The sequence below is a fragment of the Allobosea sp. GW821-FHT03A12 genome, from assembly GCF_058986765.1.
In genome coordinates, this window is record NZ_JBYSVZ010000006.1 from 385265 (window position 1) to 438930 (window position 53666).

A 53666-nucleotide genomic window follows, 5' to 3' on the forward strand; every position below is an offset into this window, starting at 1 on the left:
ACATCCTCCAGCCGCAGCCGCCGGAAGCGGCGCATCGCGAGGATGCGATCGACGCTGCGCGTGCCGAGCCCGGGAATGCGCAGCAAGAGCTCGCGCTCGGCGCGGTTGACGTCGACCGGGAAGCGGCCGCGATGGCGCAGGGCCCAGGCGAGTTTGGGCTCGACCGAAAGGTCGAGCATGCCGCCGGGCGCCGCATCCATGATCTCATCGACCTCGAAGCCGTAGAACCGCGTCAGCCAGTCGGCCTGGTAGAGCCGGTGCTCGCGCATCAGCGGCGGCTCGGACAGCGGCAATTGCTTCGAGGAATCGGGGATCGGGCTGAAGGCGGAGTAGTAGACGCGGCGCAGGCCATAGGCGCCGTAGAGCTGGGCGCTGCGCTGCAGGATGGTGGCGTCGCTGGCATCGTCGGCGCCGACGATCATCTGCGTGCTCTGCCCGGCCGGCGAGAAGGCCGGTGCCCGCCTGGAGCGTTCACGCTCAGCCGCGGCCTCGTCGATCCTGAGCTTGAGCCCGCCCATGGCGCTGCGGATGTCGAGCGGCTGCTTGTCCGGTGCAAAACGCTTGAGCGAGGCCTCGCTCGGCAATTCGACATTGATCGAGACCCGGTCGGCGAACAGCGCGGCGCGGTCGATCAGCTCCTGGCTCGCGCTCGGGATCAGCTTGAGATGGATGTAGCCGCGGAAGTCATGCTCCAGCCGCAGGCTCTCGGCGACGCGCACCAGTTCGCCCATCGTGTAGTCGGGCGAGCGGATGATGCCGGAGGAGAGGAACAGGCCCTCGATATAGTTGCGCTTGTAGAAGTTCAACGTCAGCGCCACGACCTCCTCGACCGAGAAGCGCGCGCGCCGGACATTGCTTGAACTGCGGTTGATGCAGAAGACGCAGTCGTAGGAGCAGAAATTGGTCAGCAGGACTTTCAGCAGCGAGATGCAGCGCCCGTCCGGCGCATAGGAATGGCAGATGCCCGAGCCGGTGGTCGAGCCGACGCCCTTGCCGCCGACCGAATTCCGTTCGGCCGTCCCGCTCGATGCGCAGGAGGCGTCGTACTTCGCGGCATCGCTGAGAATCTCCAGCTTCTGAAGCGTGGTGAGCTGTGCCAAGCTCGTCTCCCTGTTCATGATATGTTCTATCTTGAACCAAACGCCTCCCGCCCGCCAGAGGTTCCAACTTGCAGGATCGTCGCAGTTGGCGATGGGGCGTTTTCAAACCCGAGAGAGTGAGGCAGTCAGTCGGCGGCAAGAAGCGCCCGCGCCGAGACGCTAAGCCGCCCGCTCCAGGATAACGAGGCAGCCAATCAGGCTTGGGCTCCAGAGCGGATTCATGCCGGGCAGAGCGTCTTCATGAATCATGGGCTCGGTGGCTGACAGGATGCCCCCAGCGGATCTCGAGATGAGTGCCGGAAGCGAGAAGATCCCGCTTCCGGCGTTTGAACATCACGCCGCCTGCCGGTTGATCATGCTCGTTGCGAGCTTGGTCAACTTCGCATCCGTCGCAGCTTCTTCATCGAGATTCTGCTTGAGGAGAGACGCGCAATCCTCGCGACCGAGCAGCTTGGCCCAGGCGACCAAGGTGCCGTACCGGGTGATCTCGTAGTGCTCGACCGCCTGGGCGGCAGCGATCAGCGCTGCATCGAGCACCTGCTTGTCGTCGACATCGGAGGCGATATCGCTCGCTTCCGACAAAATTCCATCGATCGCCGGACAGGTGACGGCCTTCTCCTCAGCGCCGTGCTGTTTGAAGACCTGCTTCAACCGGGCGATATGCCCGTCGGTCTGCTGAAGATGTGATTGAAAGCCCTGCTTCAGCTCCGGGCTCGTCGCCTTGTCGACCATGTCGGGAAGCGACTTCTTGATCTGGTGCTCGGCGTAGTAGATATCCTGGAGCGTATGGACGAACAGATCATCCATGGTCTTGATATCTTTGGTGAACCATCCCATCGGGGAGCCTCCTCGTGCGGTGACCCCCAGCCGTAGATTTCAGAAACAGGATCGAGACTGCTAGGTTCCAGACAATCGCAGCGGCGGTCCCTATGCCGCGACGGGAAGCACGCGGCCGTGTACCGCCAGGTGCCTATCGCTGCGGTTCATGACCACCAATACGACCGACACGCCATCCTCGCGTTCGAGCACCAGCCGGTGGCAGAACTGGCTGTCGTCGCACTCTCTTGTGTCGAAGAGCAGGTAGCCGGCCCGGCGGTCGTCATAGTCGCCCGCGAATTGGTACAGAACATCGATCCTGCGCCCATCGCGCAGGTTAAGCCGGCCTGAGCCAGTGAGCATTGTGTCTCTCCGCTTGGCGGCGTCAAAACGCGCCGCACGCGGTCATTTCCAGAAGCGGTATGGAGACAACGGCGGGAAGATTAGGTGTCTTTCCAAGCCGCTTGTCCATGTCAAATGACAGGATGCCACCAGCAAGCCTGCGGCTGCTGTCTTCGTCCGGCGCGGGTGGAAATGCATAGGGAAGATCGCCGCGGCCGCTGCTGGCAAGGATCGCCCCGGCAATGTCGTCAACCTGTTCGATGCCCTGAAGAAGGGACTGCAGGCGGACAAGCGGCTGCGGCAAAGCGGGACAGGGCTGACCTCCTTTGGAAGGTCAGCCCTGATGGCCGTTCCCCTGTGCCCGGCCAGACTGTGCGAACCGCCGGTACATCCGCGGCGAGGTCCAGACATGAGCTGACCGGCTGATACAGCCTGACGCGAGCTTAGCGAGCTAATCACGCCCAACCAGTGGCGATTGCGGTTCGCCATGACACCCTTTCGGGTAAGCCATCCATTTTCCGGTCAGCCCAGGCGGCCCCATTTCTGAGCATGGTCGCTCGCTTGGCTCCAGACGAGATCGGGCTCGGCTTCGCGCAGCCACCGTAGGAGCAACGGCACGTCTGCTGATGCCGTTGACGTTGAAGGTGGCCAACTTCACCACCAGATTCCCACTGAACGCGAGCGGCTCTCTAGGATCAGTTGCTGCTTGTGCGCTCGCGGCGGCGGCCGACGAGAAAGCGATCGATCGACCGACGAATGAGATCATGATCGTCAGCGGCGAAATGGATATTGCTCGCCACGATCCCATAGAGACTCGCTCTCGCAAGGTCAGGATCAACGGTGGCGCGGCATCGCGACTGAAGTGCCGTCCAGGCGCCGTCGACGGCAGCATGGACACGCGCGATGTCCACCGGGTCGATCAGCACCGAGAATGGATCGGGTTCGCAAGAAGCGAAGTCATCTACAGGCAAGGCTTGTCTCTCGGGCTGATCAATCACCGGCTGAAAACGCCTCGCGATGCGTCAGGTTCCTCGTCACTCAGACAAATTGCCCCGCCGGCACGACCCGGCGGGGCAAGATCAGGCAATCCAAGGTTAGATGATGGGCCGGTACGGCTCACCGCGCTCGTCGAACCGCGACCAGCCCTCGTTCCTGTAGTCCATCAGGCGAGCATCGCGATCGATCGGCATGGCGCCGTCCATGATGGCCTCGGCCGCCGGCGCCTGGTCCTCGTGAGCCTTCACCGAAACGACACTCCCGCCACGCCGGAACGTGGCTGCAGCGATTGAGCGATAGCGCGACGCACTAATGGCCGTCGAGATTCAGGGTTGCCGTATAGATGTCAGCACCAGCGGCATCCCTTACGACGACCGCCAGTTCCATGTGGTCGCCATTGGGGAGCTTTTCGCGATTGATTCCAGCGAGAAGCTCCTTCGCAGCATTTTTGGCAGCTTGGTCGTTGGGCAAATCGGTGCCCTCGTCGTCCAATTCGACGTGCTGGCCGTCGCGCGTGTGAAAGAAATACCGGGGCATGCCTGTCAAATGCGGCTCGCCGTCCGGTGTTCCCACGCAAACTCACTTTTTGGAGCGGACTTCCCGCAAATGCAGATAGTCGGGATCGAAATCCGCCAGCTTGCACAGGCCTGCCCAATCAAGAATCGTCAGCCTGTTCGACCGAAGGCGCACCAGCCCGGCTTCCCTGATCTCTCGCAGCTTCTTGTTCATGTGAACGGTGGAGAGTCCAAGTGCATCGGCGATTTCCGGCTGCGTCAGTGGCAGCTCGCAGGTCTTGCCGTCGGAAAGGCCGATCGCCGTCATCTTGGTGATGAACTCGCAGAACAGGTGAGCGATTCGGCTCGGCGCCGAGCGCCGGCCGATTCCAACCATCCACTCGCGGTAGATAGCGGCCTCCACGAGCGTCTCGCGCCAGAATGCTTCGGCGATCCGGTAATAGGAGCGGGTCAGGGACCGAACAGCCTCGTGAGGAATGAACCCGACGATGGCAGGCGTGAGCGTTCCCAGATTGTGATCCATCTGCTCGATGAGGAGGGAATGGATATCGGGGATGTCGCCCGGCAGGTGCAGGGACAGGATCTGGCGCTGCCCGTCGCCCACGATCTTGTAGCGGCAAACCAGACCTTCAGCGACGAGGCAGCATTGCTTCGTGCGCTCCCCCTCGCTGACGATGTCGTGCCCGCTCTCGAACTGCTTGAGGATCAGCGGCAGCCGGAGCAGCTGGTCTCGCTCCTCCGACTGCAGGGGCGAACTCGTCTCGAGCTTCCGAACGAGCCCGTGAAGATAATGGTCCTTGTCCATCAGTTCTCAATCTTGTGCATCCGGATCCACAATATCAGCCATCGCGTCCTTTTTTTGCCTGCGGCAGCATCGTCATCAGAGGATGAAGGACCGCCGGGCGCTCGCCATCGATGCGCCGTCAATATCCCAGCTTTTCATCGAATGTGATGGATGCCAGCGTACCGATAGGCCGGGTCTGATATTCCAAGCGCGAGCCGAGGCTTTTCGACATCGCAGCGATGATCTTGCTGCCGAGTCCGCTCCCCTTTGCCGTCCCGTCACCGGTCCAGCCGATGCCATCGTCCGCGACGCTGAGCACGATCTGATTGGACGACGTCCGCGAAACGCTGACGCGAACCTCGCCCTCTCCAATCGGATAGGCGTATTTCAGGGCATTGGTGACCAGCTCCGTCGCGATCATGCCGACGGAGACGGCGCGATCGGTCTTGATCGAGACAGGTTCGGCGTCGAGCTTGACGATGGGCGTCCTGCCTGAGGCCGTGATCGAATTGCCCAATTCGCCGACGAGTGTTTCCAGATAGGCTGCGAGATCGACCTGCTGGACATCCGTCGAGGTATAGAGACTGCGATGCAGGTTCGCGATGGCCGTGATACGCGCCTGGGTCTCTGCCAGAGCCGCCTTCGCCCCTGTGTCCTTGACCGCGCCAGCCTGCATCCGGACCAGCGAACCGACGAGCGCCAGGCTGTTGGCGACGCGGTGGTTGACCTCCGCCAACAGCATCTCGGCCCGATCCTTGGCCTGGCGGACCTGCTGCTCGGCTTCTTCCTTAGCTCGCATCAACCGGGCGCGTTCGACAGCCTGCTCGAGTGCGGCCACCAGCAGCACCTCGAAATCATCGCCGATTGCCTTCACGACATAGTCGACAGCACCAGCCTTGAGCGCCTGGACCGCGATGGAAAGCTCGGTAGAAGCGGTGACGTAGACGACTGGGGGCGCTTGTTCGCGCGCTTTCAGATCCTCAAGGACGACGAGGCCTGAGGTCGTGCCAAGGTCGTGGTCGAGAATAACTACGTCGATATCGCCCCCCTCCAGACGAGCGAGCCCCTCCTCGGCGGTCGTCTCGTGATCGACCTGGTAGCCGCGGCGACCAAGAATCCGCTGAACGAGCCGCCCCAAGGCGGCGTCGTCATCAATGTATAAAGCCTTGATTGTGCGGTTGGGCATTACCGCGTCGCCGCCGATCGGATCATTCGGTTTCCGGAACCTGCATCACCGAGAAGAACAATCCCAGCTGCTTGATAGCGTTGGCAAAGCCCTCGTAGTCGACGGGCTTCGTGATGTAGACGTTCGCACCGAGATCGTAGCAGCGTTGGATCTCGCGGCTGTCGTCGGTCGTCGTCAGAACGATGACTGGTGAGCGGCGGGTATGTTGATTGGCCTTGACCCTCTCCAGGATGTCGACGCCAGCCATGTCGGGCAGGTTCAGGTCGAGCAGGATGAGCAACTGCCGGCGGGAGCTGGCCTCACCCGTCCCGTCTGCACCGAACAGGAACGCCAGCGCGTCCGTGCCGTTCTGGAACGGGATGATCTCGTTGTTCACCCCTGCTCGGCGGATGTTCTTCTCGATGAGACGGGCATGGCCCTCGTCATCCTCGATCATCACGATTGAAACCGGCTTTCCATTGCTCACGTGGAGGCACTCCGTTGAACCGCGCTGAGGTCAGGCGGCAACAAGATCGAGAAGGTCGTACCAGCGTCCAGTTCGGAGCTGACGGTAATGTCGCCGCCGAGATTGCGGACGATGGTCCGGACATGCGCCAGACCGATGCCTTCGCCCGGCTTGTCTTGCGTTCCGGATCGACGAAAGAGCTCGAAAATCCGTTCGTGGTCGGTCAGGGCGATGCCTCGGCCGTTGTCTTGGACCTCGATGACTACCCAACCGGACTTCTCCCGCTTCGCGCGCATCACAACCTTGAGCTCGCGCTTCGGCGACCGGTACTTGATCGCATTGTCCAGGAGGTTCCCGAGCACCTGCTCCATCGACAGACGGTCGCTTCGGATCTTGAGCGGCGGACAGTCGACAGTGATGCCGTCGCCGTTCTCGCTTGCCTGATGATGTACAGCCGCTGCCGCCGCTTCGAGCGCGGATGGGAGATCGATCGCTTCGGCGCGCAGGACCCTTTTTCCCTCGCGCGAAATCTTCAGGATGGCGTTTATCAGGCCATCCATCTTGCGCGTCGAGGACCGGATGAAGCCGATCGCTTCCGGCAGGTCCGCGTCGACCGCCGTGCGGGCCTCTTCCAGCACCGCCGGGGCAGCCGTTTCGCCGGCATCGAAATAGGCCTTGATCGGCGCCGCAGTCGCTTCGAGCTCGCTCGTGAAGCCCATGATGTTCACGAGCGGCGCCCGCAGGTCATGGGTCACGATATAGGCGAAGCGCTGGATTTCCTCGTTGGCTCGGGTGAGCGCTTCGGTGCGTTGTTGCACGCGCTCTTCCAGCCCGGTGTTGAGGGCGGCGACCTCGGTCCGGGCCAGGATGATCTCGCGTGTGTATTGCGCGATCGTCCAGAAGGCCGCTGCCGCGAAGAGACCGATGACCAGAGCACCGAGCACGATGGTCCAGCGCAACCGTGCCGATGCAGTTTCCTGGCCGGCGATCGCCTGCTGCAACCGTTGCTCGGATTGCGCGATGATCTTGCCGAGACCGGCGCGAACCTCGTCCATCAGATTGCGGCCAGAGCCTTGCCGGACTGCAGCGATTGCATCATCCCAGGCGCCGCGCTCCGCCAGGGCGACGGTCTGCGCCAATTCGGCCAGCTTACCTCGCAATGCGCTCTCCAAACGCGCCACCTCGGCTTGAGCCAGCTCAGCCGCTCCTGCCGATGCCTTCAGACGTTGCAGCGTCGGCTCGAACTTGGCGACAGCATCGCTGTAGGGGCCGAGATAGGCGGCATCGCGCGACAGCAAGAAGCCGCGCTGGCCAGTCTCCGCGTCCTGCGCGAGCGACAGAAGATCTGCCGTCGCGCTGCGTGTCTCGCGGACGGCGACCACCTCGTCGAACTGGCGTTCTGAAACCCAAGTCAACCAGAAGGCCGCGATGACAATGACCAACAGGGCAATCGCCCCACCTGCGAGCAGCAGGAGATTCGATCTGAGAAACTGCGTGGGAGAAATAGGCATCAACAGGTCTCTGCGGGCCGGCCTCCATGGCTGCACGGCGAGAGCGACGCAATAGCAAATGACAGGGTTCTGAAAATTTAAAGCGCTCCCCGGATGGTTGCCCTCCAAGGCGAGGGCAGCCATGCTCGCGATCCCAACAAGGAGGCAGGGATGGCGACCGGCACGGTGAAATGGTTCAACACCACGAAAGGCTTCGGCTTCATTCAGCCGGACGGCGGCGGTCAGGACGTGTTCGTCCATATCAGCGCGGTGCAGCGCGCCGGCCTTCGGGAGCTGCACGACGGCCAGAAGATTTCCTACGAGGTCGTGGCCGACAAGCGCTCGGGCAAGTCGTCGGCGGAAAATCTCAAAGCGGAATAGACAAGTTCTGCGGCTTGCGCCTACCCGGCCAGCCGGCCGGTTGGGCGCAAGCCGCAGTGAAGGGAACAACAAGCCTCCGCTCCGGTTGCAACGCAAACGGAGGAAGCGCCATGGCCAAGCAACCGGAAGCCCTCGCCACCTTTGCGGCCAGCGCCAGGAACGCTGGCAAGAAGCCGAAGGATATCGGCCTCGAAGCGACGCCTGAGACCCAGGCTATCCCGACCGACCCCAAAAAGAAGAATGATGCCGCTCGCAAGGTGCTGCGGGAAGGCGTGCTCCACAAGGATCAGGGGGCTGACGAAGCGATCGACGCGCTGCCGGATCGGACGCGAACGAAGAAGCGCTGACGACGCATCACGTTTGAAGCGCCGTCAGATCCGAGCCTTGCGGCGGCTGCCGCGACCAGCCGAGGTCGAAGGTGCCTTCCGCGCTGGTGAGCGTCGGCGTTTGGGCGTGACGTCCTTGGCGCGGCGCGCTCGCGTTTCGAGGTTGAGACGATAGAGGCCGTACCCGATCGCTCCAGCGACGAGGAGCGGGGCCGGTAGCCTTGCCGCAAGCAGCGTCAATGGAACGGTCATTCCCTCGGGAATGTCTCCGCGCTCGGCATCGCGCGCGATCCAGGCTGTCGCGACGCTGTTGAGTATGGCTTTGATCATGTCTCGCGCTCGGCTTTGTTGCAGTGAAGACAGGCAGCCGTTCAGTCGAGCCTCACATTGGCTGTCTTGTCCGCATAGTCCTGCTTGGGATCGGAACCGAACAACAACTGGATGCCTGCGATCAGGCTCCATTCATTCTCCCAGATCTCCGCCTGTTGCGGATCGAAGCGCAGCAAGGCGAGCTTGGGGTCATCCTTCCCCTGCTCGTACCACGCCGCAACGAAGCGGTTCCAAAGCCGTTCGATGACCGCCCGATCATTGTCGAGCACCAGGGTGCCGTTGATCCTGGCGAAGAGGTCATGCCCCTTGTCGGCGAACGACATGAACGCGTTTGCGCTTCCGGTCAGCGCCTTTACCAGCTCGGTATCCATTGCGGAGAAGATCCAGAGCGGCCCGCGGTCGGCATCGCCGTCGAGCTGGACCGTCATCGGCCGCATCAGATTGTCGCCCGCTCGTTCTAATCCGAGCATGACGGTCATGTCGGAGCGAAGCGCCTTCCAGAGTTTGGCCTCAAGCTCGTTCGGTGTCGGCATGACGGGCTCCCATGGTGCGTTTCGCGGACAACCCGTGAGCAGAGACCGAAGTTCCGTAGCCGCGACCGAGCCCGCAAAACGCGGAAATCGATGGTTGAAGGGAGAACCCGTCAGCACCTGCCGCGTTGTCTTCCTGCAGCCGGGAGGACGCGATGAGCCATCATTCTTCGGAGCTGATCAATCGCGCGCTTCCGATCAGCCACCGGGCGCCCCCGAGCGGCAAGGCGCTGAAGGAACGCCTTCTGCTGCAAATGAACGAAGAGAGGATACTGGAAGCGCTCGCAGGCCTATCGGGCCGCAATGCCGCGTCCATCGCCTGGCTCCTCGAGCAAGACATGATCATACCCGGCGGCCTTCTCAGGGCCGCGATCGAGCTGGACCGGGAGCTTCAGACGTCGCGTCGCCCTGAGAAGAGCATCCCGATCGGATTCGAGGTCGCCAGCTCGGCAGAGCAACGGGGCAAGCCACAGGCCTGAACGCGCCTCTAGAGCCCATCACGCCAATGCTCCAGCATCGGCCCTTGCCGGCCTGACAGGGGATCGCTCGCTGGCCGGCCCAGCCGGCTGATGGCCGCCCGGATTTCCGCGGTGGGAGCATCCCGCACAATATCGCCGCTCTGCCCCGGAGGGTACGCACCCACCACAAGGAAATCGCTGCTGGCGCTGAGCCGACAATGTCCCGTCCCGGCTGGCAGCAACACAACGTCCCCGGCACGGACCCCGAGTTTTCTGCCGCCCTCTCCGCCCAGGACCAGCTCGGCGGAGCCCCCGGCAATCCCGAGCAGTTCGTGGCCCTTCGCGTGATAGTGATGGAAATCGTAGATGCCGTTGCGCCAGGCCGGCGGCCAGCCATTTTCTTCGAAGCGCCTCTCCATGGCGGTGGCGAAGTCGGACTGGTCAGCTGCGAACGCCTGCCGGTAGACGAGCGCGGGAAAGCGCGGATTGTTCGGGATTGGCCCGCGCTCATCGAACGGTAGGACGAGTATCGTCATCGCGGTGCTTTCCGGTAACCCGGATCGAGGCCCGCTCGACCTCGATCCGCGTTGGCTTCGGCTCAGCGCGGGCCCCACAAGGCGGTGAGATCGAGTTCCTCGTCGCGGTGCTTGCCGCCGAGCTGTGCCGCCATCCAGGCTGCTGCGGCTCCCACCAACAGCGCGGCGGCGGTCAGGAAGGCTGAGAGAACGCCGACCTTTCGGGCTCGCTCGGCCGCCTGCTTGGCGGTTTCCTTCGCTTGGCTGAGCCGTGCAAAGGCATCGTCGATCTGCTTCTCAGCCTCAGGCTGGGCGATGTTCATCCGCGCTGCCATCCTGCTCGCGACGTAGGAGCGATCCGTCTGATCGAGCTGACCACTGGCGAGACTTCGAACCAGGATGCGCGAGGCCTCGTCGCGCTCGGCCTGCGTCACCGGCGCAGTCCCGGTCGAGCGGGTCACCGCATCTGCGGCGATGGCCAACGGGTCCGGCTGCTGGCTGAGAGCCGCACCGGCGGCGCTCGTGACCGCGGCCGCGCCGGTGGCCGCCGTCCTGACCAGGCCTGCAACCGACGATGCGGCGAGGCCCGCGATGAGCAGCGCCCCGACGGCCCAGACGACGAGGCCGTGCGAACCATCGCGCACATGGCGCTCGTGCTGGCTGGTATCGGCGGCGGGGCGCCGCATACGGCCGGCGAGATAGCCGCCGGCGGCCGAGGCCGTCACGCTCACCCACAGCGCCCACAGGGCGCCGGCGATGGCAAGCGCGGTAAGGCCAGTCGATCGCGACGGTTCGAACGAGACGAGCGAGAGCCCGATCGCCGAGCCGAACGTGGTGAGCAGCGTGGTGATAGCGGCCGAGAGCGCCGCACCACCGAATACTGCACCCCACTCGAGATAGGAGCCGGATTGCTGGGCCGGCTGGCTAGGAGCAACGACGACGACGTCAGTGGTTTCGCTTGCCATGGCACGCTCCTATCGCAGACCGAAGAAGGAAAGGATCGCCATGACCACGACCACAAGGCCGACCAGATAGATGATGTCGTCCATGAAAATTCTCCGGGTGGCGCGCGCGTGGCGGGACTGCCGGGAGAACTGCGGAAAAGACAGGGGGTTCCCGTAGGTTGTCTGGTTCGTGCACGAGGACGGGCTGACCTAGAAACATGGCTGTCGAGGCGCCACGAGCGGTGTCACGTCTCACTTCGCGCTCAAGCGGCGTCGGCCGAAGGTAAACTCGTCACATGCTGCTCAATCATAGGTAGAAATCACGTCGTGGCGCGAGCTGCGACTGCGGCGCGGATCATATCTTCAAGATCAGGACCGTTGATTGCGATATCGCCCTCGGGCGTATGTACATGCACATCTGGCAAGGGCTCGTCCTTGCGGTTGTCGGCGAGCGCCAGCAGGCATTCACGAAGATTATCGAATTGCTGTGCCGGTGTATCGGACATCCAGAATTGGGCCGTACACGCGCTGCCACCGTGATGCTTGAGCACGTCGAAAGCGACATCAGTGGTCATGAAGCGAGCTCCAGGGAACGCGGTAGGATTTGAACGCCGGTCATCCACCAGCGTTCCACATTAGCTGAGCGCTTCAGCTGCTGGGCGCGCGGAACTTGTCTCCAATGATCGGAGTAGTTGGTGCGCCTCCAAGGAGCGTGGCGCAAATGGCGAACATGTTTTTTGAACTTTCGATGCTTGCATTCGAAGCGCAGCAGGCGATGTGGCTCCGCGCTCTGAAGCTTTCGGCCGGCGGCGCCGCCGGCGACCGTGAAGCCGAGCGGATGGTAACCGAGAAGGTGGCGGCCGCTCAGCAGGCAGCGACAAAGATGATGCTCGGTGCAGCGCCGGTCACCATCATCCGCGGTTACCGGCGTAAGGTGCGAGCCAATGTTCGTCGCCTCTCAAGGAAAACCGTCAGGCCGAGAACGCGCTAATCCGTCCCCAATTCGGGGGGCCGAGACCGACGAGCTCGCCAATCTTCGCCTCGTACTCATCCGCAAGAGCACTCAGCGTCTCGTTCAGCTCATAGTCGCCCGTTGCGTTCGAGAGGCGCCTGCACCTAGCCGCGGCAGTGTGCAAGAATGCTATTTTCTCGGCCACCGTCTCACCCGGAATATCGTAGTCGTCCACCGATGACGCTCCTGAGAGCGGGATGAATGCGAGCCGGCTCTGTGCGTTCCCGAGCCGATAAAACTGGGATCGGCTCGTTCCCTGAGGTGACCAAACATTCACCATAGCCCAGCGCCATCGCGCTCTCCGCCTTCTGATCCGGAACCGCGTCAAACGACACGACGTTGACCCGGTGGGCAGGGAGCATGAATTGTGGATCTGTTCATCGCGGTCACAATGGGAATGGTCGCATCGGTCGCGATCGGGTGGGCGGCGTCAGACCGATGGCATCTGTAGGTCCAGCGTGCGAGCACTGCCTGTTGGCATCCGACCGGCCTGCGGGACGGTACTGCCGGGCATGCCTGGTCGGTTCGCCGACCTCCCGGCAAGCCCGCTGGATCCGGGGCGCCGCACAAGCGGTGACTGACCAAAATGCGGTGGTGACGCCTCGTTGAATTGGCCGGCCTGAACGGGATTACCGATCCAGACCGTTTCGCTGCATCGATAGCAACACGGCCAATCCTTCAGCCTTCCATGTGTATTGAATAGCGCAACCTGCAATGGATCTGGCAGCGCGGTCGATCATGATGGAGCCAAAGCCCGTATGCTTGGGACGGGCTCCTATCGCCGGACCTCCAACTTCACTCCAGAGGACGCGGACGGCCTGCTCATCACACTCGACCGTGATGGATATCGATCCCGTTGGTGACGACAATGCGCCGTACTTGACCGAATTGGTCGCCATCTCGTGGACGATGAGCGCTAAGCTGGTTGCCGTTTGCGGGCCGATCGACGCGTCGTCGCCTACAATGCTCACCCGGTCCGCCGCCCCATTCTGGTAGGGCGCGAAAAGGTCCGTCATGAGCTTCAGGATACCGCCGCCAGATCCGCTTTTGGGACGACCCACGAAAGAATGAGCGCGGTGGAGTGCCGCGAACCGTTCTTCGAGTCTCGCTGCGAACGGCCGGCTCTCCGGCTCGCTCCGCGCGGCCAGGCGCACGATGCTGTTCACCACCGCGAAGATGTTCGCGATGCGATGTCCAAGCTCACGCGCGATCAGTTCGGAACGCTCTTCAGCATGCTTCCTGGCAGTAACGTCGATATGAGCCCCGCGAAGCAACAGTGGCTCTCCGGATTCGCCGCGCTCTATCTCCGCCTTGGCAAGAATCCAGCGGGTCTGCCCGTCGCTTGGGCGGATGATGCGGTACTCGACTTCGTAGTCCGTGGAAGTGCCGCGGACAGTTTCGAGAAAATGCGACAGGACACGGTCCCGGTCATCGGGATGGATGCGCCGAACCCAATCCTCATGCGTCTCGTGCACCGCTTCTGGAGGAAGGCCGTGCACCGCAAGGTATTCGGGCGAGCGCGTGTTGCGGAACTGGCCACCGCGCAGATCTACGGTCAGGCCGCCGATCTGCCCGATCTTCTGGACACGAGCGAATTCCAGCTCACGTTCCGTCAGTCGCGCCTCGACCCCGGACGCCTCGCCTTCATTCATTCGAACGCCCTGCCAACCGATCTGGGCCCAAGGCAGCAAATCATGATCCATGAGTCAAACAGAGGAGCGGTTCGTGACCGGCAGGGGGCTCGCCGAGCGCGCCTCCTGGGCGCTGATCCGGCCCGAAAACCGGGCCCCGGCTTCGGCCTTACCGCATGGCAAAGTGGACAGCGAACCCAGCGATCCCGGCCAGCAGCAGGCCGACGACGAGCACGGCCAAGACCGGCACGCCCAGAAAGCCTTGGCGGGCCTCGACCGGCGTTTCGACGGCTGGATCGGCACTGGAGTGAGTATCCGGGTGCATAGGGGTCGCAGCCTCCCCACCCGGCGTCTCCTTCTGGCGTTCCGCGCGAGCGTTCGCGGCACGAATTTCGGAATCGTTTGGATTGGTCATTCTTAATCTCCGCGTTGGCGCGCCGGTCAGGTCCGCTGAAATGACAAGGCCCGCCGCTCGTGGAGAGCAGCGGGCCTTCGCCCGAGCCTTGGCTGGACAGCGCAGGCTCGCGCGTTCAGGCTCACCAGGTCTGGCGATTGTACCAGGTGTCGACGTCGGTCTTCACCTTGTCCTTCTCGATCCCATAACGCTCCTGGATCTTGCCTTCGAGTTGGTCGCGCTTGCCGGCGATGACGTCGAGATCGTCATCGGTCAGCTTGCCCCACTGCTCCTTGACCTTCCCCTTGAGCTGCTTCCAGTTCCCTTCGACGCGGTTCCAGTCCATCGCGGATCTCCTTCAAATGTCGGTGGGGATGTGGCCGAGAGATTACTTGCTCCAGCGGCCTTCGTATTTGAACTCAGGCGCGGCCTTCAGGGCGTCCTTGGTCGTGTCCATCGTCGCCGACCACTTCTTGTCGTTCTCGGAGTAGACGACGTTCACAGCGGACGGCGTCACCACGACATTGCGCTCGCCGATGCCGAGGAAACCGCCCACCGAGAGGATCAGGCCGGACAAGTTACCGTTCGAGACGACGAGATCCTTGATCTCGCCGACGGTCTCCTTGGCGTTGTTCTGGACGTTGAGACCGATCAGGTTGCTGCTCAGAACGTCGGTCGGCTGCGCTCTGACGTAAACCTCGCGCGTGGCAGTCGTCGCGGTCTGCGCCTGCGAAGCGGTCGCTCCAACGAACGACGTGGCAACGGCAAGAGCGACGATCAAATTGCGCATCATGTATTCTCCAAAACCGGATGACCCAGCCGCCGGATCAACGTCGCCCCATGACGGTTGTTCCGTGTCAGTTCGGACCTGCGACAAGGCATACACGGAGCGGCGATCGGCTATCCGGTGAGCTGCGTGCGGAGTCGAGATAGCCTGCCATCACAACGGCTTACGCGGCATGCGCCGCGGCGGGAGCCACCACCTCTTCCGTGATGACCTCGAACCGTTGCAGGATGTGCGGACCGAAGGTGTGGATCATCGGAATGTCGGCGGCATCCCGGCCGCGCGCAACGAGCACACGCCCGATCCGGGGCACGTTGTGACGAGCATCGAAGGTGTACCAGCGTCCGCCGAGATAGGCTTCGAACCAGGCGTTGTAGTCCATCGGAGCAGGATCGGGCGGCACGCCGATGTCGCCGAGGAAGCCGTTGCAATACCGCGCCGGGATGTTCATGCAACGGCAGAGGGCGATGGCGAGATGGGTGAAGTCGCGGCAGACGCCGACGCGCTCGTTCATCGCCTGCATCGCGGTCCGCGTGTCGCGCGCGAACTGATAGTCGAACCGGATCTGCGCGTTGACGAAGTTGCAGATCTGCTGGACGCGGTTCCAGCCGGGCGCGAAATTTCCAAACAGGCTCCAGGCAGCGCCCGAGAGCTCGTCGACCTCGCAATACCTGCTGGACAAGGTGTATTCGAGGACGTCGGGCGGCAGGTCCGCCGGCCAGATCTCCTGAGCGGCCTTGTCCCATTGATCGGGCACGCCGGAGTCGCTGACGACGGCATCATGCGAGAAGACCGCGCCGCCAGCCGGCACCGCGAGCCGCCTGCAGCGATTGCCGAACCCGTCCGTATAGTCCGATGCGATGATGGGAGCGCCGGTGCCCAACGCCGTGATACTGTGACCACGTCCCTGAACAAGATCGACGTCCCGGCTTGGGTGAGGGTCTAGCAAAAGGATAGCAGGCGTAGGCTGGGCGGTGACGATTTCGATGCGATAGCCGACGCGAATGTCCATTGCGCTTTCCCCGGGGATGATGAAAGCGCAACATCCGGCGAATGATTGAGTTCCTGCCCGGCATGCTGAAGATTGAGGCAACAAGGCCGCATCTTGTGCCGGTCTGCGAGGAAGCAGACGAAGTTCCTAGCCGGCTTTGAACGCAGCGATAGCAGCAGCCGACAAATCGTCGATCGACCGCGTGCGGTCCAGCATCAGGCGCAGGACGATGGCGCCGAGCTTCGCCCTAGCGGCCTCCAGATCGTCGCCGGGAATGTCGCCGTTCGCGCTCAACGAGGCGAAGGCACGCGCCTGGATCGCCTCCGCGACCAGTAGTTCTTGGGAGTTGAGCACGCCAGGGAAGCGGAAAGGTGGGATATGCATCGACATCTTCAGGGCTTGGTGGTCGCCGGCAAGATATGAAGCGCCGCCACGTTCGCAATGGCTCGCGGCAGCAACCATCGTCAGTTCAGTTTGCCGTTCCCATGCGCGAGTGTGGCGCCGTCAGCCCTGACTCGCATGTCGCTGCCGGCCTCGCCATTGAACTCCAGCGAAGCCTGGTAGATCACCTCGCCTCCCACGACCTCGACGGCGACGCGCATGTCCCTATGAGGTCCGTCGGGGAGGTTCTCATTGGCCATATCCGTAAGCGCCCGTTGAGCCTCCCGTATAGCCGCTTGGTCGTCCGGAAATTCCAGCCAATCCGGACTGATGTCGAGCGTATCGCCATCATCCGTTGTGAAGCGGTATTTCGGCATCGAACTCACTCCCGTCGCCCCCCATTCGCTAGAACCGCCTCGAGTTCGTGTAGTTCCGCAACGCGAAAGCCCCGCCGGGTTCGCCGACGGGGCTTTCGTGGGCCTCCAGCCCTTTGCTCCGCCTGCCGGCGAGCACTACCGTGAATTCCGAGGCTCCAACGCCCGATCGCGGGCCAGGTTCCGCATCCCGGTCAGGGAGATTGTCGGTAACGCTCGATCGCGCGCCGTGCCAAGTCGTGCTCGTCATCCGCGACCGCCACGAAGCTCGCGACGATATAGGCGAGCCGGGTTCGTTCTTGCTCTTCGAACCCTTCGGGTACGCTGGATTTGATCTCGTCCCACGCAGTGTCGAGGGCAGCCCTCGTCCGCGCGATATCCTCAGGAGCCAACGACCGGAATGGCATGCCTTCACCATGCAAGACCAACGCACGATCTAAAATTTAAGGCGCCTGCAAATCCAGGCAACAGCAAAAGACAGAGATCTACCCGAGGTGCGCAGCAGCTGATTGCGACGAGGCGCCATCGGAACTTGGGAGCAGCCGAGCCGTTCATCGGACGAGGATAGCGAAGTTTGAACTTCGGCTTCACCGCGATGAAGGAACATCACATGCTTAGGAATGCTCTTTTCGCCGCCGGGCTCGTATTGCTGCCCGCCACGGCTTTCGCTCAGGGCCAGGGCCAGCCGAATGGCCTCCCCGAACCGCCGTCGATGCGCAGCGAGCTGGCGCCGCGCTTCAAGGAATATGTGATCACCCAGCGACCGACATCGTTCACCTATGCGCAGCCGCTTGCGGTCGGCACCGTCCTTCCGCAACAGGGCGTGGTCTACCGCGAGGTGCCCGCAGAATACGGCGTCAGCGGCTATCGCTACACCGTCGTGAACAACCGCACGGTGCTGGTCGATCCGAATACGGGCCGGGTCGTCCAGATCATCGAGTGATCAGCTGGGCAATGCGCGGCGCATTGACGATCCCGCTGCTCGCCCGCTCCTTCGGGAGCGGGCTTTTTCGCACACGAAGGAGCGGCAAACGACCGCAAAAGCCCGACCACTCGGGTCGGGCTTCGATTGCGTAACCACTGCCAGGTTCACAGCTCGTCAAGCGGCCTGGCGGTTGTGCAGGCCTTCCCGCACCTCTTCGACGATCTTGGCGACGAAGGCAGGCAGATCATCGGGCTGGCGCGACGTGACCACGCCCTCGTCGGTGACGACCTCGGCGTCCTGCCATTGTGCGCCGGCGTTGATCAGATCCTGCTTGATCGTCTTGTAGGACGTCAGCTTCCGGCCCTCGGCGATGCCTATGTCGATGAGCAGCCAAGGGGCATGACAGACTGCGGCCACCACCTTGCCTTGGGTGAAGAAGTCCTTGATCAGCGCCAGGGCTCGGTCGTTGCCGCGGAGGGTGTCGGGATTCATCTGCCCGCCGGGAAGGACGATGGCGTCATAGGCAGCGGGATCGACCGCATCGAGCGCCTTGTCGACCTTAACCGCTCTGCCCCAATCCTTCTTGTCCCAGCCCTTGATCTCGCCGCTTTCGGGCGAAGCGACGTGGACGGTGGCGCCGGCCTCCTTGAGCTTGGCCTGCGGGACCTCGAGCTCGGATTGCTCGAAGCCATTGGTCGCGAGAATGAGGATGCTCTTGCCTGTGAGGGCGCTCATGCGAACTCTCCTGTGTCGGAAGGGTGTATCCTTTCCAACAGGGCACGAAGCGAAGCGTTCCCACGGTGACGAAGCAAACTCGGCGCGGATAGCGACGTCGCACCGAGACAAGCGATGACCCAGCCCCTCCCCTTCGGCGGAAGGGCGAAGTCGTCAGCTCCGTATCGGAACCTTGCGGAGGGTGGCCGGTATTAGCCTCTGCAAGATGCCGGGGCCCTTGATGAAGAAGACATACTCGCAAATCGCCGCGGCGATTGTGTTCATGGCGCTGGAGCTGGCGCCCGCTCGGGCCATCACATCAGACGAGATCAACGGCGCCATGCTTGCCAAGCGCGCAATGGTCGATCGCGAAGGGTTGAACCCGTTTATCGTCAAGGCGCAGATCCTGTTGGGGCGCCGCAGCATTTCGCCGGGCGTCATCGACGGTCTCGACGGCGAGAACTTTCGTAAGGCCGTCGCGCAGTTCAGGCGCCAGGAGAACCTCGGCGAAGGCGATACGATCGATGATGTGACCTGGGCAAAGCTCGGCGGCGACACGATCAACGACCTGGTCGTGACATACGAGGTCACGAAGGCAGATGCACACTATCGGTTCGCCCGTCGCATTCCGCACGACTATGCCCGTCAAGCGAAAATGAAGCGGCTTTCCTATACCTCTGCCCGGGAGATGTTCGCAGAGCGTTTCCATCTGAGCGAGCCGCTGCTCGTCGCGCTGAACCCGAAGATTCGAATGGCCAAGGCGGGCAGCGAGCTTCAGGTTACCTCGGCCGGCCGCGAGGTGCAGAAGGGGACGGCTGTTCGCGTCGAGGCGGTGAAGCGAACCGGCATGGTCATCGTCTATGGAACCGACGAGCGCGTCCTGGCGAGCTATCCCGCGACGATCGGCAGCGATGACAATCCGTCGCCCAGCGGCGATTACACGGTCGAACGCGTCGTGCGAAATCCTGACTACACCTATGATCCGGATAAAAATTTCCAGCAGGGCAAGAATCGCAAGAAGTTGGCGCTGCCGCCCGGCCCCAACGGGCCTGTCGGCTCGGTTTGGGTCGCGCTATCGAAGCCAACCTTCGGGATCCATGGCACGCCTGATCCCTCCAAGGTCAGCAAAACCAATTCCCATGGCTGCGTCAGGTTGACAAACTGGGATGCCACAGAGCTGGCGGACTTGGTCAAGCCGGGCGTGCCGGTACGCTTCGTCGATTAGATTTGTCGAGTAACGGCCTTGCCCGGCGCGTGTATCGAGACTGCCGCTGCCTTGGGTTGCTCGCATTCGACTTTCAACGTGACGGTTCAGTGAGAGTGACCATAGAAAAGCCCGGCCCCGCCTGAGCGTGACCGGGTCAATTGCAACGGTCGCAGACTCGAATCTACGGCTCAACGTGTTCGGGCATCGCCTTCAACTCGTCCTTGGTCCAAGCCGTGACGGCGTGAACGTCGCCATTTTCGTCGCGCATGAATTCGAGTGCGCTCAGAGGAATGGCAACAGGCTTGGCGCCAATACCGAGGAAGCCACCGACATCGATCACGGCCTGAGCGCTCGGGCCTGCCCCGTGCATATGCGAGACCGAGCCGATCTTCTCATCTCCCGGCCCGTAGATCGTAGCGCCATCGAGTGCGACGGCAGTGAGTTCGTGGTTGTCGAGCCGGTAGTGCTTCGAGTGGTCCATGGCTTCCTCCTCGTTCCACGTGTTCAAAGAACGATGGGCAACAGCACGGGTTCCTCGACAGAAAAACCGATGGTTCTGAGGAAGCAGAGTAAGTTCTGGATCTTGAGGGTGCCACAACGGTGTCCTCAAAGCTGGGAGGCTCTCGCAAGACAGACGGAGGGAGCACACAAGGGCGCCGTTGGGACCGCTCCTCTAGCCCACCAAGATCAGCCCGCTAGCAGACAGTAAGCGGCCATCTGCATCGGTGCCGCAAGGCGCCGATACCGTTGAAAAAGCCTGCGTTGCTGGGTGCGTGAAGTCCTGATTCAGTCGTCGTGGAGCGGAGGGCGGCGTGATGATCGGCGAACGGCGGGTAGCGCAAGGAGGCACTTCAGCCTTGAGCGCCACCGGATACGATGCCGTTCGTCGCTATGCGCGAGGCTGGCTCCGCGAGCAATCCGCCGTCACGGCCGACGCCTATGTGCCTTTGAGCTTTGCGCCCGGCGAAGCCTAGCAGTTCGACTGGAGCCACGAGATCGCCGTCATCAATGGCGCGACGACCCAGGTGAAGGTGGCGCATGTCCGGCTTTGTCTCTCGCGCATGCTGTTCGTGCGGGCCTATCCGCGCGAGAGCCAGGAGATGGTCTTCGACGCCCATGACCGGGCCTTCGCCTTCTTCAAGGGCGCCTGCACGCGCGGCATCTACGACAACATGAAGACCGCGGTGGAGACGATCTTCGTCGGCAAGGAGCGGGCCTATAATCGCCGCTTCCATCAGATGTGCAGTCATTACCTGGTCGATCCCGTTGCCTGCACGCCGGCCTCGGGCTGGGAGAAGGGGCAGGTCGAGAACCAGGTCGGGCTCGTGCGCAAGCGCTTCTTCGCTCCACGGCTGCGGGTCGAGAACTACGACGAGTTGAACGCCTGGTTGATGGATCAGGTGCTCCGCTATGCCAAGGCTCACCGCCATCCGGAGCAACGTGACCGCACGATCTGGGAGATGATCAGCACCGAATTCGAGCCTTCGAAAGTGGCACAGGCGCGCAAGCACCTGGACGCGGGCGGTCTTGCCGACCTCATCGAGATCCGGGAGGGCGATGCGCTGAAGACCCTCGCGGCCGATCTCCCCGAGCAGGTCGATCTGCTGCTGCTCGACGGCGCCAAGCCGCTCTATCCCGACATCCTCGACCTGGTCGAAGGCCGCCTGCGTGCCGGCTCGCTCATCGTCGCGGACAATGCCGACGACAGCCCGGACTATCTCCGGCGGGTGCGCGCGCCTGGGAGCGGATACCTGTCCGTCCCCTTCGCGGAGGACGTCGAATTGTCGATGCGCCTCGGCTGATCTGCAAGCAAACGCTCGACAGCCCGGCATCGGCAAGCCGATGCCGGAGCGGGCTCATCGGCTTCCTGTCTTGATGCGGACAAGGGCTGCATTATGAGGCTGGCCGGGACAAGCCCGGCCATGACCGAAAGAGCGCTGTTTATCGATGCAAAGGACTGTCTCGCTGCGCGAGACCTCAGAAGCCCGACGGCAACGTGCCGCCACCGTAGAGCTCGCCCTGCCGAGGCGAGCTGCCGATGCCGGAGCGGACATAGGCCGGGCCGCCCTCGCGCGCCGGCGGCAGGCCGAGCTGGAGATCGCCGCTATCCGGCGGCGGCGCGTTCCGAACCACGCGCGTGCGCATCACCGGAGCGGGCTCCGAGACGGCGACCGGCTCCTCGCGCGAGACGCAGCCGCCGAGCAGGGCGACGAGGATGGCAGCGGCGCCGACATGATAGCGGTTCATGGTTTTTCCAATGCGGGAGGCGCGGGCGACCGCAGCCGAACAGGTCCGGCGCAACCTGCATGAGCCGCGCGATCCACGCAAGCTTCCAAACGAGCCCTGTAGCATCGGACCGAAAAGTGGAATCCACTTTTCGGAAGAATCCGAAACAATGTGATAGATCATCGTGACCGCGTCCGTTCGGACGCGCGATGATCTAGCGGTGCGTCAGCCGTCGGTCGAAGCGCATCATCAGCGCATTGCAGGTAACCGCGAATACGGTCAGCAGCAGGGCGATCGCCATGATCGTGTCGATCTGGCCGAGATTGATCGCCCCGGTCAGCAGGAAGCCGAGGCCGCGCTGCGAAGCGAACATCTCGCCGATCAGCACGCCGAGCAGCGTCAGCGAGAAGCCGAGGCGGACGCCCGAGATGATCTCGGGCAGGATCGCCGGCATGATCACGGTGAAGGCGTTCTGCGAAGGCGAGAGCCGCATCACCTGCGAGGTCCGGCGATAGACCGGCTTCATCTGGCGGATCGCGTTCATCGAGAACAGCGTGATCGGGATCAGCCCATGCATCACGCCGAAGGCGATCTTGGCGGAGATGCCGAGGCCGAAGCAGAGCAGCACCAGGGGATAGAGCACGACCTTGGGGATCGAATAGAGCGTCGTCAGGATCGGCTCGGCGACATTGCCGGCGAGCTTGCGCACGCCGAGCACGATGCCGAGCGCGATGCCGCCGAACAGCGAGATCGCGAAGGCGGCGACGAAAGCCCGCATCGTCTCGGAGATGTTGAGCCAGAACTCTCCGGTCGCGAGCAGGGCGGCGAGCTTCGTGACCGTCTGCAGGGGCGAGGCCAGCGAGGAGGCGCCGACCAAGAGGTGCAGACCCTGCCAGAGAACGAGCAAGGCAAGCAGGACGAGGAGCGTGCCGGCAGAGCGTGGCATGAGAGCTGTCATGGCGTCACCGCTGCCTGCGCGCCTGGAGGCGCCGGTCGATCACATTGAGGAAGGTGTTGACGACGGTGACGACGATGAGGACGAGCAGCATCAGCGCATACATGTGCCCGTTGTCGAACAGGTTGTAGGCATAAGCGATGGCATAGCCGACGCCGGCGCCCGACAGGATGAACTCCGAGGCGATCACGCCGATGAAGGAATAGGCGACCGAGAGCTTCACGCCGGTGAAGAGATAGGGCGTCGCCGCCGGCAGTTCGATCAGCAGCGCGGTCTTGACCCGCGACATCCGGTAGATCTGCCCGGTCTTGCGCAGCACACGCGGGATGCGGTCGAGCCCGTTCAGCGTTGCGGTCACCATCGAGACGACGGCGAGCAGCACGGCGATCGCGATGATCGAGGCCGAGCCGACGCCGAACAGTGTGATGAAGATCGGATAGAAGACGAAGGTCGGAACGGCGTAGTAGCTCGCCAGCAGCGGCTCGATCGCATTGCGCAGGCCGGGCAGCGAATAGATGACGACGCCGGTGGCGAAGCCGAGCAGGACCGAGAGCACGGTCGAGATCGCGATATTGGTGAAGGTGATCCTGATATCGGCCGAGAACTGGCCGGAGGCGAGGATCTTACCGAGCTCGACCACCATGTCGGACGGCGCGATCATCACCATGCGCGGGATGATGCCGACGCGGCAGAGCAGTTCCACCAGCAGGATCATCGCGACGACGACGATGACCCGCAGCAGTTTCTCGGACATGGCTCAGCCCTTCCCGGCCGACATGATCTTCAGCGCCTCGATCCGGAGCTTCTCCCAGAGACGGGCGGTGATGTCGCCGAAATGCGGGGTCGAGACGACGCGGCTGTCGCGATCCTTCTCCCAGCCGGTCTCGACGAAATCGATGAAGGTGCCGGGCCGGGTCGACATCACGCCGACCCGATCGGAGAGCATCGCGGCTTCGTCGAGGGCGTGGGTGATCAGGAGGATCGTCGCCGAGGTCTCGCGCCAGAGCCGCAGCAGTTCGTCGCCCATCAGCAGGCGGGTCTGCTGATCGAGCGCGCCGAAGGGCTCGTCGAGCAGGATCAGCCTCGGCTGCATCACCAGGGTCCGGGCGATGCAGACGCGCTGGCGCATGCCACCGGAGAGCTGGGCCGGATAGGACGCCGCGAAATCCTTCAGCCCCATGAAGCCGACGGCATAATCGACGCGGCGGTTGATCTCGGCCGGATCGACCCCGGCGCGGCGCAGGCCGAAGGCGACGTTGTCGCGGACGTTGAGCCAGGGGAAGGACGCATCTTCCTGGAAGACGACGCCGACGCCGTCAGGCACGCCCGTGATCGGCTTGCCCTCGAACTCGGCGGTGCCCGATTGCGGGGCGCTGAGGCCGGCGAGGATGTCGAGCAAAGTCGACTTGCCACAGCCGGAGGGACCGACGACCGAGAAGAACTCGCCCTTGGCCAAATCGAGATCGACCGGGCCGAGCGCATGCAAGGTCGATTTCGGGAGATCGAAGACCCGGGTGACACCGCGCAGCCTGGCATGGGCCTGGACGGCGGTGGCGTGGGGCGCGAGCGGCACGACTTTGGCCCCCGGTGCCGCGGTCATTGCTTGGCCTGGAGGTCGGCGGGCAGATAGGTCTTGTCGAGCACGGTCGACCAGTCGACGTCGCTCTTGACCTCGCCGATCAGCTTCAGGCCCTCGACCATGCGGTTGAGCTCCTCGACATTGAACTCGCCCTCGCTCCACATCTTCGGCGAAATCATGTTGTCGACCGCTTCTTTGGCGATCGGCGCGTCGAGCTTGTAGAGCTTCTCGATGATCTTGGCGGTCTCGGCCGGGTCCTTGTAGATTGCCTGCACCCCGGCGCGGCGGCCGGCGATGATCGCCTTGAGCTTCTCGGGATTCTCCTGGGCGAATTTGCGCGTGGTGATGCCGACCGAGGTCGTCATCGGCTTCAGCACGTCACCGGCCTTGTAGAGCGTGCGGTACTTGTCCTTGCGGATGATCGAGAGAGGCTCGATCAGCACCGAGCCGACGACGGCGTTCTGCTCGAGCATGGTCAGGGCCGGGACATAGCCGCCGGCGGCGACGCGCTGGACCTTGCTCTGGTCGACACCCTTCTCGCGCAGCACCATCAGCAGCAGCATCTCGGAGACCGATTTCGGCGAGGTGATCGCGACCTTCTTGCCGGCGAGGTCCTCGACGCCCTTGAGATCGGAATTCGGCATCACGACCATCGAGGCCTCGGCGACGCTACGCGTGCCGGTATTGACGATGATCAGGTCGAGCCCCTGCGCCTTGGCAGCGAGCGCCGCGGAGACGGCGACCTCGCCATAAGGCGTCGCGCTGGCCAGGATGTTGCGCACCGTGGTGCCGCCGCCGCCCGAGCCGATGATGCCGGTGATGTCGATACCGGCCTGCTTGAACAGGCCCTTCTCCATCGCCACTGCATAGGGCGCGCCATAGAGGCTTGCGCCCCACTGGGTGACCGAGATCTCCTCGGCGCGTGCCGGCGCCTGCAAGGCGAGGACGGCCGCAGCGGCAATGGCCGCGAGACGATTGTACGAAGTCAGGCCAAGCCAGGCGGTCATGTCACTCTCCCGTTGTGGCACGCCGCCGATCGTTATCGTTGCAGCGGATCGGACGTTCGCGTCCAAATTTCATTTGTATGCAAACAACGATCTCAACGGACTTCAAGCTTGTCAAGCGATTTGAGATCGACCAGATGCAAACTGCCGACGGCAGCCGGGAAGCGAGACTATCGCGCGCGAATCCGTTCGCAACTGCGAAGTAAAACCGGGCTCAAACCTGGCCGCCCGGCGCAGATTCGACGAAAAATGAAAGGGTTGGACCGAGCGGGGGCCCGATCGCGATGCGGCATGGGGTACAGGCGAGCTCGTGACTGACTCGCGTCATCGTCGGCGATCCGACCGCTGCCGCTGGAAACGGCACGTCAGCCTCATTTGTATGCAAATGATCTCGGAGGCATCTTCCACCCTCAGATCCAGCCCCGCCAACCCCGCCTTGCCCACGAGAATCCACCTCGGACGCTCTCCCGACTCGACTCCGGCGCGGCACTAGGCAACCATAGGTTGCCGCCGGCTGCAGGAGCCCTCAGCCGCGGCCGGGGGGATGGCGATGGAGGCTCTGGCTCGGCCGCACGCCGGCGCAGGCGAGGTGCGCATGCTCGGCCTGCCCGCCGAGATCGCCTTCCTGGCCGACCATGGCGTGCCGCCGGCGCAATTGCAGGAGGCCACCCGGCTCGCGGAGCGGATCGGCGTGCCGCCAAGCCGCCAGGTCATCGCTTCAGGCCTCGTTACGGAAGAGCAGTTCTACCGGGCCTTGGCGGCCGAGCTCGACCTGCGCTTCCAGCCCCGCGCGCCGCCCTTGCAACCCGGCGGCGACATCGCGGCGATCCTGCGCGAAGGCCTGGCCGTCACCCGTGCTCGCCTCGACAGCCCTGTGCGCTTCGCCGCCGCGCCGCCAGCGGGCCCGGCCTTACGACGCTTCCTCGCCGCCGGCGCCCGGGCTCGCGGGGATATCGTGGTGCTGCCTCCCTCGGCGCTGGCAGCCGAGCTGCGGCGGGCCAATTCCGGGACGATCGCGCGCGCAGCGGCCTGGCTCGACGAAGCGGGCAGGCAACGCTTCAGCGCCCGCACCGGCACGAACTGGCTGCAGAAGGCGCTGGCCTTCATCCTGGTCGCTATTCTGTCCGTGACCGGCACGCTCGCGCCGATGCTGACCTTGATCGGCGTGATGCTGACGCTGGGGCCAGTCTTCTTCGGCGCAGTACTTCTGCGCCTCGCGGCGCTGATGGAGAGGCCGACCATCGATCTCTGGCGCGAACATCGCTGGCAGATCGATGACGGCCGCTTGCCCGTCTACACCGTCGCCGTACCCATCTTCGGCGAAGAGGCCGTGCTGGATCAGTTGGTCGAAGCCCTGACCGCCATAGACTATCCCGCCGCCAAGCTCGACATCCGCATTCTCGTCGAGGAGATCGACTGGGGGCTGCGCCGTGCCCTCGCGGCTCGCGAGCTTCCGCCCTTCATGCAGGTTGTGATCGTGCCGCGCGGCGCTCCGCAGACCAAGCCGCGCGCGCTCAACATCGCGCTGGCCGAGGCGCGCGGCGAGCTCTTCACCGTCTTCGATGCAGAAGACATTCCCGATCCGCGCCAGTTGCGCCTGGCGGCGGCGCGCTTCCTGCGCTCCGATGCCGATCTCGTCTGCCTTCAGGCTCATCTCGTCATCGACAACACCGAGGATGGCTGGCTCGCCGGCTGCTTCGCGCTCGAATATGCCGGGCTGTTCGACGTGCTGAACCCCGGCCTTCTGCAATCGGGCCTGCCGATCATGCTCGGCGGCACCTCGAACCATTTCCGGACGCAAGCGCTGCGGCGCGTCGGCGGCTGGGACCCCTGGAACGTCACCGAGGATGCCGATATCGGCTTCAGGCTGGTGCGCGCCGGCGGCTACATCGCCGATCTGCCGAGCCGCACCCTCGAGGAGGCGCCGGCCACGCTGCGAGCCTGGCTCAGGCAGCGCACCCGCTGGTACAAGGGCTATCTGCAGACGCTGATCAGTCATCTGCTGCAACCTGTCCGGCTGCTGAGCGAAGCCGGCCTCTTCAGCACGCTGACCTTTCTGGTGTTGACGCTGGGTACCCTGCTGGGAACCTTCTTCTACCCCGTCTTCGCCGCGGCAACGGCGACAGCCCTGCTGAGCGGTTCGCTGCTGTCGCCGGCCGGCCCGCTGGAGCTTCTGTTTTCCGCCGCAGCCCTGGCGCTGGCCGGCGGCGGAATCTGCGTGGTCTTCCTGATACCGGCGCTCGGCGCCTGGCGGCGCGGCGCGATCGGGCTATGGCGCTGGCTGCCGCTTCTGCCCGTCTATCACCTGCTGGCCTCGCTCGCGGCTTGGCTCGCCTTGTACGAATATCTCGATGACCGCTTCGCCTGGAACAAGACGGCGCACGGTCTTGCCCGCTCGTCACGCTATCGCGACCGGGCGCATTCCCCGGCACTCACAGATGCCGCAGCCATTCCTGCGCCGCTTCCGCCGGCGGACGCTCGATATTGAAGGCGCCGACGAAGCCGCCATTCTTGTCCATCAGATAGACCAGGGCGGTGTGGTCCATGGTGTAGTCCCCGTCCTTGAGCGGCACCTTGCGGGCATAGGCGCGGTAGGCCTTGATCGTGGCGTCGACCGCGGCGCGATCGCCGGTCAGCCCGACGATGCGCGGGTCGAAGGAGCCGAGATAGCTCTTCATCGTCTCGGCCGTGTCGCGCTCGGGATCGACCGTGACGAACAGCGCCTTGAGCTTTTCGCCCTTTCCTCCGGCGGCACGCAGCACCTCGGAGATCTCGAACAGCTTGGTCGGGCAGATGTCGGGGCAATGGGTGAAGCCGAAGAAAACCAGGAAGGGCGCGCCGCGCAGGTCCTTGTCGGTCAAGGTCCTGCCCTCGGCGGTGGTGAGGGTGAACGGCCCGCCGACGCTGGAAGCGAGGCTCTGCCCACCCGAGCGGGAGGCCGGCGCGAAGGTGATGAAGGCGGCGCCGGCGAGCGCGGCGGCGCCGAGCAGGAAGACCAGCAGGGGCAGGAGCAGGCGGCGGTTCACGGGGAAATCCTCGAAGGCGGACGGAAGGCCGCTCAGAAGCAGGCGAGGAGCGCGGCGATCAGCCCGTCGGTGAACAGCCGATCGCCCTCGCGCCACCAGAGCAGCAGGCCGGCCGCCAGCAGAAGGCCGAAGCCGCCGGCGAGCAGCCAGAGGCCGGGGCGGTGGGCCGGGGCCACGTCCTGCGTATCGGTCTGCGGAGCTACGCTCATCGGCGCAATCTAGCGCCACGCATGGTCAACCGGAAGCTGCGTTCATGCCGCAGGGATACTCCGACTTATCATCTTCGCGATCCCACTTGGCGATCCCTCCCGGCCACCCCACATGAGATCATAGGCGCACAGGCTGGCGCCCATCTCTGGCGTCGACGCGAGGAGATGAGTTGAGGATGGTTCGCGTTTGCGTCGGGGGCAGGGCCCAGATGCCCGGCATTCATCAAAGCGCCCCCCTTTCGGCCAGGAACTTGCAAGTCTGTCTGCGGTTGAATGTTCAGGGGCACTGTCGGCGAGGCCGGCTTGCGCTGGAGGGCTACCACGATGGAACGAGACGGCGAGGTCTTCCGCTTATTTTCTGAGGATTATCGAAGCTATTCGCAGGAAGAGATGAGCCTGCAGGAATATCTGCTGGCCTGTCGCGAAGACAAATCGATGTACGCTTCCGCCGCCGAGCGCATGCTCGACGCGATCGGCAAGCCGAAATTGTTCGACACCAGCCAGGACGAGCGCCTGGGCCGGATCTTCTCGAACCGGACGATCAAGATCTACCCCTCCTTCGCCGACTTCTTCGGCATGGAGGATACGATCGAGCGGATCGCCGGCTATTTCCGCTATGCCTCTCAGGGGTTGGAGGAGCGCAAGCAGATCCTCTATCTGCTCGGCCCGGTCGGCGGCGGCAAGTCGTCGCTGGCCGAGCGGCTGAAGAAGCTGATGGAGGAGCGGCCCTTCTACACGCTCAAGGTCGGCGACCGGATCAGCCCGGTCTTCGAATCGCCGCTCGGCCTGTTCCGGCCCGATCGCATGGGCGATCTCTTCGAGGACAAGTACGGCATCGCCCGGCGACGCCTGACCGGGCTGATCTCGCCCTGGGCGTCGAAGCGGCTCGACGAGCTCTCGGGCGACATCGCCAAGTTCAAGGTGGTCAAGCTGATGCCCTCGCGCCTGCGGCAGATCGGCATCGCCAAGACCGAGCCGGGCGACGAGAACAACCAGGATGTCTCGACGCTCGTCGGCAAGGTCGACATCCGCCAGCTCGAGAATTTCAGCCAGTCGGACCCGGATGCCTATTCCTATAGCGGCGGGCTGAACCGGACGACGCAGGGCCTGCTCGAATTCGTCGAGATGTTCAAGGCGCCGATCAAGGTGCTGCACCCGTTGCTGACCGCGACGCAGGAAGGCAGCTACAACGGCACCGAGAATTTCGGCGGCTTCCCCTATCAGGGCATCGTGCTGGCGCATTCCAACGAATCGGAATGGCTGCAGTTCAAGAACAACAAGAACAACGAGGCCTTCCTCGACCGCATCCTGGTGGTCAAGGTGCCCTATTGCCTGCGCGTCACCGAGGAGCGGCAGATCTACGAGAAGCTGCTGCGTGAGAGCGAGCTGGCCGGCAGCCCCTGCGCGCCGGAGGTGCTCGACCTGCTCAGCCGCTTCTCGGTCTCGACCCGTTTGAACGAGTTCGAGAACTCGCCGCTCTACACCAAGATGCGCGTCTATGACGGCGAGAACCTGAAGGAGGTCGAGCCCAAGGCCAAGGCCATGCAGGAGTATCGCGACGCCGCAGGGGTCGACGAGGGCATGACCGGCGTCAGCACGCGCTTCGCCTTCAAGATCCTCTCCCAGACCTTCAACTACGACACCGAGGAGCTGGCCGCCGACCCCGTGCACCTGATGTACATCCTGGAGGGGGCGATCAAGCGCGAGCAGTTCCCGAAGGAGACGGAGGCGGCCTATCTCGACTTCATCAAGTCCGAGCTGGCGACGCGCTATGCGGAGTTCATCGGCCACGAGATCCAGAAGGCCTATCTGGAATCCTATGGCGAGTACGGCCAGAACCTGTTCGACCGCTACATCGCCTATGCCGACGCCTGGGTCGAGGACCAGGACTACAAGGATCCCGACACCGGCCAGCTCCTCAACCGGCAGGTCCTCGACAACGAATTGTCGCAGATCGAGAAGCCGGCCGGCATCGCCAACCCCAAGGACTTCCGCAACGAGGTGGTGAAGTTCACCCTGCGCGCCAGGGCCAGGAACAACGGCCGCAACCCGTCCTGGACCAGCTATGAGAAGCTGCGCGAGGTGATCGAGAAGCGGATGTTCGGCCAGGTCGAGGACCTGCTGCCGGTGATCAGCTTCGGCTCGAAGCAGGACAGCGTGACCGAGAAGCGCCATCACGGCTTCGTGCAGCGCATGGTCGAGCGCGGCTATACCGAGCGCCAGGTTCGGCGCCTGGTCGACTGGTACATGCGCGTCAACAAGGCGGGCTAGAGCATCGGCCCGAAAAGTGGGGTCCGGTTTTCGGACAAAGCCGATGCAAGAGTAAAAATCCCGGCGGGGAGCCTGCCATGCCGATCTTCATCGACCGCCGCCTGAACCCGAAGGACAAGAGCCTGGGCAATCGCCAGCGCTTCCTGCACCGGGTCCGGGCGGAGTTGAAGCGCAGCGTCCAGGAGCAGATCCGCTCCGGCAAGATCGCCGATGCGGATGGCGAGCACGCCGTCTCGATCCCGGCCAAGGGCACAAGCGAGCCGAGCTTCCGCGACGCCCGGGACAGTGGCCGGCGCCAGCATGTCCTGCCCGGGAACAAGCAGTTCTCGCCGGGCGACAAGATGCCGAAGCCGGGCCAGGGCAGCGGAGCGGGCTCGTCGCCCGGCCTGCAGGATTCCGAGGACGATTTCCGCTTCGTGCTGTCGCGCGAGGAGGTGCTCGACCTGTTCTTCGAGGATCTCGAGCTGCCCGACATGGTCAAGCTCAACCTGAAGGAGATCCTCGCCTCCAAGCCGCGGCGGGCAGGCTTCGCGTCGAGCGGTTCGCCGACCAACATCAATGTCTCGCGCACCATGCGCAACAGCCACGGCCGCCGCATCGCCCTGCAGCGGCCCAAGCGTGTGGACGTCGAGGTCATCATCGCCGAACTGGCGAGGATCGAGGCCGAGGGGACGGAACCCGCCCGCGCCAAGGCCGCCGCCTTGCGCGCCGAGCTCGACCGGCTGGAGCGCCGGCGCCGGGTGATCGCCTTCGTCGACCCCGTCGACATCCGCTTCAACCGCTTCGAGGCGCAGCCGCTGCCGAACGCGAACGCGGTGATGTTCTGCCTGATGGACGTCTCAGGCTCGATGGGCGAACGCGAGAAGGATCTGGCCAAGCGCTTCTTCGTGCTGCTGCATCTGTTCCTGAAGCGGCGCTACGACCGCACCGAACTCGTCTTCATCCGCCATACCCATATCGCGCAGGAGGTCGACGAGGACACGTTCTTCCACAGCACGCAGAGCGGCGGCACCGTCGTCTCGACGGCGCTGGAGGAGATGCAGCGCGTCATCGCGCAGCGCTATCCCAGCAAGGACTGGAACATCTATGTCGCGCAGGCCTCGGACGGCGACAATTTCGCCAGCGATTCCGAGCGCTGCCTGCGCCTGCTCGACAGCGAGATCATGCGCCTGTGCCAGTATTTCGCCTATGTCGAGATCATCGACGAGCGCGAGAGTGAGATCTTCGGCTCGACCGACAACGGCACCTCGCTCTGGCGCGCCTATCTCACGGTCAAGGAACGCTGGCCGAATTTCGACATGACCCGTATCGCCCGGGCCGCTGACATCTACCCGGTCTTCCGCCAGCTCTTCACCCGGCAGCCGGCACGGCCGCGCAACTAAAGGGAGCGCCGATGCCCAGGCACGCGCACCGATCCGATCTGCTGTTCACCGGCTCGGACTGGAATTTCGGAACCCTGTCGCACACCTATGACGTCATCGAGGCGGTGGCGAAGGAGGAGCTGCGGCTCGACATCTATCCGGTCCAGATGGAGGTGATCTCCTCCGAGCAGATGCTCGACGCCTATTCCTCGATCGGCATGCCGCTGATGTATCGCCACTGGTCGTTCGGCAAGCACTTCGTCCACCACGAACTGCACTACCGCAAGGGCGGCCGCGGCCTCGCCTATGAGATCGTCATCAATTCCGACCCCTGCATCGTCTATCTGATGGAAGAGAACACCATGGCCCTGCAGGCCCTGGTGACGGCGCATGCGGCCCTCGGGCACAACCATTTCTTCAAGAACAACTATCTGTTCCGGCAATGGACCGACGCCGACGCGATCCTGGGCTATCTCGATTTCGCCAAGGGCTACATCACCCGTTGCGAGGAGAAGCACGGCGTCGCAGCCGTGGAGTCCGTGCTCGACGCCGCCCACGCGCTGATGGACCAGGGCGTGTTCCGCTATCGCCGGCCGCCCCGGCTCTCCTCCGAGAAGCAGCGCGAAGGCCTGCGCGAGCGGCTGGAATATGAGGAACGCACCTATAACGACCTCTGGCGCACGCTCCCGCGCCAGGCGGATGGCGCCAAGGCGGCGGCGGAGAATGCGGACCTGATCGCCGAGCGCAAGAAGGCGCTCAACCTGCCGGAAGAGAACCTGCTCTATTTCCTGGAGAAGACCAGCCTGATCCTCGAGCCCTGGCAGCGCGAGATTCTTCGGATCGTCCGGGTCATCGCCCAGTATTTCTATCCGCAGCGGCAGACGCAGGTGATGAACGAGGGTTGCGCCACCTTCGTGCACTACACCGTGATGAATGCGCTGTTCGACCGCGGCCGGATCAGTGAAGGCGCCATGCTGGAGATCCTGCGCAACCACTCGAACGTCATCTTCCAGCCTGGCTTCGACGATCCCCGCTTTTCCGGCATCAACCCCTATGCGCTCGGCCTCGACATGATGCAGGATATCCAGCGCATCGCGACCGAGCCGACGGCGGAGGATCGCGACTGGTTTCCCGAGATCGCCGGCAGCGGCGACTGGCGCACGATCCTGCTCGATGCCTGGGCCAACCACCGCGACGAATCCTTCATCCGCCAATATCTCAGCCCGGCGCTGATCCGGAAATGGCGGCTGTTCACGCTCTCCGACGCGGCGAACGAGTCGTTCTATAGCGTCGCCTCGATCCACAACGAGCGCGGCTATCAGAAGATCCGCGCCGCTCTGGCCCAGAGATACGACATCGGGACGAACAACACCGACATCCAGGTCGTCGATGTCGACCTGCTCGGCCAGCGGCATTTGCGCCTGCAGCACAAGGTCCGCGACGGCATCGTGCTGGACGGCGGCAGCTGCGAGGCGACGTTGCGCCATGTCCAGCGGCTCTGGGGCTACGAGGTCAGCCTGCAGGGCATCGACGCGCAGACTGGCACGACGGTCTATGAGCGCTCCAGCAGCCAGCTGGCGCAGTAACCCGCCGGGTTCGCAGGCATGGGCGATGGGAACGGGTTGGTGATGCAGCCCGAGCGGAGACGCCGCGACCGGCCGATCTTCAAAGGAAATTTGGAGCGGGCGATCGGGATCGAACCGACGACATTCAGCTTGGGAAGCTGACGTTCTACCACTGAACTACGCCCGCGTGCCTGTCCGTATAGCCGGGCCGGACTGCCCGCCGCAAGCCGGTCGATCCGAGATTCCGGTCCTAAACGAAAAAACCGCGCCGGGCCCCTGTCGCCCGGCGCGGCTCGGTTCAGACGCGGGGCGTCTTACCAGCAGCCGTAATAGCCGCAGCCATAGTAGCCGTAGTGGCGGCGCGACGAAGCGGCGATGACCGCGCCACCGACCGCACCGGCGACGACGCCGGCCGCGACCGCGTTGCTGGCCTGGGCGTTGGAGCGGCGGAAGCTCTGGAACACCTCGCTGCGGCAGCGCTCGAACGCGCGGGTGCCGGGGCGGTGGCCGGCATCGAGGCAGACCTGGTCCGACTCGGCCGCCGACTGCTCGACGCTCTGGCAGCCGCCGAGGGCGGCGGCGAGAACGCCGGCGATGATGAGGGCGCGCATGAGAAATCCTTTCCCTGTAGACGTTTGGCCACGAAAGCCATGAAACGGAAGGCGGTCGAAGCCTCCCGCCGGTGACACAAGCATGAACACGCCGCCGGCCAGCGGCCGGCAACGCCATCGGCGCTTGCTGCCATCTGACACGGAATCGCCATTTTGTCGCCCGGTAGGTTGCCGAACGGGCAATCTTCCTGCGCCAGTTGCAGATTTGCGGCTAAGGAAGGGTTGAGCCGGCCGCCAAATCGCCGCTCAAGCCGAGCGGAAATGCTTGGAAAGCTTCAGCGCCTGGCCCTGGTAGTTGGAGGTGCCGATCGCGCCGTAGAGGGCGTCGGGTTCGGCCGCCATGCGCTCGAAGGCGAGGCGCCCGACCACCTGCCCGTCCTCGAGCAGGAAGGGCACCTCATGGCTCCTGACCTCGAGCACGCCGCGGCTGCCGGGCACGCCGCCGGCACCGACTCCGAAGCCCGGATCGAAGAAGCCGGCATAATGGACGCGGAACTCGCCCATTGCGGGATCGATCGGCGCCATCTCGGCGGCGAAGGCCGGCGGGATGTGGATCCGCTCCTTCGAGGCGAGGATGTAGAACTGGTGCGGATCGAGGATCAGCCGCTTGCGCTTGGCCGGGATCGGCGTCCAGAAATCGTCGATCTCGTAGCCGCCGACGCGGTCGACATCGATTACATCGGTGAAGCGCTGGGCCTGGTAGCCGATGACCTCGCCCTCGGCGTCGCCGAGATGGATGCTGAACAGCAGGCCGTTGCGGATGGTCGCGGGACCATCGACCAGAGCCGTGTGGCGATGGACCTCGCGCAGCTCCCGATCGGAGACGCGGAAGCCCTCCGCCTCCTCCTGGCCGGAGCCGCGGCGGCGGAAGCGCAACTGGTTGAGGCGGCTGCCCTTGCGTACCTTGATCGAGAAGCTCGACGGCGAGATCTCAGCATAGAGCTTGCCGGAATAGCCGCCGGCGACGCTGTCGAAGGCTTCGCTGCGGTCGGCGATCAGGCGGGTGAAGACGTCGAGCCGGCCGGTCGAGCTTTTCGGATTGGCGAAGGCGGAGATCGTCGCCGGCAGGTCGTGCAGCGACTCCATCAGCTCGACGACATAGACGCAGTTCTTCTCGAGGATCGCGCCCTCTTCGAGCGAGACCTCGTCCTGGGTCAAATCGACGAGCATCTGGGCGACGCTCTTGTTCGGGCCGGGCAGGAAGCTGGCGCGGACGCGATAGGCCTTGTGGCCAAGCCTGAGGTCGAGGCTCGCCGGCTGGTACTGGCTCTCGGAGAAAGCGCCGGAGGTCGAGCGGACCATGCCGCGATGGACGAGCTTGCGGATATCCTGGCGCGGCAGCACGCCGGAAGGGCCGGCGAGCGAAGCCGGCGCGGTCGCGATCTCAGCCAGCATGTCGGGCGATGTCGCCATGGCGCTATCAGACCACCTTGTTGAGTGCGGCGCAAAGGCGGCCCGCCGCGAGATTGATCGTTCTTCCTGCCGCACCGGGATGGCGCTGGCGAGTCCGGCATCAGGTTGTCCACATGCCGGAACCGCGGGTCATCGGTTCTACAGCCTGTTGGCAGCATTGACGCTGCGCCGTCCCAGGTCATAACAAGGCCTTCCCGCCGCCCCGGCGCGCGCCGCGCGCAGACGGCACGGAGCCGCGATCATGTACCAGGCCGAAACGCATGGCGTGCGCGTCACCGCCTCGCCCAAGTTCATGGACAACGAGTCCACGCCGGACCAGAGCCGCTATTTCTGGGCCTATACCATCGAGATCGAGAACCTCTCGTCGCGCACCATGCAGTTGATGACGCGCCACTGGGTCATCACCGACGGGCGCGGCGAGGTCCATGAGGTCCGCGGCGAGGGCGTGATCGGCCAGCAGCCGGTGCTGCAGCCCGGCGAGCGCTTCAGCTACACCTCCGGCTGCCCGCTGATGACGCCCGACGGCAGCATGCGGGGCGTCTATGCCATGCTCGGCGAGGACGGCGCGCGCTTCGATGTCGAGGTGCCGCTGTTCCCGCTCGACTCGCCCTATGTAAAGAAGGTTCTGCATTGACGACCGCAACCCCAACCGGGCAGCGCTACCAGCCGCTCGACATGCTCGCCCGCCTCGTCGCCTTCGACACGGTGAGCCACAAATCCAATCTCGACCTGATCGCCTTCGTCGAGGAATACCTCACCGGCTGGGGCGTGCCGTCCGTGCGCTTCCCGAACGCGACCGGCGACAAGGCGGCGCTGTTCGCCACGATCGGCCCGCAGGACAAGGGCGGCATCGTCCTCTCCGGCCATACCGACGTCGTGCCGGTCGAGGGCCAGGCCTGGTCGCGCGATCCGTTCACCCTGCATGTCGAGGACGGCAAAGCCTATGGCCGCGGCTCGGTCGACATGAAGGGCTTCGTCGCGCTGGCCCTGGCGCTGGTGCCGGATTTCCTCGCCGCAGACCTCAAGACGCCGATCCACCTGTTCTTTTCCTATGACGAGGAGGTGACCTGCCTCGGCGTCGTCGACGGCATCGCCGCGATGGGCAAGAGCCTGCCACGCCCACGCGCCGTCATCGTCGGCGAGCCGACCTCGCTCGAACTCGCCGATGCGCATAAGGGCATCCGCACCTTCTTCACCGCGATCACCGGCTTTGCCGCGCACTCCTCGAAGCCGCATCTCGGCGCCAGCGCCGTCCATGCCGGCACCCGCCTCGCCGCCGGCCTCGTCGCCATGGCCGACGAGCGCGAGGGCCGGATCGACGAGAGCGGCCGCTTCGATCCGCCCTATGACACCGTCCATATCGGCAAGTTCCATGGCGGCATCGCCCGCAACATCCTGGCCGATCGCTGCGACCTCGCCTGGGAGGTGCGCACGCTGCCGGGCTCCGATCCCGAGGAGGTGCCGGCCCGCTTCGCCAAGCTGTCGGACGAGGTGCTGGCGCGGATGCGCAGGACCGCACCGTCGGCGACGATCGAGACGGTGATGAGCTCGGACGTGCCGGGCCTTGCCCCCGATCCCGGCTCGGAGGCCGAGACGCTGGTGATGCGCCTTGCCGGTCGCAACCGCACCATCGCCGTCGCCTACGCCACCGAGGCCGGGCATTTCCAGCGCGCAGGGTTGCCGACGATCGTCTGCGGCCCCGGCTCGATCGACCAGGCGCACCAGCCGGACGAATACATCACGCTGGAGCAGTTCGCCGCGGGCGAGGCCTTCATGCGCAAGCTGATGGCGGAGTGCCGGGTGGGCTGAAGCGCCGTCATTCTCGGGCGAAGCGCAGCGCAGACCCGAGAATCTCCTGACGAGGAGGCGCTAGACGGAGGCTTCTCCGGCCTGAGATGCTCGCCACAAGGGCGAGCATGACGCCGAGCCCTTCACTCCCCCGCCGAAATCTCCGCCTCGACCTCGGCCGGATCAAACTCGTAGCGGCGCGAGCAGAATTCGCAGGTGACGCCGAGCGAGCCGTCATCGGCGATCATCGCCTTGCGGTCGTCCGCCGAAAACCCCTTGAGCATGCCGAGCACGCGCTCGCGCGAGCAGCGGCAGGCCTCGTGCACCGCGACGGGCTCGAAGACATGGGCACCGCGCTCATGGAAGAGCCGGTAGAGCAGGCGCTCGCTCTCCAGGAGCGGATCGAGCAATTCGTGATGCTCGATCGTCCCCACGAGGGAGCGCGCCTCGGCCCAGGCGTCGTCGGTAATGCCGTCATCGTCGCCGGCGGCGAGAATCTCATGGCCCTCGGGCGCATCGCCAGGGTGGAGATCGGCGGCGCGCAGGCGCTCTGGCGAGGTCGGCATGAACTGGACGATCAGCCCGCCGGCACGCCAGGCGAGGCCGCCGCCGGTCAAGACCGTGCCGACGCCCAAGCGAATCCGGCTCGGAATCTGCTCGGACTGGCGGAAATATTGATGGCCGGCCTCTTCCAGGCTCTGCCCGTCGAGCGCGACGATGCCCTGATAGCGCGTCGCATCCGTGCCCTGGTCGACGGTCATGGCGAGGTGGCCCTTGCCGAGCAGCTCGCCAGTCGAGGTCGCGTTCGCGTCGACCGCCGCCGCCAGACGGTCGGCGTCGTAGCGGGCCATGGCGCGGTAGCAGTCAGGCGCGTTGAAATCGACGACCAGCATCGAGACCGGCCCGTCGCTCTTGGTCTGGAGCTGGAAGCGCCCCTCGCCCTTCAGCGTCGTGCCGAGCATGACGGTCAGTGCTGCCGCCTCGGCGACGACGCGCGCGACAGGCTCGGGATAATGATGCCGTTCAAGGACCTGGTCGAGCGAAGCGCCGAGCCGGACGACCCGGCCACGCAGGTCGAGCTCCGGCACGGCGAAAGGCAGCACCCGATCGTCGGGTGCGCCCGCGGGCGAAGCGTCCGCCATCAGGCCGCCACTCCGCCGAAGCACCAGGCCAGGATGCCCTTCTGGGCATGCAGCCGGTTCTCGGCCTCGTCGAAGACGGCCGATTGCGGGCCGTCCATGACCTGATCGGTCACTTCCTCGCCACGCGAAGCCGGCAGGCAGTGCATGAAGATCGCATCCTTCTCGGCACGGCCGAGCAGGCGCTCATCGACCTGGTAGGGCCGCAGCAGGTTGTGGCGCGTGCCTTCCTCGTCGCCCATCGAGACCCAGCAATCGGTGATGACGCAATCGGCGCCCTCGACCGCCGCCTCGGGGCGAGTGGTCAACTGCAGCTTCGCGCCCTGCTTGCGGGCCCAGTCGAGCAGGGCCGGCGGCGGCGCCAGCTCCTCGGGCGTCGCGATGGCGAGCTCGAAATCGAGCCGGCCGGCGGCATGGACCCAGGAGGTCAGGACATTGTTGGTGTCGCCGGTCCAGGCGATGCGCTTGCCCTTGATCGAGCCCTTGCGCTCCTCGAAGGTCATGACATCGGCCATGACCTGGCAGGGGTGCTGGCGCTTGGTCAGGCCGTTGATCACCGGCACGGTGGCGTATTTCGCCATCTCGACCACGGAATCATGGTCGAGCATCCGGATCATGATCGCATCGACATAGCGCGACAGCACGCGGGCGGTGTCGGCGATGGTCTCGCGCTCGCCGAGCTCGATCTCCTGGCCCGTCACCATCATCGGCGAGCCGCCGAGCTCGCGGATGCCGACATCGAAGGAGACGCGGGTCCGCAGCGAGGGCTGCTCGAAGATCATGGCGATGACCTTGCCCTCGAGCAGGCGGTCGCCGGCTGCCGCCGGCGTGCGCCTGCGGGCCTTGATCTCCTCGCCGGCCTTGAGGATCGACCTCAGCTCGCCGGCGGAGAAATCCGAGAGATCGAGAAAATGACGCGTCGCAGACATCATGCTCACTCCGCCGCCGGCCGGGCGAGCTCCGCCTCGACCGCACCTGCCGCCTTGTCGAGCCGCGCCACCGCCTCGGCCACATCGCTCTCGCCGATGATCAAGGGCGGCAGCAGGCGCACGACATTGTCGCCAGCCGCGACCACGAGCAGGCCGGCGGCCCGGGCCTGGGCGACGAAATCGGTATTCAGGGTCTTGAGCTTGAGGCCGAGCATCAGCCCCTCGCCGCGGATCTCCTCGATCACCTGCGGATGCTGGTCCTTGAGCTGGGCCAGCGACTGGCGCAGGCGCAGCGCCGTCTTCTGGACATGGTCGAGGAAGCCAGGCGCCAGGATGACATCGAGCACGGCGTTGCCGACCGCCATGGCGAGCGGATTGCCGCCGAAGGTGGTGCCATGCGTGCCGAGCGTCATGCCGGAGGCGGCCTCCTCGGTGGCGAGGCAGGCGCCCATCGGGAAGCCGCCGCCGATGCCCTTGGCGATCGACATGATGTCGGGCGCGACGCCATAGTGCTCATAGGCGAAGAACTTGCCGGTACGGCCGACGCCGGTCTGGATCTCGTCGAAGATCAGCATCAGGCCGTGCTCGTCGCAGAGCTCGCGCAGGCGCCTGAGGAAGCGCATCGGCACCGAGCGCAGGCCGCCCTCGCCCTGGATCGGCTCGATCATCAGCGCGGCGGTCTCAGGCCCGATCGCGGCCTTCAGCGCCGCCTCGTCGTCGAATGGCACCTGATCGAAGCCGTCGACCTTCGGGCCGAAGCCGTCGATGTATTTCTGCTGGCCGCCGGCGGCGATGGTCGCGAGCGTGCGGCCATGGAAGGCGCCCTCGAAGGTGACGATCCGGTAGCGCTCGGGATGGCCCTTCGCGGCGTGGTACTTGCGCGCCATCTTGATCGCGCACTCGTTCGCCTCGGCGCCCGAATTGGTGAAGAAGACGCGCTCGGCGAAGGTCGCCTCGCAGAGCCGGCGGGCGAGCTTCTCGCCGTCGGGCATCGTGTAGAGGTTCGAGGTGTGCCAGATGCGCTGAGCCTGCTGGGTCAGCGCCTCGACCAGATGCGGATGGGCGTGGCCGAGCGAATTGACGGCGATGCCGGCGCCGAAATCGAGATAGCGGGTGCCATCGGCGGTGATCGCCCAGGCGCCTTCGCCGCGCTCGAGCGCGATCGGGGCCCGGGCATAGGTCGGCAGGAGAACGGAAGAAGCGGAAGCGGTGCTCATCGAGCGAAATCCTTGCGGCGAGACAGGAGGGTAGCGCGGAATCTCGGGCCGGGAACGGCAGGGTGGGACGCAAGGCGGCATGATGCCGGCACGATGCGACCCGCCGGCGACATTATCGTCGCTGGCCGTTCCCGCCGTCTCGTCGCGCGTCAAGCCGCATCGAAGGAAAATCCCGATCGCTCAAAAACATAAGCGCCGCCCCTTGAGGGCGGCTGCGTCGTGAGACTATGCAAAACCGGCCCGGCCCTGTCAATTGCGGCTGACCTCGCGGCAGCGTTGCCGATTGGACTCACTGCCGGACCATCTGCGGCGATTGGCTGGGGAAAAGCCGAATTACGATTCGGCGACTCTTGTGGCCGAGTCAGGCCATCTTGTATGGTCTTCTTCGTCAGATACGACATCTCGTGCGGCGTCTCCTGTATCGTCAGTTCCGGGCGTAACGGCTTCCGTTTAGCGACGGGCGCTGCCGGTATCGGATTCCGCCATGATCTCTCCCTATGCCTCGCCGGCTTGCTGGCGGAGCATGACGAAGACAGGTGCAACCCCATGACCGAAGCCGGAGCCTGGACCGACGAACGCGTCGAACTGCTCAAGAAGCTCTGGAATGACGGCCTGAGCGCGAGCCAGATCGCCGCCGAGCTTGGCAATGTCACGCGCAACGCCGTCATCGGGAAGGTCCATCGCCTCGGCCTGTCCGGCCGGGCCAAGAGCCCGGGCTCTGCCGCGCCGCGTCCGCGCAAGCCGGCCGCCCGTCCGCCGAGCCATCCGGCCGGCCACCAGAGCAGTGGCAACGCAGGCCTGACCCGCGGCAACACCGCGCTCGCCCCGCAGTTCGCGCCACAGATCGAAGCCGAAGCCCAGGTCGAACGCGCTCCGGCGCCGGCCGAGGACGTGGTCGTGCCGTTCTCCGAGCGGGTCACGATCATGGACCTGCGCGAATATATGTGCCGCTGGCCAATGGGCGACCCGACCACGCCGGAGTTCCGCTTCTGCGGCGGCCGCAGCGCCACCGGCCTGCCCTATTGCGCCTATCACGCCCGCATCGCCTACCAGCCGGCAGCCGACCGCCGCCGCGACCGCAAGGCCATTCGCGCCTGAGTGGGCGGCATGTTTGGACGCTGAAAAGCCGGCCCTCGTGGCCGGCTTTTTCATGGCTGGAATGAGTGGGAGCGCCCATGACGACCCTGGCGATCTATGCCGCCGCGGCGCTGGCGGAAATCGCCGGCTGCTTCGCCTTCTGGGCCTGGCTGAAGCTCGACAAGCCGGTCTGGTGGCTGCTGCCGGGACTCGTCTTTCTCGCGGTCTTCGCCTGGCTGCTGACCCTGGTCGACAGCCCCGCCGCCGGGCGCGCCTTCGCCGCCTATGGCGGCATCTACATCATGGCGTCGCTGGCCTGGATGGCGCTGGTCGAGAAGGTCGCGCCGGATCGCTATGATCTCGCGGGAGCCGTTCTCTGCCTCGCCGGCGCGGCGGTGATCATCGCCGCGCCGCGCTGATCGAAGCGCTCAGCCGCGCGCAAACGTCTCATCGAAGGCGTAGCCGGCGCCGCGCACGGTGCGCAGCGGGTCCTTGGCGTTGGCGGGCGTGATCGCCTTGCGCAGACGCCCGACATGGACGTCGACGGTGCGCTCGTCGATATAGACGTCGCGGCCCCAGACGGCATCGAGCAACTGCGCCCGCGAATAGACCCGGCCCGGCGCCTGCATCAGGAATTCGAGCAGACGGAACTCGGTCGGGCCGAGATGCAGTTCGGCGCCGGCACGGCGGACGCGCCGCGTCGTACGGTCGAGCTCGAGATCGCCGGCGGCGAGCAGGCCGGCGACATGGCCGGGCTTGGCGCGACGCAGCAGGGCCTGGATGCGGGCGATCAGCTCGGGCAGCGAGAACGGCTTGACGACATAGTCGTCGGCGCCGGTGGCGAGGCCGCGCACGCGCTCGGTCTCCTCGCCGCGGGCAGTCAGCATGATGATCGGCACGCGCTCGGTGTCGCGGCGGGTGCGCAGACGCCGGCAGAGCTCGATGCCGGAGAGGCCCGGCAGCATCCAGTCGAGCAGGACGAGATCGGGCGTATGGTCGCGCAGATGCAGTTCGGCGTCGTCGCCACGCGCCACGCTGTCGACCTCAAAGCCCTCGGCCTCGAGATTGTAGCGCAGCAGCAGGGTGAGCGGCTCCTCGTCCTCGACGATCAGGATGCGTGCAGGCATTACGTCTCGCTTTCGCTCGGAGCCTGTTCCGCAAAAGTGGAAACCACTTTTGCGATCAGAACATGCTCCAACTTTTCAACTGCGCGAATTCTGATCGTTCAGCCGATTCCGGCTGAACGGAAAGCGCGCCGCCCGCCGGTTCAGCCATTGGCCGCCGGCAGGTCGACGAGGATGTTGGTGGTGTCGAGCTTCGGCCGGGTCTCGTCGATGGACTGGCCGGTGACGAGGTAGTGGATGGTCTCGGCGATGTTGGTGGTATGGTCGCCGATGCGCTCGACGTTCTTCGCGCAGAACAGGAGATGCGTGCAGAAGGTGATGTTGCGCGGATCCTCCATCATATAGGTCAGGAGCTCGCGGAACAGCGAGGTGTAGAGCGCGTCGATCTCGTCGTCGCGGCGCCAGACCTCCATCGCCTTCTGCTCGTTGCTGGCGGCATAGGCGTCGAGCACGTCCTTGAGTTGGGCCTGGACCAGGCGGCTCATATGCTCCAGCCCGACCACGGCGCGATGCGGCGGCGAGAACTGGCCGGAGATCGCGACGGCGCGCTTGGCGATGTTCTTGGCGAGGTCGCCGACGCGCTCGATGTCGGCGGCGATGCGGATCGCCGAGATCAGCTCGCGCAGGTCGTTGGCCAGCGGCTGGCGGCGGGCGATGGTCAGCACCGCCTTCTCCTCGACCTCGCGCTGGAGATTGTCGAGGCGCTGGTCGGCGCTGATGATCTTCTGGGCGAGCGCGGTGTCGCGGCGCACCAGCGCCACGGTGGAGTCGCCGAGCATGCGCTCGGACATGCCGCCCATCTCGGCGAGGCTGCGGCGCAGGCCCTCGAGATCGGCATCGTAGGAGCGGACGATATGTTGATCCGACATCGGGCGTATCCTTCGGTGCTGGCTGGCGCTGAGGACGTCAGCCGAAACGGCCGGTGACGTAGTCCTGCGTCTGCTTCTTGTGCGGGTTCATGAAGATGGTGTTGGTCGCGTCGAACTCGATCACCTCGCCGAGATACATGAAGGCGGTGTACTGCGAGATGCGCGCCGCCTGCTGCATGTTGTGGGTGACGATGACGATGGTGAAGTCGCTCTTCAGCTGCTCCAGCAGGTCCTCGATCTTGCCGGTCGAGATCGGGTCGAGCGCCGAGGTCGGCTCGTCAAACAGGATGACCTCGGGCTTCTGGGCGATGGTGCGGGCAATGCAGAGGCGCTGCTGCTGGCCGCCGGAGAGGCCCATGCCGGAGCTCTTCAGCTTGTCCTTGACCTCGTCCCAGAGGGCGGCGCGGCGCAGCGCGCCTTCGACACGGTCGTCGAGCTCCGACTTCGGCGGCTTCTCGTAGAGGCGGATGCCGAAGGCGACATTGTCGTAGATCGACATCGGGAAGGGCGTCGGCTTCTGGAAGACCATGCCGATGCGCGAACGCAATTCGTTCACGTCGACGTTGTTGGAGATGATGTTGCGGCCGTCGAGCAGGATCTCGCCGGTGGCCTTCTGCTCGGGATAGAGCGAGTAGATCCGGTTGAAGATACGCAGCAGGGTCGACTTGCCGCAGCCGGACGGGCCGATCAGCGCGGTGACGTGCCGGTCGCGGAAGTCGAGGTTGATGTTCTTCAGCGCCTTGTGCTCGCCGTAGTAGAAATCGAGGTTCTTGACGGCGATGCGGACGGGAGCCTCGGCATCCAGCGTCTGCGGGCTCAGTTCCAGGGTCGAGAGCATCTGCATGGTCCTTCCGATCGGACGCTGATCACTTGCCGCCGCGCACGATGCGCCGGGCGATGATGGAAAGCACGAGGATTGAGACGGTGATGATCAGCGAGCCCGCCCAGGCCAGCTGCTGCCAGTTCTCGTAAGGGGCTGAGGCGAACTGGTAGATCGTCACCGGCAGGTTGGAGACGCCGCCGACCAGGTTCGGCGAGAACCAGAAATTGTTGTTGAGCGCGGTGAAGATCAACGGCGCGGTCTCGCCGGCGATGCGGGCGAGGGCCAGCAGGATGCCGGTGACCATGCCCGACTTCGCCGCACGCCAGGTCACCGAGGTGATGACGACCGAGGGCGGGGCGCCGAGGGCCGCCCCGGCCTCGCGCAGCGAACCGGGGACGAGGCGCAGCATGTCCTCGGTGGTGCGCACGATCACGGGAATCGCGATGATGCCGAGAGCGACGCCGCCGGCCCAGCCGGAATAGCCGCGGAACGGCTCGACCATGATCACATAGACGAACAGGCCGATCAGGATCGAGGGCGCCGAGAGCAGGATGTCGTTGATGAAGCGGATGAGGTCGGCGAGCTTGGAGGCCTTGCCGTATTCGGCGAGATAGGTGCCGGCGAGCACGCCGATCGGCGTCGCCACGGCGATGCCGAGGAAGGTCAGCACGATCGAGCCGACGATGGCGTTGGCCAGGCCGCCGCCCTCGGTGCCCGGCCCAGGCGTGATCTGGGTGAAAGTCGCGGCGGAGAGCCCGCCCAGACCCTTCACGATCAGCATGCCGAGGATCCAGAACAGCACGACGATCGCGATCAGGGTGAAGCTCGTCGCGATGATCTTCATCATCCGGTCGGCCGTGCGGCGCGCCGGGCGCACCCGGCCCCATTCGACATGCGGAGCGGTCATGGTCTTGGTGGATGTCGCCATGGTCATGGGTCCAGCTCCGCTCAGTAGCGCTTCACCCGCGCAACCAGGAGGCGCGCGATGACGAGGACGACGAAGGTGACGAAGAACAGGATGCAGCCGAGCGCGATCAGCGAGTTGAGCTGCAGGCCGAGCGCCTCGTTGAACTCGTTGGCGATGCGCGAGGCGATGGTCGAGCCCGGATCCATGATCGAGCCCGAGAGCCGGTTGGCATTGCCGACGACGAAGGTGACCGCCATGGTCTCGCCGAGGGCGCGGCCAAGGCCGAGCATGATCGCGCCGATGATCGAGACGCCGGCCTGCGGCACCAGGACATGGCGCACGACCTCCCAGGTCGTGGCGCCGATGCCATAGGCGCTCTCGCGCAGCACCGAGGGGATCTGGTCGAGCATGTCGCGCGTGATCGAGGCGATGAAGGGGATGATCATGAAGGCCAGGATGATCCCGGCGGTCAGGATGCCCAGGCCCGAAGGCGAGCGCGAATAGAGGACAGTGCCGATGATCGGCATGCCCTCGACGATGTTCGAGAGCGGGATCTGGACATAGGCGGCAAACAGCGGCGCGAAGACGAACAGACCCCACATGCCATAGATGATCGAGGGCACGGCGGCGAGCAGCTCGATCGCGGTCGAGACCGGCTGCTTGAACCAGGGCGGCGCGAGCTGGGTCAGGAAGACGGCGATCCCCAGCGAGAGCGGGACGCCGACGACGAGCGCGATCAGCGCGGTCGAGAGGGTGCCGACGATGGCGGGCCAGGCGCCGTATTGCTCGTTCTGGGTGTCCCAGACGCTGGAGGTCAGGAAGCCGAGGCCGAATTCGCGGAAGGCCGGCCAGCCGCCGATGACCATCGAGAGCATGATGCCGGCGAGCAGCACCAGCACGAACAGCGCCGCCAGGAAGCTGGCATTGCGGAAGATGAGATCGAAGGTCCCCATCGGGGTCTTGCGCACCGGCGCACTCGGCACGGCGAACTGATCGGTCACGGCAGACATCCGTGGTTACTCCGGTCTCGAAAGGCGACTATCGGGGCGAAACGAGGCTCTGGTCGTCGCGGAAGCGGGGGCCGTTGTCCGGCCCCCGCCCCGTATCGTCACGCGGGAGCGATCAGAAGATCGGCTTGCCCGCCGGGTCGGTGACGCCCTTCCAGGCGTTGCGGACCTGATCCTTGACGTTCGCCGGGAGCGGCACGTAGTCGAGGTCGAGGGCGAGCTGGTCGCCGCTCTTATAGGCCCAGTCGACGAACTTCAGCGCGGCCTGCACCTCTTCCGGCTTCTCGGGCTTGGCGTGCACGAGCAGGAAGGTGGCGGAGGTGATCGGCCAGGCCTGGGCGCCCTTCTGGTTGTTCAGCGAGATGCCGAAGCCGGGAGCCTCGTTCCAGTTGGCGTTGGCGGCAGCGGCCTGGAAGGCCTTGTCGTCCGGAGCCGGGAAGTTGCCGTCGGCGTTCTTGACGAGGGCGTGGGCCAGCTTGTTCTGCTTGGCGTAGGCGTATTCAACGTAGCCGATCGAGTTGGCGACCTGCTTGACCGAGGCCGAGACGCCCTCATTGCCCTTGCCGCCGATCCCGACCGGCCACTGCACGGCGGTGTTGGTGCCGATCTTCGACTTCCAATCGGCCGAGACCTTGGAGAGGTAGTCGGTGAAGACGAAGGTCGTGCCCGAGCCGTCCGAACGGTAGACCGGGTTGATGTTGGCGTCGGGCAGCTTCAGATCGGCGTTCAGCGCAACGATCTTCGGGTCGTTCCACTTCTTGATGTTGCCGAGATAGATCTCGGCGATCAGCTCGCCCGAGAGCTTGAGCTTGCCGGGCTCGACGCCGGCGATGTTGATCGCGGGGACGACGCCGCCCATCACGGTCGGGAACTGGATCAGGCCGTCCTTGGTCAGCTCCTCGCCCTTGAGCGGGGCGTCGGTGGCGCCGAAGGCGACGGTCTTCGCCTTGATCTGGCGGATGCCGCCACCCGAGCCGATCGACTGGTAGTTCAGGCCGACGCCGCTCTCCTTCTTGTAGGCCTCGGCCCACTTCGAATAGATCGGGAAGGGGAAGGTCGCGCCGGCGCCGGTGATGTCGGCAGCCTGGGCAGCGCCCGTCAGGCCGATGGCAGCGGCCGTGAGAATGAGAAGTTTGCGCATCAGATGTCCTCTCTGGATCGCAAGTGCAGCGGCCCTGCTAGAACACCGGCTATATGACAGCTGCATGACACATAGTCATGAAAGCGCGCCGGGCCTCGTCACAAATCGTTAACGGCTCGGCTCGGGCAAGCGCGGCAGGATCGCCCGGAAGGTGGCCCCCTGGCCGACCACGCTCTCGATGGTCAGGCGGCCGCGATGGCGCAGGACGATATGCTTGACGATCGCAAGGCCGAGGCCGGTGCCACCGGCCTCGCGGCTCGCGGCGGTGTCGACGCGGTAGAAGCGCTCGGTCAGGCGCGGCAGGTGCTCCGGCGCGATGCCGGGACCGTCGTCGCGCACGCTGAGGCTGGCCTCCTCGCCCGTTATCGCGACGATGATGCCGACCTCGCCGCCGCGCTGGCCGTATTTGATCGCGTTCTCGACCAGGTTTTCCATCAGCCGCAGCAATTCGTCGCGGTCGCCGGCGACGGTGACGGGCTGCTTGGGCACGTCGAGCTTCAGCGTCACCTCGCGCTCGCGCGCCATCAGCACGAGCGAATCCAGGATCTCGCGGGCGATGCTGGCGAGGTCGACCGGCGTCTCCGGCGCGAGATGGGCGCGCAGTTCGATGCGCGACAGCGAGAGCAGGTCGTCGACGAGGCGGGCCATGCGCAGGCCCTGCTCGCGCATGATCGCCAGGAAGCGGTCGCGCGCCACGGCATCGTTGCGCGCCGGCCCCTGCAGGGTCTCGACGAAGCCGAGCACGGAGGCGAGCGGCGTGCGCAGTTCGTGGCTGGCATTGGCGACGAAATCGACGCGCATGCGCTCGGTCATGCGCTGCTCGCTGAGGTCCTCGAAGGTGAGGAGCACGGCCCGGCGCCAGCCGCTGCCGGCGAGCGCGGCGATATGGATGCGGAAGGTGCGCTCGACCGGGACGCGCTCGATCAATTCGACGGCGCGGCGGCCGCCATGACGCGAGACCTGCTCGATCGCATCGATCAGATCGGGATCGCGCATCACCAAAGCGAGCGGCTTGCCCTTGGCGAGCGCCGTGACCAGCGCCGGCGCGGTCGGGCTCAGCGCCTGGATCACGCCCTGCGGGTCGAGCAGCACGGCGGGAACGCCGATGGCCTCGATCAGCGCCGCCGTGACCGGCGCCTTTGGGTCGACCAAAGCGTGCATGCGGCTCCTGCCCTTGCGTGGCCTGCGGCGAGGCGTCTTATGCCGGAGCGGTGGTGCAGCGCAATTCCCCGCGCACGACCAACTGCTATTCGCCTGCGATCGACCCCGACAGGTCGAAGCCCGGCGCACCGGGAGCCTGGATGCCACCGAGGAGCTGGATCAGCTCGGCCTGGCGGCGCACACCCGTCTTCGCGAAGACGGATTTGAGCTGGCCCCGCACGGTTTCGGGCTGGATCTTGTGGCTGCTGGCGATGCCGGCGACCGTGCCGCCCGACAGGAGCAGCCGCGTGACCTTGGCTTCCGCGGGGCTGAGGTCGAACAGGGCTTCGAGGATGGCGGCGGACGGCGCCGCGCCGCGCCCGACCTCGGTCAGGTAGAACAGCTGGGCCGCGCCGGAGAAGACGTCGAGCCCGGCCCGCCTGAGCGGGACCAAATGCGCGACGAAAGCGGGCCTTCCGCCGGTCGCCCGGATCGGGAACGACAGGCCGGCATCCCCGGCCACGTCGAGATGCAGCTGCAGGCGCTCGTTCGCCATGGGATCGGAGAGACGCACGCGGTCGAAGGCGCCGATCTCGAACGCTCCGCAGGCGGTGATCAGCTCATTGGCCGCCAGCACGCTGTGGCGGCCGGTGATGATCGCCGCCGGCAAGCCGATCAGCTCCAGTGCCGCGACGCTGGCGCGCGCCCGTTCGAGGCCGAGGCGCGCCGCGATGATCGAAGCCCGCGCCAGATGAGGGCGGAACTGGTCGAGCGCCGCGGCCGTCTCGCGCGGAACCGGGCCGTCGGCATAGAGGCGCTCGATCGAGAAGACGATGCTGTCGCCGCTGGTCGAGCGGATCGAGGTGCCGACGCACCAACCCCAGCCGCGCGGCCGCAGGAAATCGCGATAGAACGGATCCTGCTCCAGCTCTTCGGGCGCGATCGCGTCGAGATCGGTCAGGAAACGCGGTTCGTAGAGCGGAACCAGGCGCTTGCCCCGCAGATTGTCCGCGACGAAAGGCGAGGCGACCCATTCGGCCGTGACAGCCTGGATGGCCTGTGAGGAGGTCCACTGGAACCGGTTCGGCGAGGCCGCGAACAGGATCGTGCCGACACCGCCGGCCTTCGCCGCCAGCCGGTCGAGCACATCAGCCCATCGCTCCGGCACGACGGCGGCCTCGTAGATTTCGTCGATGAGGCTCGTCGCGTCCACTGCTCTTCCCGTAAGCCGGCAGCGTCCTCGACAATACCCGGCATGAACGAGGTGGCGTCGGCCGGCGTCCGCGTCAAGGCGCGCTCACCCGATGGGTCCGTAGGGCGGCGCCTCAGATCTCGTGCCGCCGGATACGGCGGATCATCTCGTTCAACGCCAGCAGCACCAGCGCCAGAATGAAGGGCAGGATGTAATAGATGATGCGGAAGAGCAGCAGCGCGCCGAGCACCTGCTCGAAGGGCAGCCGGCTCAGCGCGATCAGCATCGTCGCCTCGAAGACGCCGAGCCCGCCCGGCGCGTGGCTGGCGATGCCGACCAGGCAGGCGAAGATATAGGCCGCCAGGAAGCTCTCATAGGGCAGGTTGTGGCCGCCCGGCAGCAGCACATAGAGCACGGCGGCAGCGGCACAGACTTCGGCAGCGCCGAGCAGCATCTGCGCCAGCGTGACGCCGAGGCCCGGCAGCGGTAGGTTCCAGCCGCTGACCCGCAAGGTCCGCTCGCCCGTCGCGACCCAGAAGAGATAGCCGGCCGTGCCGATCGCCACGGCAGCACCGACCGCCTGGATCACCAGCGGCGAGGTGCGCGCCAGCACTGCGACCGAGTCGGTCGCATAGAACAGGCTGGCGCAGAGGATCATGCCGAGCCCCAGCCAGAAGGTCAGGCCGGCGATGACGGTGAGGCTCGCGACTTCCGAGGCGCGCACGCCCTTGGCCGCATAGACCCAATAGCGCACCGTGCCGCCGGTCACGATCGGGAAGCCCAGCGTGAAGGCGACGGAATAGCTGGTGAAGGAAGCGAGCGCCGTGGTCCGATAGGGGATCGACAGGCCGAGCCGGCGCAGCGCCAGCGCATCATAGCCGGTGAGCAGCAGATAGCTCAGCGCCGTGAAGCCGAGCGCGAGCAGGAGCTGGCGCTGGCTGGCATTGGCGAAGGCTCGGGCGAGCTCGCCAGGCTCGATCTCACGCACGATGTAGTAGAGCACCACCAGCGAGGCGATGAAGATCACCGAAGAGGCGAGCGGACCGAGCCACCACCAGCGGCTGCGCTTGCGCAGCGGCATTCCTGGCTCGTGCGGGCCGAAGGACATCGATGCTCTTGTCGGGTTGCGCCCGCACGCGGCTGCGGCAGGCAAGGCGGGTTGCTGGCGGCTGGCCTGACGGCCGGACCCGAGAGATAGCGCCTTCGCCGCGATGCACAAGACGGGACAGCGCGGCGAATGCGCGCCATGAGGCCGGCGCAGGACGCGCCGGCCTCATGGCGACGATCGTGACAGTGGCGGTCAGCCCGCCGCCTCCATCGCCGCCCGGAAGAAGGCTTCGGGATCGTCGACCTCGACCAGCTTCCGCTTCTCGATCCGCCAGAAGCGGTTGCCGACCGCCCGGACGAAGCTGCGGTCATGCGAGACCAGCAGGCAGCTGGTCTCACCGGCGGTGAGCTCGGCCTCCAGCGCCTCCTGCCCCTCGATGTCGAGATGGTTGGTCGGCTCGTCCAGCAGATAGAAATTCGGCCGGGCGAGACGCAAGGCCAGCATGGCGAGCCTTGCCCGCTGCCCGCCCGAGAGCGCGCCGATCGGCCCGGTCTGGCGATCGATGACGATGCCGGCACCGGCGAGCAGGCCGCGGGCCGGCTGGTCGCCGACATCGAAGCGCCGGCTGATCAGGCCGTGCGGCGTCTCGGCATCGGGCAGTTCGGCGAGGCTCTGGCTCGCATAGCCCAAGACCAATGATGGCGTCGCCCGGATGCCCGGCTGCCCCTCGCCGAGAATGGCGGCGTGGAGCATGGCGATGAAGCGCGACTTGCCGGCGCCGTTCAGGCCGAGCAGCACGATCCGGTCGCCGGGGCTGATCCAGCGCTTGCCGCTCCTGAACAGCGGCCGCCCGTCCGGGGTCTCGACCGCGACGTCGTCGAGCTCGACCAGCGCCCGCACATGGGTCGCGCTGCTGGCGAGCCTGATCGCCCCGGCCGAGCGTTCGCGATGGGCGGGGCGGGCTGTCGCTTCGAGCTCGTCGGCGCGGCGCTTGAGCTGCTTGGTCTTGCTCAACAGGAGATCGCTGCCGGAGTTGATCCCGAGATTGTTCAGCTTCGCCGCCTGCCGCCGCATCTGCTGGACCGCCTTGAGGTCGCGCTCGTGCTGGCGCGCCGTCGCCGCGTCGGTCTCGTCGAGCGCGATGCGGGCTGGCGAGTAGGGCAGCGCGAACAACTGCGAGCGCTCCTGGCGCAGGAACAGCGTCCGGTTCGTCGCCGTGTCGAGGAAGGCGCGGTCATGGCTCGACAGGATCACCGCCATGTCGCGCGGCAGGGCGGCGAGCCAGCTCTCCAGCAGGCCGATCCGGGCGAGATCGAGATGATTGGTCGGCTCGTCGAGCAGCAGCAGGTCCGGCTCGGCGATGCCGGCGCGGGCGAGCAGGACGAGCCTTTGCCAGCCGCCGCTCAACTGCCCGAGCGGGCGGCGGCGCAATTCCGCGGGCACAGCGAGCGTATCGAGCGCGACCTCGACGCGCCAATGCTCGCTCTCGCGCTGGTCGGCCGGCAACTGGTCGAGCAGCAGTCGGTCGACGGGCTGCTCCAGCAAGTGCGGCGGGGCATCCTGCTCGACATGGCCGATGCGCAAGCCGCGCGAGCGGGTGATCTCGCCGGCGGACGGCTCAAGGGAGCCGACGAGGCAGCGCAGCAAGGTCGACTTGCCGCGGCCATTGGCGGCGACAAGGCCGAGGCGGTCGCCGGCAACGAGGGAGAAGGAAAGATCGGAAAAGAGCGGGGCGCCCAGCGTGACGCCGAGATTGCGCAGGGTGATCAGGGTCATGGGTGGTCTCGGAACTGCCCGAGCCGCGCACCATCATCCGGGCGGGGACCTTGCCCCGAGCACCACGAATGCGGAACGCCTGGCTCGATGAGAGGATGAGCGCAGCTGACCGAGCTCCGGGCTCGAAGACGCTACGCCCTCACGAAGGGCAGACCTGGAAGAGACCTAAAAAGGATCGCCTGTGCGGTCAGCCCTGCAAGCCGGCTTGCAGGGCCTGAACGGGGCCGCGCTGACGATGGTGACGAAAGAACGTGATCACGCAGCCCTCCTTGGTTTCGAGTGGGTCGATGGCCGAGAGCTAACGCCAATCGCGGCGATGCACAAGCCGGCGCATTAGGCACGCCGGCCGACGAACAGCGCCGCCAGCCCGAAGACGGCCGCAGCCCCACAGCTGCCGAGCCAGCCGCCCCAGGCCCAGCTCAGGCCGGCCAGGGCCGAGCCTAGGGCGCCGCCGAGGAAGAAAATGCCGACGAACAGCCCGTTCAGCCGGGCCCGCGCCTCCGGCTGCAGCAGGTTAATTGCGCGACGGCCGAGCGTCTGGTCGCCGGTAACGCCGATATCGAGCAGGAAGACGCCGAGGCCGAGCCCGGCAAGGGCAACCGGCATTGCGAGATGCTCGCTCGTTCCGGCCCAGCCCAGCAGCGCCAACGCTCCGAGCAGCAGGAGATGGCTCGTCAGGGTCGCAGGCCGGGTCCAGC

62 protein-coding genes, 1 tRNA gene and 2 pseudogenes (2 of these 65 running past the window's edge) are annotated in these 53666 nt (G+C 65.3%); 16 read left to right on the forward strand and 49 right to left on the reverse strand.

Annotated elements, in window-relative coordinates; translation table 11 throughout:
- The 11 genes from AC3WLC_RS24155 to AC3WLC_RS24205 form a co-directional block, all read right to left on the reverse strand.
- A protein-coding gene (locus AC3WLC_RS24155; protein WP_493686456.1) for a putative DNA modification/repair radical SAM protein crosses the window boundary here: on the reverse strand, window positions 1-1118 show its 5' portion. Its footprint begins 136 nt before the window's first position; 1118 of the gene's 1254 nt are visible here — the first part of the coding sequence; the start codon lies at window positions 1116-1118; its stop codon lies beyond the left edge, outside the window.
- Between the two features lie 315 nt (window positions 1119-1433).
- Complete coding sequence (locus tag AC3WLC_RS24160) at window positions 1434-1937, reverse strand: YciE/YciF ferroxidase family protein (protein WP_493686457.1); 504 nt, start codon at window positions 1935-1937, stop codon at window positions 1434-1436.
- A 90-nt stretch (window positions 1938-2027) separates the two neighbouring features.
- On the reverse strand, window positions 2028-2279 hold the full coding sequence (locus AC3WLC_RS24165; protein ID WP_493686458.1) for a hypothetical protein: 252 nt from the start codon (window positions 2277-2279) through the stop codon (window positions 2028-2030).
- Window positions 2280-2301: 22 nt separating this feature from the next.
- Window positions 2302-2562 (reverse strand): hypothetical protein, encoded by a 261-nt coding sequence (locus tag AC3WLC_RS24170; protein WP_493686459.1) that lies wholly within the window; start codon window positions 2560-2562, stop codon window positions 2302-2304.
- 391 nt (window positions 2563-2953) lie between these two features.
- The gene (locus tag AC3WLC_RS24175; RefSeq protein WP_493686460.1) at window positions 2954-3256 is read right to left on the reverse strand and encodes a hypothetical protein; all 303 of its coding nucleotides are present in this window, start codon (window positions 3254-3256) and stop codon (window positions 2954-2956) included.
- Window positions 3257-3352: 96 nt separating this feature from the next.
- Entirely contained in the window at window positions 3353-3502 is a 150-nt protein-coding gene (locus tag AC3WLC_RS24180) for a hypothetical protein (protein ID WP_493686461.1), read from the reverse strand.
- A gap of 61 nt (window positions 3503-3563) precedes the next feature.
- Window positions 3564-3827: a DUF6894 family protein gene (locus AC3WLC_RS24185; RefSeq protein WP_493686462.1), complete on the reverse strand. Its 264-nt coding sequence runs from the start codon at window positions 3825-3827 to the stop codon at window positions 3564-3566.
- A 6-nt stretch (window positions 3828-3833) separates the two neighbouring features.
- Entirely contained in the window at window positions 3834-4574 is a 741-nt protein-coding gene (locus tag AC3WLC_RS24190; RefSeq protein WP_493686463.1) for a Crp/Fnr family transcriptional regulator, read from the reverse strand.
- Between the two features lie 118 nt (window positions 4575-4692).
- Entirely contained in the window at window positions 4693-5739 is a 1047-nt protein-coding gene (locus AC3WLC_RS24195; protein ID WP_493686464.1) for a sensor histidine kinase, read from the reverse strand.
- Window positions 5740-5761: 22 nt separating this feature from the next.
- Entirely contained in the window at window positions 5762-6175 is a 414-nt protein-coding gene (locus AC3WLC_RS24200) for a response regulator (protein WP_476814027.1), read from the reverse strand.
- Window positions 6176-6201: 26 nt separating this feature from the next.
- On the reverse strand, window positions 6202-7818 hold the full coding sequence (locus AC3WLC_RS24205) for a sensor histidine kinase (protein ID WP_493686465.1): 1617 nt from the start codon (window positions 7816-7818) through the stop codon (window positions 6202-6204).
- A gap of 27 nt (window positions 7819-7845) precedes the next feature.
- On the opposite strand from AC3WLC_RS24205, the gene AC3WLC_RS24210 reads away from it, so the two are divergent.
- Entirely contained in the window at window positions 7846-8055 is a 210-nt protein-coding gene (locus AC3WLC_RS24210) for a cold-shock protein (RefSeq protein WP_091843677.1), read from the forward strand.
- Between the two features lie 110 nt (window positions 8056-8165).
- On the forward strand, window positions 8166-8402 hold the full coding sequence (locus AC3WLC_RS24215) for a hypothetical protein (RefSeq protein ID WP_493686467.1): 237 nt from the start codon (window positions 8166-8168) through the stop codon (window positions 8400-8402).
- A 350-nt stretch (window positions 8403-8752) separates the two neighbouring features.
- On the opposite strand, the gene AC3WLC_RS24220 is transcribed toward AC3WLC_RS24215, so the two are convergent.
- Window positions 8753-9244 carry a pyridoxamine 5'-phosphate oxidase family protein gene (locus AC3WLC_RS24220; RefSeq protein ID WP_493686468.1) on the reverse strand — a complete coding sequence of 164 codons (492 nt, stop codon included), beginning with the start codon at window positions 9242-9244 and terminating at the stop codon, window positions 8753-8755.
- 152 nt (window positions 9245-9396) lie between these two features.
- On the opposite strand from AC3WLC_RS24220, the gene AC3WLC_RS24225 reads away from it, so the two are divergent.
- Entirely contained in the window at window positions 9397-9720 is a 324-nt protein-coding gene (locus AC3WLC_RS24225) for a hypothetical protein (RefSeq protein ID WP_493686469.1), read from the forward strand.
- 8 nt (window positions 9721-9728) lie between these two features.
- Here AC3WLC_RS24225 and AC3WLC_RS24230 read toward each other — a convergent pair whose 3' ends face one another.
- From AC3WLC_RS24230 to AC3WLC_RS24240, 3 genes are all read right to left on the reverse strand, one after another.
- Window positions 9729-10235 carry a cupin gene (locus AC3WLC_RS24230; protein WP_493686470.1) on the reverse strand — a complete coding sequence of 169 codons (507 nt, stop codon included), beginning with the start codon at window positions 10233-10235 and terminating at the stop codon, window positions 9729-9731.
- A 62-nt stretch (window positions 10236-10297) separates the two neighbouring features.
- Window positions 10298-11179, reverse strand: a complete 882-nt coding sequence (locus AC3WLC_RS24235) for a hypothetical protein (protein WP_493686471.1) — start codon at window positions 11177-11179, stop codon at window positions 10298-10300.
- Between the two features lie 299 nt (window positions 11180-11478).
- Entirely contained in the window at window positions 11479-11733 is a 255-nt protein-coding gene (locus AC3WLC_RS24240) for a hypothetical protein (RefSeq protein WP_493686472.1), read from the reverse strand.
- Between the two features lie 146 nt (window positions 11734-11879).
- Between AC3WLC_RS24240 and AC3WLC_RS24245 the strand changes: the two genes are divergently transcribed.
- Window positions 11880-12149 carry a hypothetical protein gene (locus AC3WLC_RS24245; RefSeq protein ID WP_493686473.1) on the forward strand — a complete coding sequence of 90 codons (270 nt, stop codon included), beginning with the start codon at window positions 11880-11882 and terminating at the stop codon, window positions 12147-12149.
- Between the two features lie 650 nt (window positions 12150-12799).
- Here AC3WLC_RS24245 and AC3WLC_RS24250 read toward each other — a convergent pair.
- The 8 genes from AC3WLC_RS24250 to AC3WLC_RS24285 form a co-directional block, all read right to left on the reverse strand.
- On the reverse strand, window positions 12800-13873 hold the full coding sequence (locus AC3WLC_RS24250) for a PAS domain-containing protein (protein ID WP_493686474.1): 1074 nt from the start codon (window positions 13871-13873) through the stop codon (window positions 12800-12802).
- Window positions 13874-13970: 97 nt separating this feature from the next.
- Complete coding sequence (locus AC3WLC_RS24255) at window positions 13971-14216, reverse strand: hypothetical protein (RefSeq protein WP_493686475.1); 246 nt, start codon at window positions 14214-14216, stop codon at window positions 13971-13973.
- 121 nt (window positions 14217-14337) lie between these two features.
- Window positions 14338-14541, reverse strand: coding sequence for a CsbD family protein (locus AC3WLC_RS24260; protein ID WP_061966307.1), 204 nt, complete (start codon window positions 14539-14541; stop codon window positions 14338-14340).
- 42 nt (window positions 14542-14583) lie between these two features.
- Complete coding sequence (locus tag AC3WLC_RS24265; RefSeq protein WP_493686650.1) at window positions 14584-14985, reverse strand: PRC-barrel domain-containing protein; 402 nt, start codon at window positions 14983-14985, stop codon at window positions 14584-14586.
- Window positions 14986-15145: 160 nt separating this feature from the next.
- Window positions 15146-16075 carry a transglutaminase-like domain-containing protein gene (locus AC3WLC_RS24270; RefSeq protein WP_493686476.1) on the reverse strand — a complete coding sequence of 310 codons (930 nt, stop codon included), beginning with the start codon at window positions 16073-16075 and terminating at the stop codon, window positions 15146-15148.
- A 42-nt stretch (window positions 16076-16117) separates the two neighbouring features.
- Window positions 16118-16432, reverse strand: a complete 315-nt coding sequence (locus AC3WLC_RS24275) for a hypothetical protein (RefSeq protein ID WP_493686477.1) — start codon at window positions 16430-16432, stop codon at window positions 16118-16120.
- A 2-nt stretch (window positions 16433-16434) separates the two neighbouring features.
- Window positions 16435-16728 carry a DUF6894 family protein gene (locus tag AC3WLC_RS24280; protein ID WP_493686478.1) on the reverse strand — a complete coding sequence of 98 codons (294 nt, stop codon included), beginning with the start codon at window positions 16726-16728 and terminating at the stop codon, window positions 16435-16437.
- Window positions 16729-16919: 191 nt separating this feature from the next.
- Entirely contained in the window at window positions 16920-17132 is a 213-nt protein-coding gene (locus AC3WLC_RS24285) for a hypothetical protein (RefSeq protein WP_493686479.1), read from the reverse strand.
- A 167-nt stretch (window positions 17133-17299) separates the two neighbouring features.
- Between AC3WLC_RS24285 and AC3WLC_RS24290 the strand changes: the two genes are divergently transcribed.
- Window positions 17300-17668, forward strand: a complete 369-nt coding sequence (locus AC3WLC_RS24290; RefSeq protein WP_493686480.1) for a DUF1236 domain-containing protein — start codon at window positions 17300-17302, stop codon at window positions 17666-17668.
- Between the two features lie 156 nt (window positions 17669-17824).
- Here AC3WLC_RS24290 and AC3WLC_RS24295 read toward each other — a convergent pair whose 3' ends face one another.
- Window positions 17825-18385, reverse strand: a complete 561-nt coding sequence (locus tag AC3WLC_RS24295; protein WP_493686481.1) for a type 1 glutamine amidotransferase domain-containing protein — start codon at window positions 18383-18385, stop codon at window positions 17825-17827.
- Between the two features lie 220 nt (window positions 18386-18605).
- Here AC3WLC_RS24295 and AC3WLC_RS24300 point away from each other — a divergent pair, with 220 nt between their 5' ends.
- On the forward strand, window positions 18606-19589 hold the full coding sequence (locus AC3WLC_RS24300; RefSeq protein ID WP_493686482.1) for a L,D-transpeptidase family protein: 984 nt from the start codon (window positions 18606-18608) through the stop codon (window positions 19587-19589).
- 163 nt (window positions 19590-19752) lie between these two features.
- On the opposite strand, the gene AC3WLC_RS24305 is transcribed toward AC3WLC_RS24300, so the two are convergent.
- Complete coding sequence (locus tag AC3WLC_RS24305; RefSeq protein ID WP_493686483.1) at window positions 19753-20052, reverse strand: PRC-barrel domain containing protein; 300 nt, start codon at window positions 20050-20052, stop codon at window positions 19753-19755.
- 388 nt (window positions 20053-20440) lie between these two features.
- Between AC3WLC_RS24305 and istA the strand changes: the two are divergent.
- Together istA and AC3WLC_RS24315 are read left to right on the forward strand one after the other, a co-directional pair.
- Window positions 20441-21046, forward strand: a pseudogene (gene istA, locus AC3WLC_RS24310) (IS21 family transposase); the annotation flags it as partial.
- Window positions 21035-21373 (forward strand): annotated as a pseudogene (locus AC3WLC_RS24315) (O-methyltransferase); the annotation flags it as partial. The pseudogenes istA and AC3WLC_RS24315, both read left to right, overlap by 12 nt.
- Before the next feature lie 175 nt (window positions 21374-21548).
- Here the strand turns inward: AC3WLC_RS24315 and AC3WLC_RS24320 are convergent.
- From AC3WLC_RS24320 to AC3WLC_RS24340, 5 genes are all read right to left on the reverse strand, one after another.
- Window positions 21549-21818 carry a hypothetical protein gene (locus tag AC3WLC_RS24320; protein ID WP_493686484.1) on the reverse strand — a complete coding sequence of 90 codons (270 nt, stop codon included), beginning with the start codon at window positions 21816-21818 and terminating at the stop codon, window positions 21549-21551.
- Window positions 21819-22011: 193 nt separating this feature from the next.
- On the reverse strand, window positions 22012-22743 hold the full coding sequence (locus AC3WLC_RS24325; RefSeq protein WP_291678048.1) for an ABC transporter permease: 732 nt from the start codon (window positions 22741-22743) through the stop codon (window positions 22012-22014).
- 16 nt (window positions 22744-22759) lie between these two features.
- Complete coding sequence (locus tag AC3WLC_RS24330; RefSeq protein ID WP_493686485.1) at window positions 22760-23506, reverse strand: ABC transporter permease; 747 nt, start codon at window positions 23504-23506, stop codon at window positions 22760-22762.
- A gap of 3 nt (window positions 23507-23509) precedes the next feature.
- On the reverse strand, window positions 23510-24325 hold the full coding sequence (locus AC3WLC_RS24335) for an ABC transporter ATP-binding protein (RefSeq protein ID WP_493686486.1): 816 nt from the start codon (window positions 24323-24325) through the stop codon (window positions 23510-23512).
- A 23-nt stretch (window positions 24326-24348) separates the two neighbouring features.
- Entirely contained in the window at window positions 24349-25338 is a 990-nt protein-coding gene (locus tag AC3WLC_RS24340; RefSeq protein ID WP_493686487.1) for an ABC transporter substrate-binding protein, read from the reverse strand.
- Between the two features lie 547 nt (window positions 25339-25885).
- Here AC3WLC_RS24340 and AC3WLC_RS24345 point away from each other — a divergent pair.
- A complete protein-coding gene (locus AC3WLC_RS24345) occupies window positions 25886-27823 on the forward strand; it encodes a glycosyltransferase (RefSeq protein ID WP_493686488.1) in 1938 nt (645 codons plus the stop codon).
- Here the strand turns inward: AC3WLC_RS24345 and AC3WLC_RS24350 are convergent.
- Together AC3WLC_RS24350 and AC3WLC_RS24355 are read right to left on the reverse strand one after the other, a co-directional pair.
- On the reverse strand, window positions 27768-28361 hold the full coding sequence (locus tag AC3WLC_RS24350) for an SCO family protein (protein ID WP_493686489.1): 594 nt from the start codon (window positions 28359-28361) through the stop codon (window positions 27768-27770). The two genes, AC3WLC_RS24345 and AC3WLC_RS24350, sit on opposite strands and share 56 nt — an antisense overlap.
- 32 nt (window positions 28362-28393) lie before the next feature.
- Window positions 28394-28570: a hypothetical protein gene (locus AC3WLC_RS24355; RefSeq protein ID WP_493686490.1), complete on the reverse strand. Its 177-nt coding sequence runs from the start codon at window positions 28568-28570 to the stop codon at window positions 28394-28396.
- A gap of 324 nt (window positions 28571-28894) precedes the next feature.
- Between AC3WLC_RS24355 and AC3WLC_RS24360 the strand changes: the two genes are divergently transcribed.
- The 3 genes from AC3WLC_RS24360 (at window position 28895) to AC3WLC_RS24370 (ending at window position 33788) form a co-directional block, all read left to right on the forward strand.
- The gene (locus AC3WLC_RS24360) at window positions 28895-30841 is read left to right on the forward strand and encodes a PrkA family serine protein kinase (RefSeq protein ID WP_493686491.1); all 1947 of its coding nucleotides are present in this window, start codon (window positions 28895-28897) and stop codon (window positions 30839-30841) included.
- 77 nt (window positions 30842-30918) lie between these two features.
- Complete coding sequence (locus tag AC3WLC_RS24365; protein WP_493686492.1) at window positions 30919-32223, forward strand: YeaH/YhbH family protein; 1305 nt, start codon at window positions 30919-30921, stop codon at window positions 32221-32223.
- An 11-nt stretch (window positions 32224-32234) separates the two neighbouring features.
- Entirely contained in the window at window positions 32235-33788 is a 1554-nt protein-coding gene (locus tag AC3WLC_RS24370) for a SpoVR family protein (RefSeq protein WP_493686493.1), read from the forward strand.
- Window positions 33789-33879: 91 nt separating this feature from the next.
- Here AC3WLC_RS24370 and AC3WLC_RS24375 read toward each other — a convergent pair.
- The 3 genes from AC3WLC_RS24375 to AC3WLC_RS24385 form a co-directional block, all read right to left on the reverse strand.
- Window positions 33880-33954 (reverse strand) — tRNA-Gly (locus tag AC3WLC_RS24375).
- Window positions 33955-34081: 127 nt separating this feature from the next.
- Window positions 34082-34378, reverse strand: coding sequence for a hypothetical protein (locus AC3WLC_RS24380; protein WP_291677847.1), 297 nt, complete (start codon window positions 34376-34378; stop codon window positions 34082-34084).
- A 246-nt stretch (window positions 34379-34624) separates the two neighbouring features.
- Window positions 34625-35791: a 2'-deoxycytidine 5'-triphosphate deaminase gene (locus AC3WLC_RS24385; protein ID WP_493686494.1), complete on the reverse strand. Its 1167-nt coding sequence runs from the start codon at window positions 35789-35791 to the stop codon at window positions 34625-34627.
- Window positions 35792-36032: 241 nt separating this feature from the next.
- On the opposite strand from AC3WLC_RS24385, the gene apaG reads away from it, so the two are divergent.
- Window positions 36033-36425, forward strand: a complete 393-nt coding sequence (apaG, locus tag AC3WLC_RS24390) for a Co2+/Mg2+ efflux facilitator ApaG/CorD (RefSeq protein WP_493686495.1) — start codon at window positions 36033-36035, stop codon at window positions 36423-36425.
- The gene (argE, locus tag AC3WLC_RS24395; protein ID WP_493686496.1) at window positions 36422-37600 is read left to right on the forward strand and encodes an acetylornithine deacetylase; all 1179 of its coding nucleotides are present in this window, start codon (window positions 36422-36424) and stop codon (window positions 37598-37600) included. Before apaG ends, argE begins: the two co-directional genes overlap by 4 nt.
- 122 nt (window positions 37601-37722) lie before the next feature.
- Here argE and AC3WLC_RS24400 read toward each other — a convergent pair whose 3' ends face one another.
- The 3 genes from AC3WLC_RS24400 to AC3WLC_RS24410 are packed head-to-tail and all read right to left on the reverse strand — an operon-like array spanning window position 37723 to window position 40864.
- The gene (locus AC3WLC_RS24400) at window positions 37723-38721 is read right to left on the reverse strand and encodes an Hsp33 family molecular chaperone (RefSeq protein WP_493686497.1); all 999 of its coding nucleotides are present in this window, start codon (window positions 38719-38721) and stop codon (window positions 37723-37725) included.
- On the reverse strand, window positions 38721-39650 hold the full coding sequence (argF, locus tag AC3WLC_RS24405; protein ID WP_493686498.1) for an ornithine carbamoyltransferase: 930 nt from the start codon (window positions 39648-39650) through the stop codon (window positions 38721-38723). The genes AC3WLC_RS24400 and argF overlap by 1 nt, the downstream gene beginning before the upstream one ends.
- Window positions 39651-39652: 2 nt before the next feature.
- Window positions 39653-40864, reverse strand: coding sequence for an aspartate aminotransferase family protein (locus tag AC3WLC_RS24410; protein ID WP_493686499.1), 1212 nt, complete (start codon window positions 40862-40864; stop codon window positions 39653-39655).
- 546 nt (window positions 40865-41410) lie between these two features.
- On the opposite strand from AC3WLC_RS24410, the gene AC3WLC_RS24415 reads away from it, so the two are divergent.
- Complete coding sequence (locus tag AC3WLC_RS24415) at window positions 41411-41962, forward strand: GcrA family cell cycle regulator (protein WP_493686500.1); 552 nt, start codon at window positions 41411-41413, stop codon at window positions 41960-41962.
- Window positions 41963-42039: 77 nt separating this feature from the next.
- The gene (locus tag AC3WLC_RS24420; protein WP_493686501.1) at window positions 42040-42360 is read left to right on the forward strand and encodes a YnfA family protein; all 321 of its coding nucleotides are present in this window, start codon (window positions 42040-42042) and stop codon (window positions 42358-42360) included.
- A gap of 9 nt (window positions 42361-42369) precedes the next feature.
- On the opposite strand, the gene phoB is transcribed toward AC3WLC_RS24420, so the two are convergent.
- The 11 genes from phoB to AC3WLC_RS24475 all read right to left on the reverse strand — a co-directional run.
- Complete coding sequence (gene phoB, locus AC3WLC_RS24425) at window positions 42370-43068, reverse strand: phosphate regulon transcriptional regulator PhoB (protein WP_092160030.1); 699 nt, start codon at window positions 43066-43068, stop codon at window positions 42370-42372.
- Window positions 43069-43208: 140 nt separating this feature from the next.
- Complete coding sequence (gene phoU / locus AC3WLC_RS24430) at window positions 43209-43934, reverse strand: phosphate signaling complex protein PhoU (RefSeq protein ID WP_493686502.1); 726 nt, start codon at window positions 43932-43934, stop codon at window positions 43209-43211.
- A 37-nt stretch (window positions 43935-43971) separates the two neighbouring features.
- On the reverse strand, window positions 43972-44772 hold the full coding sequence (pstB, locus tag AC3WLC_RS24435) for a phosphate ABC transporter ATP-binding protein PstB (RefSeq protein WP_137883970.1): 801 nt from the start codon (window positions 44770-44772) through the stop codon (window positions 43972-43974).
- Window positions 44773-44800: 28 nt separating this feature from the next.
- Entirely contained in the window at window positions 44801-45691 is an 891-nt protein-coding gene (gene pstA / locus AC3WLC_RS24440; protein WP_493686503.1) for a phosphate ABC transporter permease PstA, read from the reverse strand.
- Between the two features lie 14 nt (window positions 45692-45705).
- Window positions 45706-46674, reverse strand: coding sequence for a phosphate ABC transporter permease subunit PstC (pstC, locus tag AC3WLC_RS24445; protein ID WP_493686504.1), 969 nt, complete (start codon window positions 46672-46674; stop codon window positions 45706-45708).
- Window positions 46675-46786: 112 nt separating this feature from the next.
- A complete protein-coding gene (gene pstS, locus AC3WLC_RS24450) occupies window positions 46787-47812 on the reverse strand; it encodes a phosphate ABC transporter substrate-binding protein PstS (protein ID WP_493686505.1) in 1026 nt (341 codons plus the stop codon).
- Between the two features lie 108 nt (window positions 47813-47920).
- On the reverse strand, window positions 47921-48973 hold the full coding sequence (locus AC3WLC_RS24455) for an ATP-binding protein (protein ID WP_493686506.1): 1053 nt from the start codon (window positions 48971-48973) through the stop codon (window positions 47921-47923).
- 85 nt (window positions 48974-49058) lie between these two features.
- On the reverse strand, window positions 49059-50165 hold the full coding sequence (locus AC3WLC_RS24460; protein ID WP_493686507.1) for a helix-turn-helix transcriptional regulator: 1107 nt from the start codon (window positions 50163-50165) through the stop codon (window positions 49059-49061).
- Window positions 50166-50277: 112 nt separating this feature from the next.
- A complete protein-coding gene (locus AC3WLC_RS24465) occupies window positions 50278-51225 on the reverse strand; it encodes a lysylphosphatidylglycerol synthase domain-containing protein (protein ID WP_493686508.1) in 948 nt (315 codons plus the stop codon).
- Between the two features lie 219 nt (window positions 51226-51444).
- The gene (locus AC3WLC_RS24470; RefSeq protein ID WP_493686509.1) at window positions 51445-52968 is read right to left on the reverse strand and encodes an ABC-F family ATP-binding cassette domain-containing protein; all 1524 of its coding nucleotides are present in this window, start codon (window positions 52966-52968) and stop codon (window positions 51445-51447) included.
- Window positions 52969-53301: 333 nt separating this feature from the next.
- Window positions 53302-53666, reverse strand: the end of a protein-coding gene (locus AC3WLC_RS24475; protein WP_493686651.1) for an MFS transporter. 826 nt of this gene lie beyond the right edge of the window; the window shows 365 of its 1191 coding nt (coding positions 827-1191); its start codon lies off the right edge, out of view — the gene reads right to left on this strand; its stop codon occupies window positions 53302-53304.

What these genes read in the sequence shown, in the direction of transcription:
- AC3WLC_RS24160 (WP_493686457.1), bottom strand. Translation starts at nt 1,937, where the DNA reads ATGGGATGGTTCACCAAAGATATCAAGACCATGGATGATCTGTTCGTC.
- AC3WLC_RS24165 (WP_493686458.1), bottom strand. Translation starts at nt 2,279, where the DNA reads ATGCTCACTGGCTCAGGCCGGCTTAACCTGCGCGATGGGCGCAGGATC.
- AC3WLC_RS24190 (WP_493686463.1), bottom strand. Translation starts at nt 4,574, where the DNA reads ATGGACAAGGACCATTATCTTCACGGGCTCGTTCGGAAGCTCGAGACG.
- AC3WLC_RS24195 (WP_493686464.1), bottom strand. Translation starts at nt 5,739, where the DNA reads ATGCCCAACCGCACAATCAAGGCTTTATACATTGATGACGACGCCGCC.
- AC3WLC_RS24200 (WP_476814027.1), bottom strand. Translation starts at nt 6,175, where the DNA reads ATGATCGAGGATGACGAGGGCCATGCCCGTCTCATCGAGAAGAACATC.
- AC3WLC_RS24205 (WP_493686465.1), bottom strand. Translation starts at nt 7,818, where the DNA reads ATGGCTGCCCTCGCCTTGGAGGGCAACCATCCGGGGAGCGCTTTAAAT.
- AC3WLC_RS24210 (WP_091843677.1), top strand. Translation starts at nt 7,846, where the DNA reads ATGGCGACCGGCACGGTGAAATGGTTCAACACCACGAAAGGCTTCGGC.
- AC3WLC_RS24215 (WP_493686467.1), top strand. Translation starts at nt 8,166, where the DNA reads ATGGCCAAGCAACCGGAAGCCCTCGCCACCTTTGCGGCCAGCGCCAGG.
- AC3WLC_RS24220 (WP_493686468.1), bottom strand. Translation starts at nt 9,244, where the DNA reads ATGCCGACACCGAACGAGCTTGAGGCCAAACTCTGGAAGGCGCTTCGC.
- AC3WLC_RS24225 (WP_493686469.1), top strand. Translation starts at nt 9,397, where the DNA reads ATGAGCCATCATTCTTCGGAGCTGATCAATCGCGCGCTTCCGATCAGC.
- AC3WLC_RS24230 (WP_493686470.1), bottom strand. Translation starts at nt 10,235, where the DNA reads ATGACGATACTCGTCCTACCGTTCGATGAGCGCGGGCCAATCCCGAAC.
- AC3WLC_RS24235 (WP_493686471.1), bottom strand. Translation starts at nt 11,179, where the DNA reads ATGGCAAGCGAAACCACTGACGTCGTCGTCGTTGCTCCTAGCCAGCCG.
- AC3WLC_RS24240 (WP_493686472.1), bottom strand. Translation starts at nt 11,733, where the DNA reads ATGACCACTGATGTCGCTTTCGACGTGCTCAAGCATCACGGTGGCAGC.
- AC3WLC_RS24245 (WP_493686473.1), top strand. Translation starts at nt 11,880, where the DNA reads ATGGCGAACATGTTTTTTGAACTTTCGATGCTTGCATTCGAAGCGCAG.
- AC3WLC_RS24250 (WP_493686474.1), bottom strand. Translation starts at nt 13,873, where the DNA reads ATGGATCATGATTTGCTGCCTTGGGCCCAGATCGGTTGGCAGGGCGTT.
- AC3WLC_RS24255 (WP_493686475.1), bottom strand. Translation starts at nt 14,216, where the DNA reads ATGACCAATCCAAACGATTCCGAAATTCGTGCCGCGAACGCTCGCGCG.
- AC3WLC_RS24260 (WP_061966307.1), bottom strand. Translation starts at nt 14,541, where the DNA reads ATGGACTGGAACCGCGTCGAAGGGAACTGGAAGCAGCTCAAGGGGAAG.
- AC3WLC_RS24265 (WP_493686650.1), bottom strand. Translation starts at nt 14,985, where the DNA reads ATGCGCAATTTGATCGTCGCTCTTGCCGTTGCCACGTCGTTCGTTGGA.
- AC3WLC_RS24275 (WP_493686477.1), bottom strand. Translation starts at nt 16,432, where the DNA reads ATGGTTGCTGCCGCGAGCCATTGCGAACGTGGCGGCGCTTCATATCTT.
- AC3WLC_RS24280 (WP_493686478.1), bottom strand. Translation starts at nt 16,728, where the DNA reads ATGCCGAAATACCGCTTCACAACGGATGATGGCGATACGCTCGACATC.
- AC3WLC_RS24285 (WP_493686479.1), bottom strand. Translation starts at nt 17,132, where the DNA reads ATGCCATTCCGGTCGTTGGCTCCTGAGGATATCGCGCGGACGAGGGCT.
- AC3WLC_RS24295 (WP_493686481.1), bottom strand. Translation starts at nt 18,385, where the DNA reads ATGAGCGCCCTCACAGGCAAGAGCATCCTCATTCTCGCGACCAATGGC.
- AC3WLC_RS24300 (WP_493686482.1), top strand. Translation starts at nt 18,606, where the DNA reads ATGAAGAAGACATACTCGCAAATCGCCGCGGCGATTGTGTTCATGGCG.
- AC3WLC_RS24305 (WP_493686483.1), bottom strand. Translation starts at nt 20,052, where the DNA reads ATGGACCACTCGAAGCACTACCGGCTCGACAACCACGAACTCACTGCC.
- AC3WLC_RS24320 (WP_493686484.1), bottom strand. Translation starts at nt 21,818, where the DNA reads ATGAACCGCTATCATGTCGGCGCCGCTGCCATCCTCGTCGCCCTGCTC.
- AC3WLC_RS24325 (WP_291678048.1), bottom strand. Translation starts at nt 22,743, where the DNA reads ATGCCACGCTCTGCCGGCACGCTCCTCGTCCTGCTTGCCTTGCTCGTT.
- AC3WLC_RS24330 (WP_493686485.1), bottom strand. Translation starts at nt 23,506, where the DNA reads ATGTCCGAGAAACTGCTGCGGGTCATCGTCGTCGTCGCGATGATCCTG.
- AC3WLC_RS24340 (WP_493686487.1), bottom strand. Translation starts at nt 25,338, where the DNA reads ATGACCGCCTGGCTTGGCCTGACTTCGTACAATCGTCTCGCGGCCATT.
- AC3WLC_RS24345 (WP_493686488.1), top strand. Translation starts at nt 25,886, where the DNA reads ATGGAGGCTCTGGCTCGGCCGCACGCCGGCGCAGGCGAGGTGCGCATG.
- AC3WLC_RS24355 (WP_493686490.1), bottom strand. Translation starts at nt 28,570, where the DNA reads ATGAGCGTAGCTCCGCAGACCGATACGCAGGACGTGGCCCCGGCCCAC.
- AC3WLC_RS24360 (WP_493686491.1), top strand. Translation starts at nt 28,895, where the DNA reads ATGGAACGAGACGGCGAGGTCTTCCGCTTATTTTCTGAGGATTATCGA.
- AC3WLC_RS24365 (WP_493686492.1), top strand. Translation starts at nt 30,919, where the DNA reads ATGCCGATCTTCATCGACCGCCGCCTGAACCCGAAGGACAAGAGCCTG.
- AC3WLC_RS24370 (WP_493686493.1), top strand. Translation starts at nt 32,235, where the DNA reads ATGCCCAGGCACGCGCACCGATCCGATCTGCTGTTCACCGGCTCGGAC.
- AC3WLC_RS24380 (WP_291677847.1), bottom strand. Translation starts at nt 34,378, where the DNA reads ATGCGCGCCCTCATCATCGCCGGCGTTCTCGCCGCCGCCCTCGGCGGC.
- AC3WLC_RS24385 (WP_493686494.1), bottom strand. Translation starts at nt 35,791, where the DNA reads ATGGCGACATCGCCCGACATGCTGGCTGAGATCGCGACCGCGCCGGCT.
- apaG (WP_493686495.1), top strand. Translation starts at nt 36,033, where the DNA reads ATGTACCAGGCCGAAACGCATGGCGTGCGCGTCACCGCCTCGCCCAAG.
- AC3WLC_RS24400 (WP_493686497.1), bottom strand. Translation starts at nt 38,721, where the DNA reads ATGGCGGACGCTTCGCCCGCGGGCGCACCCGACGATCGGGTGCTGCCT.
- argF (WP_493686498.1), bottom strand. Translation starts at nt 39,650, where the DNA reads ATGATGTCTGCGACGCGTCATTTTCTCGATCTCTCGGATTTCTCCGCC.
- AC3WLC_RS24410 (WP_493686499.1), bottom strand. Translation starts at nt 40,864, where the DNA reads ATGAGCACCGCTTCCGCTTCTTCCGTTCTCCTGCCGACCTATGCCCGG.
- AC3WLC_RS24415 (WP_493686500.1), top strand. Translation starts at nt 41,411, where the DNA reads ATGACCGAAGCCGGAGCCTGGACCGACGAACGCGTCGAACTGCTCAAG.
- AC3WLC_RS24420 (WP_493686501.1), top strand. Translation starts at nt 42,040, where the DNA reads ATGACGACCCTGGCGATCTATGCCGCCGCGGCGCTGGCGGAAATCGCC.
- phoB (WP_092160030.1), bottom strand. Translation starts at nt 43,068, where the DNA reads ATGCCTGCACGCATCCTGATCGTCGAGGACGAGGAGCCGCTCACCCTG.
- phoU (WP_493686502.1), bottom strand. Translation starts at nt 43,934, where the DNA reads ATGTCGGATCAACATATCGTCCGCTCCTACGATGCCGATCTCGAGGGC.
- pstB (WP_137883970.1), bottom strand. Translation starts at nt 44,772, where the DNA reads ATGCTCTCGACCCTGGAACTGAGCCCGCAGACGCTGGATGCCGAGGCT.
- pstA (WP_493686503.1), bottom strand. Translation starts at nt 45,691, where the DNA reads ATGACCATGGCGACATCCACCAAGACCATGACCGCTCCGCATGTCGAA.
- pstC (WP_493686504.1), bottom strand. Translation starts at nt 46,674, where the DNA reads ATGTCTGCCGTGACCGATCAGTTCGCCGTGCCGAGTGCGCCGGTGCGC.
- pstS (WP_493686505.1), bottom strand. Translation starts at nt 47,812, where the DNA reads ATGCGCAAACTTCTCATTCTCACGGCCGCTGCCATCGGCCTGACGGGC.
- AC3WLC_RS24455 (WP_493686506.1), bottom strand. Translation starts at nt 48,973, where the DNA reads ATGCACGCTTTGGTCGACCCAAAGGCGCCGGTCACGGCGGCGCTGATC.
- AC3WLC_RS24465 (WP_493686508.1), bottom strand. Translation starts at nt 51,225, where the DNA reads ATGCCGCTGCGCAAGCGCAGCCGCTGGTGGTGGCTCGGTCCGCTCGCC.
- AC3WLC_RS24470 (WP_493686509.1), bottom strand. Translation starts at nt 52,968, where the DNA reads ATGACCCTGATCACCCTGCGCAATCTCGGCGTCACGCTGGGCGCCCCG.